Here is a 57,671-nt window from a genome sequence, read left to right on the forward strand (position 1 = left end):
AGACCGGTATGCTTTCGAGGAAGGAAATTTCCGCTTCGCCGAGCAGCCTTGCATTGTAATGCGCCCACTTGATCTCATCCTCCGCCACATCATGACCGCTATTGCCGTTTCGGTACAGGTCGATAATAATGTCGTCATGGTTGCCGCGAACGCAATTCGCATCGTTCTTATGCACCCATTCGATAACTTCCCGCGGGAAAGGCCCGTAGTCTACAAGATCTCCCGCGCAATAAATCACGTCACAGTCGGATTCTGCCTTGCAGATCGATTCCAGCGTTTTGACGTTGCTGTGAATATCCGAAATAATTAAAGCTTTCATAATCGATTCAACTCCCTAAAATTTAACATTCTCAGCAGTACCGTCACCACATCCGCCCACGTAGCTGTATCGCCTGGCATGAAATGGTCCCGCACCTCAATGATTCCCGCGGCAGTCGTCAAGGATACAGCCTGCCTTTCCCAGTCAGGGGTGTCTGGGCTGTCCGCAAACCATTGCGGCGCAGCGACGCCGTCCACAACATTGGCCGGGACATAATTGGTGGCTGGTTGCGACGAAATGGCCGTTACGGAACCTGCGTGTGACCATCCCGTCAATCGGTAGCCTTTGGACAATATTCAGGCTGTAGACATTACGTATCAGACTGTTCTCTTCGTTTTTTATTCCCGTGTTCAATCGATTCACCCCCGGCAAATGCGTAATGCTGTCTCCCGAAGACAGCAGCAAACACTCCGACATTTCGGATTTAAGTGTTCTCCCATTTGTCGAGCGCACTCTCCCTCCTTTATATAAAAAGATGGAACCTTGATAAATCGTCAAAAGCTAAAATCTCCCTCAAATATTCCAACTTCTTATCTACAATTTTTGGAATGGACATCAAATCTTAAAAAAGTCACTCATATGATCGGTATGTTTGGAGGAACAGCCGCTGCCACAACTAAATAATCTGGTCTCTTTGTCATGGACACTTAAAAAGAAAGCTGCTAGGTAGCCGACAAAAGAAATGTACAATTTAATTTCCGTTTGGACAACACACGCATTGCTGAAATATTCAGTGGCCAAACACCTAGTCGCAATGGCGGCGGGCTACAAGTCACGGAACCTCCACAGAGGTTCCCGCTCCCGTTTATGCCGGAGCTTCCTAATAAGAACAGTCCAGGGGTCTTTTTTTTCTCCCTGAATCGTTAATGATCCTTTCGTCCGAAATGTTTTCTACACATTCTATTAGGACTTTCCAACAATTTTTCGTTTTGTACTTCCCAAATAAACGTTCATACATCGCTGTAATGTAGCGAGTTTCCAATCTGAATGAACGTCTTTTTTATTTCCAATTCAACTCATTTTGTGGCTTCGTGGTACTTACATACTCACATTTTTGTTTTTTTATTATAGATTCAATATTTTCATCATCAACAATATATGGTAAATCTAAATCAAATTCTTTTAGATACATTTGATCCTCTCCTTATATTACTCCCATGGGCGTGGCCTTTGGTGTTTACTCATTGAATTGCCCTTGTCCCATAGTTTCTGTGCATTCTTTTTTTTCGCAGCCTTCTTAACAGTAGCTTTAACTACTTTTTTAGCGACTACCTTACAACGAAGACAATAACAAATATTATAAATGGATTATTTCCATCGTCATCCACAAATGTAATAGGATTATTTAGTCCGTAGCTGTACCCATTTCGATTAAGCGGGTTATCCAGATCCAAATCTTGTTAGGAATCCAGAGAAATAAAGGAAATTTGTTTAGATCACCATCTAATCGAATTTGACACAATGTTCTTGTCCTTTTTGGCAAAGGAACCAAGTTCTTGTCCTCCGACAACATCCGATGGATGATATGGCTTTCATCTTTAATTCCACGGGATAACTCACTCTAGTTGCCATTACAAAAACACCTCCAAGATGATCTCCCTATCTTACGACAAGGTTTCATTCTCTTGAAGGTGTTTTATTTGTCTCACGTTATGGGGTCAGTCATACATATTCCTAATGAGTATAACTGCAATTAAGTAAGTACGGTCATCGCCTCTCTTGTAAATGGAACCAGATCATCGGTACGTCCTTCTTGAATTTTCTTAGCCCATTCAGGGTCGACCAGAAGAGCACGTCCTACAGCAACCAGATCAAACTCATCATTCTGAAGTCGTTGTACCAATCCATCGATACCGACGTTACTTGCGCCTTTACCTTCTGTAAACAGACTTGTAAAGTCACCATCAAGACCAATCGATCCAACGGTGATTGTCGGTTTGCCAGTCAGTTTTTTGGTCCATCCAGCAAAATTCAGATCAGATCCTTCGAATTCCGGCTCCCAGAAACGGCGTGTGGAACAGTGAAAGATATCGACTCCAGCTTGAACCAACGGTGCGAGAAGCTGCTCCAGTAATTCCGGTGTTTCAGCCAATTTAGCCTGATAATCATCTGTCTTCCACTGAGATAAACGCAGTACAATCGGGAATTCCGGTCCCACTACTTCACGGCAAGCCTCAATCACTTCAACTGCAAAACGTGTGCGAGCCATCATATCTCCACCGTAACGATCCGTACGAGAGTTGGTTTTCTCATACAGGAATTGGTCGATCAGATAGCCGTGTGCTCCATGGATTTCAACACCATCGAACCCAACGCGTTTCGCTTCTGAGGCTGCTTGTGCGAATTCCTGAACAATTGTAGCAATCTCAGCTTCCGAATAATCATTAACATGACCTTTGGCTCCCATATGCCAGATCTGTGGAATAATTCGACCGCCAGCTTCATGTACTTCAGATACAACATGTGCCCAGCCATTCATTGCAGCTTCGCCATAAAAGTGCGGCACATTGGCTTGATTGGATGCATCCGGGTGATTAATTATCGTCCCTTCCGTCACAATAAGCCCCACTGCGTTCTCTGCTCTGCGGCGGTAATAACCAGCAACATTCGAACCCGGGATACCGTCCGGAGAAAATTGACGCGTCATCGGCGCCATCACGATCCGATTGGATAACTTCAAGTGACCTAACTCTATAGGTTGGAACAATGCTTCTACGGATTGAGAAAAATTCATAATAACCTCCACATATTTCGTTTTATATAGTTGACCTAGGAGATGTTAAACAGCAACCAGCCTGGTTAACAGCTAGACGTCGTTACTTCCAAATGAATCAATACACGATTTTTATCGAAAAGCCCCACCTCCTTCAAGGTTTCGTGGTGTATTAATACGCCTTCAATTATTTTTGACTTCGTAGTCAAGAATTTCACAAAAAAAAAGATCAAGACATGATCATGCCAAATGAAGTACGCAGAACCGTCTCGATCTGTTCACGGGATGAACCTGATTTCTCCATAACTCTCACACCAAGAATGGTGTTATTTAGATAAGATGCAAGCTCTATACTCGTATACCGGTTGGAAATCAACTGTTGTTTCTGGCCACTACTTATGATCTTCTCTAATACCAGTTGAACCTCTTCTACCATGAGCTCAGCTTCGCGTGTGACTTGCTCGTCATCTGTTCCGAATTCGAGTGATGCATTCACAATTAGACACCCTTGGCAGCCAGTTTCATCGTCTAAAAGGGAATATCGTAAGGCATCCAGTTTATCACCGGGAGACGAATCCAGGGCTTCAATCTCCTTCAGTTTCGCTATAACCTGTTCACGGTAAAGTGCCAGCGCCTTCAGGAACAACGATCGCTTGTCTTTAAAAACACAGTACAAACTTTGCTTTTTGACTCCTGTAGTACGCGTAAGGTCCTCATAAGAAGTTGCTTTGAAGCCTTGATTCCAGAACACTTCCATAGACTGGTGTAATACACGATCAACATCAAATTCTCTTGGTCTGCTCATGGGATTAATATATCAGTTATTGACCATGCAGTCAATAACTGATCATTTTACATCCTAATCTCTACGGAAATTCCCCTCAGGTCCCTTGAATGCGGTCTAACTCTTCCGGTAAGCAACCTTGTGAAAAGCATTGATATAACGAAACAGTGCTTCACCATCATCAGGCACATGCGTGCTTTTATCCAGTGGCAGCATCATTGCCTGATACGGCTCTGGCACCATTCTATATTGATGGACATAGGAGGTCAGGATGAACCCGTTGCGTTGCCAGAACTGAATGCGTTCCTGATGAGCCTCCGTTGTCCCGGACTCCGCCTCGATAATCATACCTTTGATCCCGTGTTTCTTTAACGCCCAGGCTCTGAGCTGCTCCAGCATCCAGGTCCCTATGCCCAACCCGCGCAGCTTCTGTTCAACCGCGAGGTAATCGATGATCAGGATGCGGTCCGCAGCCTTCCCCTCCAGTCCAGTAACAGCCATCGCAACCACTTCTCCATGATGCACGCACGTGTGTAAATAACCAATCCCCCGGTACAGCATACTGCGCAGAATCGCTTTTGTTTTAGCGCCGCTTTGAAAAGCCTCATGATAGATCCGCTCCATCCGCGCCCACAATGCTTCATCCCACTCCTCTATAGTAGTAAACTCTAATTCCAGCATCTCATTTGCCTCCAGATTTCTATCATAACAAATCCCGCCTCTGCTAATAACACTGTTAAACGTTTGTAGAAGGCACTCTACTGTCTAGTTCTTTTATAAATGAGTCAAAGAAAAAGCAGTGTACACCACTTGTACGCTGCTTTTTACTCGCTTTATCAGCTTACACCGAATTCAAGACATGTAAGAGATATTCCTTCCGATTTAATGGATTATGATCGTATCTTGTACATGATGGCACTTCACCATCGAAGGGCTGATAGCCATAAAATTCGGATAGTAATACACCTTCACCTTGGGTCCAACCCGGAAGTTGGTTCTTGAATGACTGAATATTCTTAATCGGGATCATGCCATATATCATAAATACCTGGTCACTCTGAATCGGATCCTGGTAGGTTGAAGACGCTTGAGTTAGTTTAAATAAAATTCTACTTAGATAATTAGCCGGAACCTCTAATTCGAACCGATGAATGGGTTCATAAATTTGAGTAGTTGCTTCAGCTAGTGCTCTCATTAACACAAGAGGCGTTAATTTTCGAAAATCACTAGCTGTACTAACTGCACTTGCATAGGCGGTATCCGTAAGTGTCACAATTAGATCGCGAACTTCCCAACCATATAGTCCTTGCTTAAGCGTCTCATAGACGGTTTCTTCAATTGCCTTATGAAACGATAAAGGTAGGGAGCCGAGCTCTACTTCTAGATGATATTCAATACCGGTTGAACGAGGATTCGGATCAATCCGAAAGCCTACAGTACTATAAAATGGGTTTCCCTTGTCCCCCATTCTCTCAACTGCCTCCCCTGTAAAGATAGGCTTTTCAATATAAATAGGCTGTGTCGCAAGAAATTCGATATCGATTTGAGCGTCTTTTTTCAGTTGATCCCGAATCACTTCTTTTTGAATTTCACCATAAAGATGAATAGATAGCTCCCTTTGAAGAGAATTCTGTTTGATATGAATAAATGGATCCTGTTCGGCTAATTTTTTCAAAGCTCTGAATAAATGAATGGTCTCGTTTTCGTCAGAGGCTTTGATCGTTGTTACTAAACTAGGCGGCGAGAACAGAGTTTCAGTCGTTTCATTGGAAGGAACACCGATATCATCGCCAACCTGGCAGTCTGTTAACCCCATAATCTTTACAATATCTCCGCTTGCAGCAATTGTTCCATCTGTTGTTTTTCCAGAAAAGAAGTGTTTCAACCCCGTGACCTTGTTGGTAAATTTGATAATTTCTCCTGTTTGATTCATCCGATAATAGGAAAGACTCTCACGTATCTTGATTTCACCAGAGAAAACTCGTACGTAAGCGATCTTTTCGTCGTTTTTTCCACGTTCAATTTTAAAAACTCTCCCTCTTGTAAAAGAAGTATTTTCATAATGAACGGAAGAATGGCAATTCTGTATGGCTGTAATCAAATGGGGAATGCCCTCACCAGTAATTGCTGAACCAAATAGCACCGGATAAAGCTGTGCTTGCTTGAACTGTTCTAGAAACTCCGATTCAAAGTCAACGGGGGCTAAGTCTTCAGCGCTGTAAAGATATCGTTCGAGAAAGCGTTCATTATTATCAGCTAAACGATTTGCTAGGCCCTCCATAAATTTCTGATTGTTTTCCGTGAACAATTCCATATGCGCGGCTGATGTGCCGATATTATAAACAAAGCCCATTGCTAAAGCATGGGGTGTCAATTTATCATGGATCTCAGTTAGTAACGATTCGTACCTAGCACCCACACGATCAATTTTATTGATAAAAAAGATTGTAGGGATTTTCAATTTAGCAAGTGTCTTCATCAAAACTCGTGTCTGAGTTTGAATACCTTCGACAGGTGAAATGACAAGGATGACTCCATCTAATACTCGTAAAGCCCTCTCAACTTCAGAGATGAATTCGGGGTGACCTGGTGTATCAATCAAATTCACTTTCATATTATTAACCGTAAAGGAAACGACAGCAGATTGAATGGTAATTCCTCGTTGTCGTTCCATTTCCATAGAATCTGTTTGCGTATTTCCTTTATCAACACTGCCGATTTCAGATATGATACCCGTTTCAAAAAGTAATCTTTCAGTTAAACTCGTCTTTCCTGCGTCTACATGCGCAAGAATCCCTATATTTATATTTCTCAATCGTTATCATCCTTTTTTTCATATTATTCTCCTTTTGTATAGTCATAGTATTTTTTCGCATACTATTCACGCTCCTTATATGTAATACTCTTATTATACTTTTTATGAATTTTATTACAAACCTTCAACATCAGATAACAATGAATAAAACAAAAAAATGCTATAATAGTGACTTCAATGGGTATATGTTCTTGTCCCTCGACATTTATAAAGGATTTCGTTATCCATCTAGATAAACACAAGTGAAAAAGACCGTAAAGAAACTAATTCTTCACGGCCCTTTATAGGATAGGTCAATGATTCATATAATAGTCATATAATTGCTCGAAGTTTGTAAAACGTTTGACTTCTCTGCCAACCTTATTATACTCGTCTAGATATTCATCCATCACTTCAAGGAACTTCTCTTTCATTACTGGTAAATCACTTGCATCAAAGTACTGCATAAGATCAAATTTCTTGGTCCCCTTCTCCACAGCCATTTCATCAAGATACCCTTGTGCTCCAAAGACCGAAAGAAAGACGTAGGAAGCATCATTTGTAGTAACACTGTTCAAGATTTTATTGCGGTAGTTGCACCACAATTCTTCGTATGTTCCCCTCAGATTATCAAAGTTAGGAGCAGGTTTAATAATGAAGTTATCGCACATCGTACTATGTAACCTTGTAACGCTATTCAACATATTAAAAGATGCTATTCGGATATCTTCAATGGTATGAGCTTCGATGATTGACATGTATAAGGATTCGAGATCATCCGGAACATAGCGAAACGAGCGTATCTCTTCCAAATATCGCTTGATTCCTCGTTTGATACACGTGTTATTCATACTGACCAAGGAATTGACTAGATTGTACAGAACGTCGGCAGATGCATGTCGCACTGAACCGATATCTTCACCTAGCATCGTATCGCTGTATGCTTGCTTAGCCAGATCGATCCATTTTTTTGCTCGATTAAGACACGCTTCTCCTAATGGGCTCGCAAGTGCATCAAGAGCTTTTTGCCTGAAGTCATTCAATTTCTCCAAATCCTCAGGCTTTGAATAGTAGAGTATTTTGAGCTCGGTTAGGCTTGATACGTTGGGACTCTCTAGTGTGGATTGCTCTTGTATTCTTGAATCCCATGGCGTGCAATAGATGTCATATCCAACGTCATCCAAGATGAAGCAATCGGATATTTCCCATCCCCTTTCTGTATTGTTGATAATAATCAAATCAAGATCGCTCTTCTCGTGAAAGTCCCCGGTGCTAAATGAACCCGTAAGCCCAATAATGGCGATATCGTCTAGAAAATCTCTTTTTGCGCGTTCGATAACCATGTTAATCAGCAGTTCATTTTTGCCCAGCAGCTTCTTCTTCATGATTTCGTTCATTCGTTACACCCCTTCGTATAAGCAGGCCGTTCTTCATCCCAACAACCTTAACTTGAGTCTATCGATGTAGAGGTGCGGTTTCTATGTATTAGTTGATTTAATCCATCTTTGCACAAAACCCGCTAAACCGTCGATACGACCATTTAGCGGGTTTCATTAGTTCTTACTATAAACAATTTTCTTTATGCTTTCGTAGGACAAGAAATACTGACCCGCCAACTCCTCTATGCTGACTCCATTGCGAAACAAGGATTTGATCTCAGCGTTTCGAGCAGAGACCCTACTCTTGCTGTGTGTTCTCTCGCCCCATTTTAGGTGTGCCTCTTTGGGTTTGGGGATATAAATCAATTCGCCTTGAACGTATTCTTGAATGATACGTAGCAGTTCTTCGGGAAAAACAAACTCTGCATTTGAATATTTCATGGGCCTCACTCCTTATTTAATAAGTCAATAAGGTGCAAAGCCAGTTAGTAGAATATTACGATTTATCGTTGGCAATGTGATTGTCCCTAAGCTCTATGCAAAGCATTGCCATATCCTTTACTGGCTTTGCATAGAGCCATGCATATAAGAACCCTACCCCGATTGTTTTCAATAGCCTCACCTCCATAGAAAATAGCTAGATTAACCAAGAAATCGCTAATGCGAATATTAAGTATCTCCGTCTCTATCCAATTCCCCAAGTAACCGATAAGTTTCGATTTAAACTTTTGAATCTTATAAACAACTTATTGGTTGTCGAATAAAACCTCTGCGGTTAGTTGGATATGTGCTCTAAAGATCTGTGTAGCACGTTCACCATCGCGGCTAAGAACGGCATCTGTTAATGCCTTATGTTCAGCGAGGCCATCGCGGACTTGCTGTTGCGGGGGGGAACAATGTCGATAAAATTCGCTCAAATTCCAAAGGTTGCTGCAGATATCCAAGAGAACTGGATTCGGACATGCGGCAATAAGCTCGTAATGAAATTGACGATGAATCTCGGACCATTCTTCGCGGACAACAAGCTTTTCATTCACTTCCTTGTACTCAGCCGTTTGCGATAGCTTGTGATGCACGGCAATTACATTGGATTCCCATGTGAGATCACCATAGGCGATGGATAGGCGTAAAGCTTCGGATTCATTGATTAACCTCGCTTGTATGATGTTGTTCAGTTCTTCTTCCGACGCCGTCTTTACTGAAAATCCGTGGTTAGGATTTTGCTGTACCAGACCCTGAGTCGCCAATCGCGTCAACGCTTCGCGAACAACAGCAACTGAGACTTCGAAACCTTTAGCTAATTCCGAAACTTTTAATGGAGAGCCCGGTTCATATTGTCCAGTCAAAATATCGGATTGTAGTTTCTTCCTGACATTCTCGCTTAAGGTAGACGAACCATTCCTTTTGGCCATGAAGCAGCACCTTCCTTCTTACACATTATAATTCTACGTAATTGTATGTAGATAGTTTACACCGTTATTAATAAAAAACAAACATTAAATTCGATAGTAAATCATAAAAACGATTATAGTTTACAGAATCGATTATTTAATGTATTATCGAAAATGAAAATAAAAGGAGGTAATTTACAATGAACAACAATCCATTTTCCAAATTGCCAGAAGTAGCAGTCTTTCAGTTGGAGAGTAATGACATTATGGAGGGACATCCTCTACCGACCCAGCATTATTCGGAGATGTCAACACTAGAGGGAAGTAAAGATCTCTCGCCCCATTTGAAGTGGTCGGGTGCACCCGACGGGACAAAGAGTTTTGTCGTAACTGCATATGATCCGGACGCCCCAACTGGATCGGGGTTGTGGCACTGGGCCGTTATCAATATCCCTGCCAGCGTAACCGAGCTACCCACAGGCGCAGGTGACGAGCATTCCAGCGGTTTGCCGCAAGGCTCCCTGCAACTACCGAATGATTTGAGACTCGAACGCTTTATCGGTGCGGCGCCTCCAGCGGGACACGGTCCTCATCGATATTATTTTGTTGTTCATGCGTTGGACGTCGAAAATATTAGTGTCGCCCCTAATTCCACGCCAGCTCTCCTTGGATTCACCATGCTGAGTCATACGCTGGGAAGAGCAGTTCTCATGGCAACAGGGGAAATCAAGTAAACCAAGATGTTGATGAAGCATAGGAGAGAATGATATGAAAAATTCCGAGTATCTTATGCGTGTTTACGATTTTTTTTGCACACAACTAGGTTTGAAAAGCAAAGTACTCCATTCATATGCGGAGTCAAGTACGGAGGAAGTGGTGAAGCTGAACGATCAGCCACATCATCATGTATGCCCCAATTGCCAGGAGCCAATTATAATTTTGAAGCATACCGTCATTTGCGGCTGTGGGAGCAAGATTAAAAACAAAGTGAAATTTAAAATATATCCAGAAAAACTGAAAAGTCCTCATAATTGAGGACTTTTCAGTAAATTAGCGTTGACCATCTCTGCCAGCGAAGTATTTAAAACATTACTTTGTCGGCTTAATCAGATGAAACTTTTATCATCAAAGGAATACAGGCTCGTTATTTCATCAATACAGTTTTATCCTATAGAAATGAGGCATTCCATTGCAAACCAATCATAGCGTTCAAAAAAATAAAGGAGAGTTATTACTTGGTTTACTTGTCTTTACACTCATCATATCCGTCATGAATGCAACCATGTTTAATATTGTACTCCCTAATATCAGTAAACAATTTCAAATTTCTTCATCGCAAGCGAGTTGGATCATCACAGGCTATATGATTGTGTACGCAATTGGCTCGGTAACTTACGGTAAATTGACAGACAGATACAGCTTGAAGAATTTATTGACGTTTGGTCTACTACTTTTTGCAATTGGGTCTGTCATTGGCTTAGTGGCTAGTGAATATTGGATGGTCATTGTGGGGCGAATTGTACAGGCAGCTGGTGCATCAGTCATTCCGGCGATTTCTATGATTGTACCAGTACGTTACTTTACATCTGAAAGGCGCGGTCGTGCATTAGGTACCGTTGCAATCGGATTTTCACTCGGTTTGGCCATTGGTCCGATCATTGCCGGCGTGGTAAGCAGTACATGGAACTGGCGGGTACTATTTGTAATCTCGCTTTTATCATTACTTACTTTGCCGATGTATCGGAAATATTTAGATGATGAAAAGGGAGTTTCCAGAAAAATGGATTATATTGGTGGAATACTTCTGGCCGGTACCGTAGCCATTTTGTTACTGGCTTTAACAAACGGAAGTGTTTGGCTTGCCTTAGGGGGGACTCTTACTTTCATTTTTTTCCTACTACGTATACGCTATACTCCAAACCCATTCATAAACCCGGCCATATTTCGAAACAAACCGTTTTCATTCGGTCTAATTATTACTTTCGTCATGATCGGGATTGGCTTTGCCTTTCCATTCATTACACCTCAGCTACTTTCTTCTGTAAACCACTTGTCACCGGTTTTCATCGGAATAGTTATGCTGCCGTCGTCTTTAATGGCCGCGCTTTTGGGTCGACAAGGCGGTAAATTAGCAGATGAAAAGGGAGATCGTTTCCTTGTGTTTACTGCAGCTGCACTTCTTATTATCGGTTTCATCTCTTTGTCTTCAGTCGTTGGTATGTCGCCAGTATTTATTGCGATCTTTCTTGTTTTTGGTATTCTTGGTCAATCGTTCATGCAAATTGCAATGTCAAACACGGTTTCACGTACACTCTCAAAAGAGAATATTGGCGTAGGGATGGGATTATTTTCGATGGTCACTTTTATCGCTACGGCCACATCAACAGCTGTTATCGGCAAGATACTAGATTTGGGCACATCGACCATTAGCTTAAATCCGATACCACAAAACAGTGCAACTTTCGTATATAGCAATATTTTCCTGACACTTCCCATTCTTATCGTTGCCGTAGCTGCATTATATTATGTACAATTTAGGCGAACAGGTAAAATGGCTAAGGACGAAAAGATGAATAGTGAACCAGTTACTTAGTAACGGTAATATAGAAATGCTAGGTCAGATCGGGTTAGATAACATCAAAAATCAAATCTAGCCTGCTTAATCAAAAAAATCTGCATGCCAGTATATTTAAAGTTAATACGAGTCATTCTTCTTGCTGAGAATCTATAACTCTTAGGTTCTATGCTGTTAATTAGAATCACACTTATTACGATTCCCCGCGCCGTCTGTAACGGCAAGTTTAAAGGCCATCCTTTGTGGGATGGCCCTTCCTTTTCTGGCTTTATTAATGTATCGTACTCGTTAACACAAATAGTCCATATCAATATAGGGAGTGTTATTTAACAAATTTTCATAGTAGAAGCGTCGGGCTTGCTCATCCCATTCGCTCCAATCAGGAGCGTTAAAATCTCTGCTTCTATAGAACGCGGCTAAAACTCTAGCTTGCCTTAAATTAATAAATAATGGGATTTTGTTTAACCAACCTTGACTCACAGTATTTTCCTTACAATAGCCGTTTAAGAAGTTGCAATAGTAACGCTTTCCAATCTCCTTCCTTACATCTCCAGACACAACCCACGGAATAGGGATTTCATAAAATAATGGGGTAGCAATATCAGAAACAAACCAGCTATATTCCGCGTCGTCATAGTCAATAATAAAGGCTTTGTCCCCATCATTAAGATAATTGCCAGGGCTGATATCCCCATGAATAAGACCGTACGTATCTTTTTCCTTGGGTAGAGCGCTAACTTCAGTAATTAAACGATCAAAGTTATCGTGTAATTCTAACGGACAACACTTCTTAAATGAGGCTAATAGGGCATTATCATTCCATTCAAAGCGTGAATGTTGGGACGAATAATTAAGTGAAAACTTATGTATTTTCCCGACCATTTGACCGATATTCTCATAAAACGTATTGCTCTCTTCGGCTATTACTGCATTTCTGCCGGATGCTTTCTCAAAAGCTGTCACAACAAAGGACTCGTCAATTATATGAATAAGATCCCCTGATAAAGACTGAATGGGCCTCGCTACTTTCATTCCGCGATCAGCCAGGAACATGATAAAATCTAGTTCCGCTCTTGTTAATAATTCATTCCGATGTGTGACATGGGCAATTCTTAAAATAACTTCTCGATCTCCAACTGCCCCGGAATAAACGAAATTTTGAAACCCATTTAATTCGAGAATTGAGTCTTCACGTATTCCAAAACATTGCGCGGACTGTCTCAATATATCTTGTGTGTATAGTAGTTTAATCTTTTTATCCATATAACCTCTCCCCCTTTACTTTTATGGTAACAAAAGGTGCTGATTGAAAATATACTGAATTTGATTCAGAATCAAATTCTACACAAAAAGCCACATCGGAAAGCTCGATGTGACTTACAAGTGAATCTATTTTCTAGAGTAAATGATTTTCTTAATGCTTTCGTAGGAAAGACCGAATTCATTCGAAAGTTCATCGATCGACTTTCCATTGAAATATGTTTGACGTATCGTTTCGTTTCTTAGACTTAGCTGTTCTCTACTCCCCGATTTTTCTCCCCATTTTTTGTGCAATTTTTCTGGGGTCGGGACATAAACCATACGGCCGTGAATGTACTTCTGAATTTCTTTTAGCAACTCTTCCGGAAAGATGGTGTCTGCATTTACATATTTCATGATAGCTCTGCTCCTTAAAATTTTTTTTGAAAATTTAAGGGAGCAAAGTCATTCTATAAACAGTAACATCATGCCAGAGATGATTCAGCGGTTATATTTCGCTATTGCTCCATACAAACAACCGCCGTTGTTTATAGAAAAGACTTTGCATGGAGCAGATTGTGGATTTTCCCATCAGTTGAAACCCTCCCTCCCAAAATTATAAATGTAACGCATTCCCAAATATTCGTAATTACAAGTTCTCGACTATTTCCTTCACCGCACAAATACCGCGATAGCTCAAAAACGGTTCAGGGGAGCTTTGGGACATATATTATATTCGTGACCTAGAACTACGACCCCTTTTTCGATGGGGTTATTTTCTTTTTCAGGCTGAACATCTCAATTTTATTGCAATGGTCTTGGTGGTCAAACCCTCGATCCCTCCATCCGCATAGCGGGTGGTTTTTTTGATTCGCGCGTTTCACGTACTCAACTGGCTAAGCCATAATAAAAAAGTCGCTAAAACAGCGACTTAAATGGTAATATTCCCCTGTACCTCGATGCTCCCAAAATGACACAAGTTCCCTACTATCGTTATAGTCTACTCAGAAAATTTCTAAAGCCAAAAGACTGCACTTTGAGATACTGGCCTAATCGATAATAGGAGAATGTTCTTGACCCTCGAAACCTGTATACTACAGGATCTAGCTATCATCGGCTCTTTCTTTGAATCAACATTATTAAGCAATTAAGCTGAAGGGCATATCACACCAAGAATTTCCGCAACTCAAATCGCCTTCTATCTACCAACGGCTCAACCGCTTTTCTTAATAACGCATTTTGGAACTATTCTGTCCATTAGCTTAATGAAGCAGAAATCAATTAATAATTAGTTATTTGTTATCCTCATCTCAGGAAAAAGAATTGTTCACCAAAATAAAAACCTCAATTTTAGCGACTTTTGATACAATTGGTATTTTGTCACGCGACATTATTCCATAACACTTTATTTAGATAATAATCTAATCCGATATGACACAATGTTTTTGTCCCTCGACACTATCTGTACATTGTACATTGACAAGAAGTTCCCTACTAAAATGACACAAAATACCCTACTTTCATGGAATTATGCCCTTTTATTTTCAATATTATCCATCATTCGTTATGTAGCCAAATGTAAGTGTGTAACTTATGGTACACCATTGTTCTTATCTGTCCAGTCTCGTTTTTCATCTGTATTCATCACCATTTACGATGCGGCCCAGGCCGTTCATTACATAGAGACGAACAATGTCTACAAGCTCATCGGTTCGATCCTTTTCCTCAACATTTAACCAATAATGCGCACCGCCATAGATCGCTGAACCTGTCATGGCTGCCGTAATTTTTATATGATGCTTGTCCGCCCCATGGTGGGTATCCCCTTTCAAAAAAATGCTTTCTATCGTTTGCTGCAGCATTTTCTTTATTTTTTCATCGACAAGCTTAGCCATCGAATTGGAATCTATTCTGCAGATCCGATAAAAATCTACGATGTATTGATGCGTCAGCAAAATCAACTGGTCACATATTTCATCCGTAAACGCCTGTGCATTCGCCACATGCTCAGGAATCATCTCATGAAAAGCCTGTTCTGTGACTTCGTCAAGTAAAGCATATTTATCTTCAAAATGGGCATAAAAGGTGGCACGGTTAATGGTTGCTTCCTGTGCGATATCTTTGATCGTGATTGCATCAAATCCCCTTCTCCGCAACAATTGTCTGAACGCTGTTCTAATTAACTGTCGTGTACGCAACACCCTCGGATCTTCCTGATTTACCATTACTGTATCTCCTTGTTAAACATCAATTATCACAATGTGTTGCCTATGCAACTTCCCACTAAATCTGCCGGTTGAAATCATAGGCATGCGATATTATTATCTTATCAAACAGGTGTTGCTTAAACAATCTGTGAATAATTCTTTGAAAGGAATGATCATATTGAGCACCAGACCACATAGACTTTTGATATTTGGCGCCGGCGTGATTGGCAGTGTATATGCACTCCGATTCGCACAGTCGGGACTAGACGTGACTTTACTTGCACGAGGAAAGAGACTGGAGGCACTGAAAAGGGACGGGCTGAAATACAACGATAATGGAACGATAAAGCAAATATCGATCAAGTCGATAGAAAAGCTAGATAACGACGACATTTATGATTTCATTTTGGTCCCAGTCCGATATGATCAGGCCGAATCTGCCCTGTCTGCGATCAAGCATAATCGGAGCAAGACCATCGTCACCTTGACCAACACCATTGGATATGATTCTTGGCTTGAAATCGTGGGAGATCGCTTACTTCCGGGCTTCCCTGGTGCCGGTGGAGACATCAAAGAAGATGTTCTATACGCCCAATTCGGTTCCGAAAAACATCAAGGAACCATTTTTGGTGAAATAAATGGACTGACGACCGAGAGAGTGAAAGAGCTTGCCCAAATATTTGAATCGGTGGATTTGCATTATGAAATCCAAAAAGACATTCAAGCATTCCATATTTCCCATACTGCGCTCGCGATCGTCAACAAGCATTTCTATACGAATGACGGAATGGTGGATTTAGATAGAGCAAGAAGTGTAAGCACTCTAAGCAAGATCGCCGCAGATATTAAACAAAACATTCATCTGGTAGAGCAAGCCGGAATTCCGGTAATCCCACCCGAAACGAAGGAAATGGGAAAATTGACTGACAACGATATTATTTCCCGTTACCGTCAGATGCTCAGCAATGACTTCATAATTGATGTAAAGCTTGGGAACCACGCCATCAGCCAAAAAGCGGAAATAATGTTATTAGACGAGATGTTTCATAAAATGATATCCTCCCAGCGATGACCTCTCATAGGCCTCGTGTTAAATCGTTCTGTAAAAAAAGAAAGGCTCGCACAGGCAGGGTATTATTACTTCCCTGCCCAATACGAGCGTCTACGTCAAATTGCAATCAAACGGTTGATCCGGGTGATACTTTTAGCAATCGTTTCATTTCATATAGCGATATTCTAGTAGATCCTTCAAATTTGAGATTTTCTGCAGCAGCTTCTCCCCGACATTGGTTTCCCTCACCAGCTTCCGCGCCAGTTCTTTGTCCACCAATCTTTTTACAGATAACACGTCCGTTCCGTTACATAAGACATCTTCTTTTGAATTAAATTTCTGATGGGCAACGAGCTGCATGCCAAAGGAATTGTACAACAAGGTATATCCGGCAATGCCCGTTGTGGATTGATAGGCTTTGGAAAAACCGCCGTCAATCACGATCATTTTTCCGTTTGCTTTAACAGGGTTCTCTCCACGACTTTCTTTGACTGGCGTGTGGCCGTTAATGACATGTCCATGATCTGGATTCAAATCAAACTCCAGCAAGATTTTTCGACAGATCTCTTCATTTTCACGTAAATGGTAGTAAGGATTCTTTCTCTCCTTATGTGCTTCTTTATCTTGGATAAAATACCGTTCAAAAGTGGTCATTTCTCTCTTTCCAAAGAGCGAGGAACATTCCCCTGTCCAGATGTACCATACCATATCCGTCGCCAGATCTTCTGTCTCTTCCGGATGCGCATAGGCGTAACGTAAATATTCTTCAAAAACATCAAGCAATTGACGGCCCGCATATGTCTTGTCTTCAATCTGCATTTCTTCCATATTTCCTTCTTCATCCAAAGGAATACAGCCGTGGATTAACAAATTCCCGTTATATTTTAAATAAAGGCTACCCTTTTTCATAAGAAAATTCATATGTCTGGCCAGCTTTTCGGAATGCTGAACGGAGAACAGCAGCTTTTCCATCACCTGGCGTTCTTCCTCCAGCAATTGTTCAGGCTTCTCCGGATTTACGGTTGCGAAACAGGTGTTTTCCAGCAGGTACGTTTTTCCGCAGATGTTGATTTCATTTTTGTCGTAATCAATCTGCTCCAGCAAAAGTCTTTCAGACATATTAAAGTATGGGCGTCTCTTGATAATTGGGATTTCAAGTTTAAACTGGATCATGGCAATGGCTTGGTGAATTTTGGTGATCTGCAGAATTTCCTGCTCCGATACGTTATGGCCAGCCTGTAGCTTAGGTCTGAAGGGCGAATTGTCTTCATAGTATTTCTCCGCCAAGTTTAGCAGGGGGCGTAGATTGATTCCGTATACATCTTCAATGATGTCCAGATTGTCGTATCTGGCGCAGATCCGGATAATATTCGCAAGGCAGACCAGCGAACCCGCGTAGGCACCGATCCAGAGGACATCATGGTTCCCCCACTGAATGTCTACAGAATGGTAGTTGATTAGCGTATCCATAATTTTATCGGGGTCCTGCCCCCGGTCATAGATATCTCCAACCACATGAAGATGGTCAACCACAAGGCGCTGGGTCGTATAAGCAAGGCCGATAATGAGCTTGTCCGCCTGGCCCAAGGATATAATTTGCCGATATATTTCCTCGTAATAAGGATCTTTATTGTTGGTCGAATCCGTCTTGTATAGAAGCTCTTCTACAATATATACATACTGCTCCGGCAGAGCTTTACGCAATTTCGAGCGCGTATACTTGGAAGAGGCATAAGAAATAAGCTTAAGCATTTGTTCAATCGTTTGTCTATACCACTGGTTCAAAGCCTGTTTATTACACAGTTCCCCTATAACCAGCTGTATTTTTTCTTCCGGATAATAAACCAACGCCGCAAAATCATTGATTTCTTGATCCGTCCAAACCTCCCGAAATAATTCTTTGATTTTCTCTTTGACGGTACCTGAACCGTTTCTTAGTACATGCTGAAAAGCCTGGAACTCCCCATGCAAATCACTGACAAAATGCTCGGTTCCCTTCGGGAGATTGGAGATCGCTTCAAGGTTGATGATCTCTGTTATGATTTTTTCTTCCGTATCATATTTCTGGGCCAATAAATCTAGAAACTGCTCATCCAAAACAGATGTCCCCCTTCAAGGAAGTATGGTGATGTATAGGTCAATAAGGCTCGAATATATCGCTCCATATGTGGCATTGATTATATAGGAAATTTCCAAGGACAATCCTTTTGAACAATAGCTAAAAAGAAAAACATTAGGTTTTTGGTCACTCTTTACCTGTATGGTTAACAATAAAAATAAAATTATTTATATGGTGATTATCAGCATTGCCTTCCCCCATCATACTCCAGTTTCTCATATATGAACAAATTTCATTAAAGGGATGTATTTTGGAGTTGCTTATTTAAGCCCACTGACTCACGTAATATCCCGCTTTTTAAAACTTTCGATACCCTAACTATAATAGTGATTATGAATGAAACAATGTTCTGTAGTTATTTAGAAGTAAGAATTGTGTTCAATCTGTCCACAACTTTTGAAAACAGGATTAGGAAGGAAGCGAGCGAGATTATGAGCAACCATTTGTTAATGGGATTAGCTCCTTCGCTGGGTTGGAATTCATGGGTAATCTTAGGTAAAGAAAACCGGTAAAATCTCGGTTGCCTCGCTTAAATTAATTAAGATGCCATTCACTCCTTTCAGATCCCTTAGTGAATCATGGAAGTTTCGTAAAAGTTTTACTAGACCTATCAGTGTTTCATCTGACCACATATAAGATCTAAATTCTCAACCAGCATCATTGGCTCCCCAAAACTTTGGTCTTCCTTCAAAGCTATAGTACCTCCTGTTAAAAGGTAGCCGATCACGTTAATCGACTGCCTTCTTGGTTTTATTGGACTAACGTTTCCCACAAGTTCTTGTCCCTCGACATTATTCGTCTTTATTGAAGTTCTTACTTTTTTTTCTATAATCTTGAAATGACGAAGCCATCAAAGTTCTCAGCCGCCATTTCCAGCAAAACAACGATCACCATTTTTACCAGGGAATGAAGAAGAACCGATCACTTCTTCATGGCCGGCTCTTCTCATTAAATCTTATAAAAATCGCGAAATTATGTCTCTTGTGCAATATGTGTGTTATCCGGCGCTTTGTGGTTCATGATCGGAACCATGACCAGTGCGCCAAGAAGAAATAATAATCCTGCACCACCATAGATCGTCCCCAGCGAAAAGGCACCCTTTAACGCGCCAGCGAAAGACATGGAAACGACCATCATGCCAACGAACATCGGATTCAGAACCCCATTCACCCGGCCGACAATCGAAGCCTCTGACCATTTCAGAATCATTGTGCTAATCCCAATATGAATGCAAGGGAAAACAAGTCCATTCAGAAATTGAACGGTTAGGGTGAGCGAAACGCTTGTCGAATACCCTACAATGGCTGTGCAGACTGCGCCTGCGATCATACCTATCGCAAGAAGAATCTGCGGCGGAACCCGCTTGGCGAAGACGGCTACGATTCCGCCACCAATCAACATAGCTGCACCATTCACCATTAGCAGATATTGCAGGAACTCCTCGCTTCTGCCCAGCCGCTCCGTTACAATAAACAAGTTGAGCGCTTGGGCTACGCCAACAGCCAGTCCCGCGAGAATAAACGCAAGTCCGAGCATCCGCAGTACTTGGCTTTGCCAAACATAGCGGAAGCCTTCAATGAATTCTTTGAGGAACTGCCCTTTTACAGGGACGGTTTGAGTTTGCATATGATCTTCTGGCAGACGAATAAGAACGAGTGCAGAGAGCAGAAAAACCAAGCCCATGACAGCGATCGATATTTCAAGACCAAACGTGCTGTAAACGAAGGTTCCGAGCATAGGACCAAGCACCATGAAGATGGCCATCAGCGATTGGAATAGAGCCATCCCTTGCTGGAGCTGTTCTTCCGGCACATGATACTTAAACAAACGCATGCTTGAAGGTTGAGAGAACTGCGAAAGAATAGCTGAGATGAATGCGACAAGGTAAACGGAGTGCCAAGAACCGTAATGTATGGTCAGAAGTACTACGAATACCGATACCGCGGATAATAAATCGCACCAGATCATCGTTCGCTTCGGCCGCCAGCGGTCAGCAAATGTACCTCCGATGAACGAAAAAACAAAAATTGGTGCGAATTCGGCTACGCTGATTAGCGAAATGGCGTATGGATCATTGTTTGTTCTATCCGCAACGTACAGGAGAATAGCGAAATTACGTACCCAAATGCCAACCTGCAGGAGCACACTTGATAATAAAATCGTCTGCAGGAACCGATTGCGAAACAAGCTTGGTGCATTCATGGTTTTTTCGTGCCTATTCAATCTTTTCAACCTCCAATTTGTCCCAAATGTTGCCCATTTTGAGTAAGATATGACTCTCCTTTCAATTCCTAATTATACGGACTTCATCATCGTTCACCTCATACTAAAGACTGAATTTTCAGAGTGCGTCTCCCAAAACTAACCTTTTCCTGCCAGGGCTGCACCCCGCTCTTCAAAACAAAAAAAGCCACCATCAAAGATGGCGACTGTGTTGATTATAATGGTGATATTATTCATCTCATACTAATTAGCAGAGAGCACTTCATCTTTAGTTGCTAACACTGTTGGAGTCTTTTGATTCCGTTGACTTTCGCACCTATCTTCTGCATAGTAAGGTCTCACTTATTTAATAACTTCAACCTTTTTATCCCCTGCTGACTTCGCTACCTCTAACGTTGTATTACCTTGGATAGCGACGATCACGCCAGTAGCCAGCATAGAAACGATTAAAGCTGCGCTGAGGGCTTTGGAAATTTTCTTCTTGACCATAAACCACACCTCCTCCGATATCTATTATGTAATAAGCGGCTCAAGATTATGACGAGCCGAGGGTGACTCCATGACTGTGAAAAGGAGAAAATCCAACCTAAATTTACATGGTGGAACTCACTAAATAATTACAATATTTCACTTTTTATGTTGGATAATCCACCTGGTGATTGTATTATAACGTACTGACAATGATTGTAAAAGGATTTTTTCCTTGTGTTCAAATAAAATAAATTAGACTCGAAAAATAAAGTTGTAGACTTAGGAAAGGCACCTTTGACAGCATCGTCATATTCCACTGTAACTGGTACGGTTGCCCTCTATTGTGACTGGATACGCAAGTGGATTTTCCATGTCGCATTCACGAAACAACATCCAGTTCGCGCTATCACTAACCCGTTTCTCCATCTCAATGCGGAGCTCAGACGGCTCGTTTACATCTATTGCCAAAATATCTTGATGATCATTTCCTTCAAGAGTTTGTCTGCCTCATAATGATGCCAAAGTTCACTAAAAATCATAGTAAAACCTCCTATTAGAGCAATTAATTCTAGTTTGCTTCTAACAAGAGGTTTTAGACTGGGCTTCCAATTAGATTTTCCCGCAAGTTCAATAAAATGAGCATCAAAGGGAATTAATTCAGTTAGGTCACATCCACTCACCCTGATTAGAGCGTCTCAACCAATTTCTGAATCTTGGAGTGGGAAATTAAATATACAGGACCCACTATTTCTATTTTGCCGTCCTTTACACGCACAGCACTCTCCTGTTCTGCCGCATAAACATCAATCTCTTCAGACAAGGGGAACAGATAGCCTTGAACAAACGTGGCGAAGTCGCGTTGAGAATGAGATTCATAGGCAAATTGATCAAAGCCAATACCATTATAAATAGTACTTGTTGCTACTTCATCAGTGTTATTCAAGCTTAACCATTTTGCAGCCATGTTTAACGCACCAGCACTGGCACCAATGATAACGGCATTGCTGTTCTTAATAACATCCGATAATTCATATTCCGTCAAAAAATCGTTCTGTAAAACAGGATATCCACCGCACAAAAAAATGACAGAGGCGTTTTGAATGAATCGCCGGGCCTCTTCCTTCTGCATGCGGTAATCAATGAAATGATATTTATCAAAAATAATATTAGCCTGATTCAACCATGTCCATTCAGAAACATCATCAAAGTTAATTTGCTCAGACGGATCAGCGCTAATCATAACAAGCGATTTTCTATCTATTATATCCTCATGCAAACAATGGACCAGCTTCTCTGGAAAAAAATTATTAAACCAACTGAAATAGTAGTGAGTACTCAAACTTACTTACCTCCATATGTACTATTTATATTCTTCCATTCTTAACGATAAAACATATTATACTCGCTAAAGATGAACGGTTCTTCAGACATTTCGTTTACACACCCTTGTACACTTTTCATAAATCCAACTCTATATTACCATAACATGGGACATGAACTTGTACAGATAAAATAAAAAAGCTGCCAACTTAGCAGCTCTATGGGCATTTATTTTATCGACGATTCAGGCGTACATCCTTCAATAATCCCACTCTTTTAAATCCTGGATGAACTTGCTCGCAAAAACAAGTTCATCAGCAGTATATTTATCTAGAAAATTCATGAATCGTTCTTCAATTTCTTGATGGATTCGATGATGGATAACATAAACTTTTTGGCCTTTTGAAGTCAAACTATAATAGACTTCTTTTTTATTGTCATTAATCTGCTGTCTTTTAATCAAGGCCAGTTTTAGAAGTTTTTTGCTAATTCTTGTGATGGACCCTTTGGTTAATCCCGTTTTTTCTGAAATGGAGGTGACATTAATCGGTGAGAAATCTCCGATACATGCGATGAGGTGAATCTCCGACAAGGTCAAATTCACTTTTTCGCCAAATTCCTTTTCGAATTTATGTAGTTCCTCACTCATTCTGACGGATAACTTGCTTTCCCTTACGTCTTGTTGACTCATAAGATGAATAAAGCTTTTAAAAATCCATTGTTTAGAATGATCCATTGGCTGCATTTTCTTTGGTCTCCTCTATTCGCATATCTCTCCTCATTATACATAATTGTTTCGCAAAAAACATTTGATACGCTTATTTTTGGAACCTTGTAGACCAAAATATCCATGAAATAATGGGATTAGTTGCTTCCAAGACTTTGAACAACTTGGGTGGGACTCATCACGACTAAGGCTATTTTCCCCGCGTTGAAATTTGCGCCCCAAAACGTAGCTGACATTGCGAGTGTAAGGTAAGAAAACGAAACTTTTCTCATATCAACACCTCCCATAGAAAAAGCCCGGAAAGCGATGATTCAGAGGCTTCCGGACATTTTTTTGTTTTTCTAAAAACAATAAGAGTAAAAAAAGTTACCCTTTGCTGATACTCGTAATACCTTCCTTAATGCATTGTTCCAGTTTACTGTCTTGATCGGAAATTGCCCATGCGATATATCCATCCGGACGAATCATTGCTGTGTGCACATTGTTCCAATCCAGGGCTGGTTCCGCCAATATCGCACTAACACATGTGAAATGCTGATTGGGCAAACGACGAATGATGCCTTCCACGAGTTGATCATTAACGAGATTTAGCAATATGTATTTGCCATCCCGGAAAAGTTCGTAACTGCTGAAGATATCGCCGTTATCCTTACGCAGTTTGATCTCTGCAAGTCTGCGACCATTTAACGGATGTTCAGAAACTGTATCTAGCACTTTATAGCCAACATCCACGGCTGCAATTTGACTCGCTAAGCGGTAGTTTGCTTCCGGAATTTCCAATAAGTTGGATATCAATCTCCGCAGATCGATCGTAGTCGATGAAAAATCGTTACCAAATAGCAGCGTTTGTACACGTGTATTCTTAAGCAATGCTGAATTGACGGGAAAACGCTCTTCATGGTAACTATCGAGCAACCCTTCTGGTGCCCATCCTTTCACTTCCGCAGCCAATTTCCACCCGAGATTCATAGCCTCTTGTAGTCCCACATTCATACCTTGACCTCCGGCAGGGAAATGAATATGAGCAGCATCCCCTGCAAGGAATAGTCTTCCCTCCCTGTAGCGGTCAGCTTGTCGGGTAGCATTGCCAAAGCGAGTCATCCAGTACGGATCTGAAATCCCATAGTCGTCCCCTAACATGCGGAGCATTCCCGAACGTAGTTCCTCCAGCGTGACCGGTGTATCCTTAGGAATAGATTTTCGATCCGGATCGATAAAAACTACACGATGCAACTCTTTAGACACAGGAACAATCATGATCATTCCGTTCTCGTCAAAGCTGGAAACGACACTCGTTGCAGGCGGGCGTTTAAGCACAACATCGCCTTGGACCGAAGTAAGTGTTTCATCCGTTCCGTTAAAGGGAATGTTTGCCTGTTTACGGACAATGCTTCCGGCTCCGTCTGCACCAACCACATATGCTGCTGTTAATGTCATTTCGCCTTCAGTTCCAGTGGCTACCACTTCTACATATTCTGAATTTGGTGAGATGGACGATACTTCCGTTCCTCGCCGTATTTCTGCACCTAGCTCTTTGGCTCTGCGCTCCAGTTCCTTTTCGGTTTCGGATTGGGCAATAAACAATGAATAATTGGATGAAGAGTCGATGACCGTAAAGTCCAACCGAGTTTCCAAGCCTGCAAAATGCCCGGTCGGCAACGGTTTCCCGATCTTCAACAATTCCGTTTTTAAACCGCGTAAGTCCAGCATTTCTAATGTACGAGGGTGGATACTAAGTGCTCTAGAGTATGGGGTGGTATCTTCTAATTTCTCCAAAATACAAACCTTGACGTTCGCCAAAGCGAGTTCCCCTGCCAACATCATGCCGACAGGTCCCCCTCCGATAATAATCACATCATAATTCATTTTCATATTTCTCCTCTCTTAGTTGGAAATCGATGCAATTGCATCCAATTTAGCAAAGACTTACTTGGCCTGAAACAGATAGTCATCCTTCTCGAGTAGCACGCCTTTTTCGTTTAAAGCAACTTGTCCGGAAATAAAAGCTAACGGAGAAGCGGTAATGACGATTTTTGAAATGAGATCTGCCACTGTTTGTGTGAAGGTACTCGGATTTATTCTTTTCATGCGCTGCCTCCTTATTTTATTGTTTTACACAAAACAAAAACTATATATTGTTTTGTATGAAACAAAATTATAGTATCATCAATATTAGATTTAAACAATATAAATTTTGTGAATTGTTTCTAATGAAACAATTCTATCATAAATGATGAAGTAATATTCTAGGCTTTGACTTGCTTTCTTTCCCTCGGCATGGAAATAGAATTTGGTACCTTGAAACAGAATAATCCGCTAAATAGCGACTTCAAAAGTAGATTAGCGTTAGATAAACAAAAGCAGCCGATCAAGTGAACTGCACCCCAATTGTTAGACACCATCTAACAATTGGAGGTGCAGTTTTTTTGTCAAAATTTAATTTAGACTTGAAGATAGAAGCTATTCATCAATACTTATCAGGAAATGAAGGGATTAAAAGCATTGCGAAATCCTTAGGAATTAATCATGAAGTCCTGCGTATGTGGATCAAGCAATACGAATATCACGGTTTAAAAGCTTTTCAAAAAACCTATACAGCTTACTCTCCACCATATAAACTAGACGTACTCAACTATATGAACGAAAATGGGACGTCTCCAAATGAAGCAGCTGTCATTTTCAATATCTCTTCTCCAGGGGTTATTCGAAGGTGGCGCAGTCAGTTCAATGAAAGTGGGATCGACGCCCTAAAACCAAAGAAAAAGGGGCGTCATCGCATGACTGATAAGAATAAAAAAAGGCTTAAAAAGCAAGAACCTGCTGAGGGATCCGTTGAAGCTCTACAAGCTGAATTAGAACGTTTACGTATGGAAAACGCCTACTTAAAAAAGTTGAATGCCTTAGTTCAAAGCAAGGAAAAATCACCAAACAAGACAAAGCACAAGTAGTCTATGAATTAAGGCTTGAATTCCCGGTGGTTGCATTGCTAGCGTTCGCTGAAGTCCCACGGAGTACCTTCTATTACTGGGTGAAACAGTTTGACAAGCCCTCTCTAGACACAGATCTGAAACTCCTTATTCAATCCATATACGAGGAGCATCAGGGGCGTTATGGCTATCGCCGTATCCGTGATGAACTAGTTAATCGTGGACATCGAGTTAACCATAAAAAGGTACAGCGTATCATGAAAGAATTAGGTTTAAAATCAGTGGTGCGCATGAAAAAATATCGTTCCTATAAAGGAACTGTAGGTAACATTGCACCTAACGTACTGGGTCGTAACTTTCAAGCTGAAAAACCAAATGAGAAGTGGGTTACCGATATTACGGAAATGAAGTTGTTTGGAGAAAAGCTGTATTTATCACCTGTTATGGACTTGTTTAACGGTGAAATTATCGCTTACACAGTAGGGTCTCGCCCTACGTATTCATTAGTCTCCGAGATGCTCAATAAAGCCTTTAAACGCTTATCCAATGGGGATGAGCTCCTCCTGCATTCGGATCAAGGCTGGCACTACCAGATGAAGCAGTATCGACAGGCTCTAAAGGGACAAGCGATTACCCAGAGCATGTCACGCAAAGGGAATTGTTATGATAACGCAGTAATGGAGAACTTCTTTGGCATTATGAAGTCAGAGTTTTTTTATCTTCATGAATTTGAAAGTGTAGATCACTTCAAGCAAGAACTAGCACGATACATGGATTACTACAATCACAAACGCATCAAGTCAAAATTAAAAGGCATGAGCCCGGTACAATACCGAGCTCATGCCCAACAAGTTGCATAAAAATATTTGTCTAACTTTAAGGGGTCACTTCACAAGTTGTTCGGCTGCTTTCTTGGTATATTTAATTATCATTTCCGTTGGGTAGTGAAGCAGACTTTTTTCTGTACTTGATATAATACCACCCTGAGACATGGCTACAGGCACAGATATCATTAATCAAAAGACTTAGACACTACATTGATGATACTTTTTTTCGTTCTGAAATTTTCGGAACTGCAATAATACCTGCACCGATTAATGTAACAATGGTTCCGAAAATAATTAGTGCCGGTAAAAGTCCTACGATCGTTGATAATGAACCTACACCGATTGTAGGTATTGCCATTCCTGTGTAGCCAGCAAGATAATAAGTGGAAATAATGGTTGGACGTTCGAAGGTTTCTCCTAAGCTGCCAGCTAATTGCATACTTGCTTGAAACGTCCATCCGTTACCAATGGCTAACAATATCATTCCAACAATGAATAGAAACATACTTGATGTAAATCCTGCCGTAATCATGAACCAGGCACCAATGAGCAACAAAATAATACCCACTTGAATACGGGAATTCGTGTGACTTGGCCATGCAATCTGTTGTGCAATTGCTCCACCACCAAGAAATATAAGAAGTAACAAACCAGACCAAGCCAGATTATTTAAATTTAAAATCGTGTGTACAAATGTTGGAATTAAAGAGATAACTACTCCATTTAAAGCAAGCATTACAAATACAGCGGTACAAACAAAAAATACAAACAATCTTCGGGACTTAGAGGGAATTCCAAGTCGAATTCGAATCGGAGTCTGCTTATTTCTCTTCTCATTCGTAGGTGGTAAAGAAAATAATAATCCCAATGCAAACAATAACAGAACGAGTAATACTACGTATGGAAAGGTTTCAGGACTAAACGAAGAATATTGGACAATAACTCCACAAATTGCTGGACCTAGACTAAATCCCAATAAGGTTGCCATACTGGAATATGCGAGTGAACGTTTTATATACTGCTGGGAAGTGTGGTGTAATAATAATGCATTACTTGTCCCCATAAAAGCTCCTAAAGCAATCCATTCTACTGCCCTTGCGAGATATAACATCCAAGGAGACGTTGCACAAATGAAAATTATCGATGATATAAGAGCAAGTATGACCCCCGCTGTTACCATCCATTTTTTTCCTCTTCTTTCAGTGGAAAGTAGATTTTTGCGGGGTGCCTGCGTCACTTCATTAACTTGTAATGATAGGGAATGAAAATATAATTTCTTTTCTATGGAAACGAAACGTGCCCAGCCATTGCACTTCGCGACATGCTGCTTTGGCAAACTGCCATGCCAGCATGGAGGATGCCCCGATATACCTAACCTTTCCCGCCTCAACTAAATCGTGAAGAGCCTCCATTGTTTCCTCGATTGGTGTATTAGATCCCAACGATCGATCTGGTGCAAATCGACGGAGTCCGGTCCAAGCCGTTTTAGACTGTTATCAATTTCGGCTAGCGATTTGCATTGGCAATATTTACTCATTAAACTGTGTTCTCATCTTTGTTAAAGTGGATAAGCATTATGAAGACAAAGACTGGAGTTTTAATAGACATGAATGTTCTTACCAAATCCATCATTGGCCTGCTTTGCGTGACGACATTAGCGGGCACGTATTACAGCTATAGGGAGCATCAGAATAATCGACAATGGGAGCAGCAACAACAGCGTAATACGCAATACTGGTCGCATATGCAATCGATCTACTTGCGCGAATTCGACTATGCGCTTGCGGAGTCCCTTGCGGCACCTACGTTTACAGTTCGGCAAGAAGCCCTTCAATCTGCGATTGAAAGTGCCAATGATATCTTACAATATGTAAGGAGCGCATCCGCTACAATGAACTTTCCATCTTGGTCCTCGTATGAGTCGTTCATCACGGACGGCAGCCGCTACTTGGCCTATCCCGCCAGAGAGAAGGGAATATCGCTCAACCCGGATCAATTAGAACAAATTCAGCGTTTGAGAACGTTCGCGAGGACCGCCCTACCGTATCTCGATCAGATGAGAAAGAAAGCAGTTGATTCCTCTTTATCAGATATACAACAGCTCTCGACCGAAATGGAAGAGGCTTTGTCTCAACTCGACTCGGTCTCCACGCACGGCAATAAAGCCTTTAACGAATTCCTGTACAACCAGAATCCTTACATACCTCCGAAGCCAGGAACCGTTTTCGCCGGTGAAACCACTTATACGGCTACGGAGCTTGCGGCCAAAGCGAAAATCTTCATGGGCGAGGCTTGGAATAAAGGAGCAGGTAAGCAAATCGTCCACATGGCCTCTGGCGGGAGCAGCCCCCAATTCGGAGAAGTCATGGATTTCAAGTTATCGGACACCGATGGAAAACCAACTAGCTCCTATACTGCAACACTGAGTAAAAGCGGACACGTGCTCCAAGTGAAACGCAAGGGCTCAATCTCCGAAAAAGGAGCTGTAGAGCAATCTATGGACTTAAAGCAGGTTATCGCGGTTGCCGACACTTGGATGGCGCGCTGGTCTGACGAACGTCTGACATTAGTAGCGAAAGAGATAAAAGAAACCTCCATTTATCTCACGTATATTCCGGTCCGGGAGCAAGTTTCCATTCCGCAGATGAAAGTCGTATGGCAATTTGATCGCCGTACCGGTGCGTTGAAGAGCTTTGATGCGTCCAATTATTATTCCCATTACAATAAAACCTTCCCAATTCACCCGAAGCTGACAGCGGAGCAAGCCTCCGCGAAGCTTGGCCCAAAAGTAAACGCCTCGGGTAAGCCAAAGCTGGAGCTCCACAACGACAAGCTCGTATATGCATTTCCCGTCACTGGGATCGAAGGCGTTTCTCACGTATACGTAAACGCCCGCACAGGCGCTGGCGAAGGCATTGATTACAACCTGTAACCACTACAAAACTAGGCAACCCCAGGAACTCCTCGCTACGGGCAGCCTAGATTTTTGCGTGCCGATGTAAAGCCACCACTTTTTTTTAGTTTGTGTTACGGTTCTCCGCAACTAAAATTCAACTAACCTGCCCGTTGGCTTAGTGAATTTACGGGCAAAATACCGATTAAATACACGCCTAATTGGTAATAGGAACATGTTCTTGTCCTTGGCTCGGGACGCGAACTTGTACCGATAACATAAAAAAAGCCGCTAAAGTAGCGACTTCTATTGTTACAATGTTTTTGTCACCCTACAATTTATTTTTCTATTCTTACTTCATCTAGGTCTGCATTTTTTTCAATGCATAATGATAATGAAAAAACCTCAGCTGGTTTAACCGAGCTGAGGTTAATAAATTAACTATTTTTGTTTTTTTCACATTCCACGCTCCGTATTGCGCAATTTGATAGTATAGCACACTTTAAAGATTACATCGATTATTAGCTACAACAGAGTGGGTAACCTTGATGACCAGATACAATAGTCTATCATGGTTTTTGGGTTACAAAAGTAAAGATTCAACCGACACAGGAAAGTCTAAGAAAACGGTCGTGCCCTTTTCCATTTCGCGTAATAATGTGATTCCCTAAGGCATGACGTACATTAGGCGCTGGCGACGATAAATGTTCAAGAGTCCAATACCCCTGCTATGTATATACCGTCAGCATGTGTCGCTGTCCTTAATTGCGCCTTGCAACGCAATTCCTCAGGTGTGATATCACAGCCGCTAATCATCACCCCGACCCACCTCCCGCTCACATTCCAGAAGTCCAACAAAGCCTCTTCCAGCACAATACACTCTACTCCTCTATGAAAATGAATACAACACGCCCATTCTAAATTAATATGCGCCCACATTCATTACTCCGCGCGCCCAAGGATAAACGGTCCCAGCTTGAGCGTGTCTTTTTTACTCGACAGGGTTATGACCAATTTAGCGCCCTTCTATGGGCTCCCACCCATTCCCCTGCTCAATTGTCTACATACAATGCACTAGACTAATGAACAGGAGTGATGTTATATGACATTTTTACCTCCTTTTGGACCTGGCGGAGGGTTTGGCGGACCTGGGGGTCCCGGAGGACCCGGTGGAATGCCTGGTCCTCCATCGTTCCCTGGGGGTGGAGGCGGCGGACCACAAGGCATGCAAGCACCTACCGGGCCGCCACCATCATTCATTCCACAGCAATCCGTTTCGTTATTTGCGGTAGATCCAAGAGCCATATCCGGCTGTCTGTTTCGCTACACATATATTTGGCCGAATCGTGGTCCCGGCTTCTGGATGTTCCCGGTATTTGTCGGCAGAAATTCGGTGGCTGGTTTCCGCTGGAATGGCTTCTTCTGGCTGTACAGCGGCATTGATCTGCAGCGAATCAGCTCGTTTAGCTGTTTCTAGAATTAATCACCCAATATGCGAATCAATTCGCATACAGGGTGATTTACATTTATTTTATGAGGATAAATATCCGTTAGCTACTCAACCATTAAGGTGTCTTCATTATATATTGCGATGAAACAGAGAGGCTGCTCCAATCAGCCCTGCTTTATTGCCCAGCTTAGCTGGAATGATCTGCGTATGTTTAAAGCTATCCTACTTACAAGCCATTCTTGCTCCATAATACCGCCACCAACGATTACTGCTGGAGGATCTAAAATATGAATCAGCGTTGCAATTCCTCTAGATACTTCAAGCACTGAGTTTGCAACAAAGAAAATATATCTCCATTTATTTGCTAAAATGCTTTTTGTCGAGCTTGTTTTATCCATTTTAAATGAGATCACAGTTTCAGTTGATATACTTCGAGTATTAAATCTGGTCTCATTTCATACTTTTGCAGCTTTATCGACTTCTGTTCAATCTCAATTCTTCGATCCATCTCAGATTCCTCAGATTCTTATAGAATTTTTGAACAGAAGATTCGTTTTCAATAGAGAGAAGCTGATTAGCACTCTTTAAGAAACCAAATTCTTCTCTGAATTTTTGTTCTATATTATACTTTTCGTTGTTATAGGTCTGGCTATCATTCTCAATGTTCTCAGCATATGTTACTCCACTAATAGATGTTGCTCTGAACAGAGTGTAATTTCATATCTTTTTTGAATACCATTGATCCTTCACTAATTTTGCTGTCAATCCTTCAGTTATAGTTGACCTTGGAGGATTCTCAACTGGGCAAAACAGAAAATTGATGTTCTGTGAAAATAAAGTCTTAGACTGCCGCTGTTGTTGTTCAATTATCGTTTCCCGTTAGTTTAGTCATGTATTTCCGATTTGATATCATTTTGACTTAAAAATTTCATTAAATCATTACTCAGCTGCACAATCTCATTGTTAGCATTATTCGCATAATCCGGCAACATCATATCCCTTACCATTTTAGTTCGTAGCCATGTCATAAAGAAAAGATCCAAAAATAAGTTTGGAAATTTAAGCACCATTTTAAGCATTGGTGGATCAATCGAAACGCCAGCTTTTTGTATTGCCCTTAGATGCGCTTTTAAAGTGACTGTTATTTTGCGTGCCGTCTTTCTGGTTCTGGCTGTTTTTTTGTCAATGATCTTATTCTCAGAATGCAAAAAGCTTAACATGGCAATGTCTGATACGGAATGTGTGATTAGATATGCTTGCATATCCTTTTTAATAACGTAAGGAAGCTTTGCTGTTTTAAATAATTTTGCGAGGTTTTCTATGCGTTCTGTCACTACACCATTAATTTCTCCAAATGCAGTTGCCGCTATAATCTTTGGTAAAAATCGAGCATGCAATACTCCATCTTTAATCTGTCCGCCGAAACCGGGAAAAGCTGGTAAAAGTCTATCCCCTACGATATCCAGCCACGAAGAAAATCCACTTGAATTACTAGTCATCGTAATTATATTTTTGCTTTGATTATCTTTTAGCGCTAACAACGCTGATTCGGACCGATCATAACGAACGGTAACGAAAATAAAATCGTATATATCGTCATTTTCGAGCGTATCAATGACATTCACTTGTATCGATCTAACTGTATCTTTTTCTTTATATTGCAGGCCATTTTCTCTTAATGATTTAAATCTATTAGAATGTGCAAACAGGGTAACGTCGAACCCTGCTTCAATAAGCTTAATTGCGTACATGCTCCCGATGACACCTGCACCAAAAATTAAAATTCTATCTTGTTTTGCTGACATTTAAACCACCCCTACATATTAACATTTCCTTTTTGATTATCAGACAACATGTTGTATGATGTGATTGTAAATCTTTATTATTCCTTGATCAACCATCAGTTTTTTATTATTTGTCGGATGATATTCTTATTCGCTAGTAGGAGGGAAACATGAAAAAGCAACCCCAAATAACGGAGAAAACAAGACAACAGTTTATAGAAGTTTTTTGTGAGTTATATAGCCAAAAGCCGATTGAGAAAATTTCGGTTCAGGAAATTGCGAATAAGTCAGGATATAACCGCAGCACCTTTTATCAATACTTTACTGACATTTACGAACTGTTAGACTCTGTTGAAAATGACTTATTAAATGACATGAAAAAAGAAATGGCGAATAAAGAGCTCTCGATGAATATGGTTCAAGATACGCTTTATTGTCTGGATAACAGAGAACACCTCCTGGTTCTGAATGCCCTTTTGGGTGATTATGGAAGTGCACGTTTTTTAAAACGATTAAAAAAAGAAATCACTTTACATCAATTGGAATTAAACGTTCCGCAAAACCATTCCTTAACGCCATACTTCATTGAGTTTTACCTGACAACTTCTCTTTCTTTATTCCGTCTTTGGATCCAGCGTCAAAAGGATTTATCATCAGAAGAATTTTTCAAGTTAGTGGAGAACCTATATTCAAGAGGGATTACGCCCTATTCTAAAGAATGAGTCTGTCATTCAAACCAAATCCATATGTTATATAACAATAAAAAAGCGCGCATAAGTTGTTTACAAAATATATCCCATAAAGACTGACCTAACCTACTCTTAAGGGTCCGCATTCTTTAAATACAGATTTCTGCAAGTTTTTCTTCAGAGAAATTGCCTCTATTTGTGCTACGGTTCTCCGCGCTGTCTGTGACGGCAAGTTAAAGGCCATCCTGGATGGCCCTGATTTTGATTTCGCTTTATACAATTATCGTTCTCCGATAGGTTGATGTAGTTTTTTCTCTCATTTTCTTAAGAAAGGCTTCTTCGAGATATTCTTTTAATCCATCACATTGACCTTTTATCAGTCAGATATCACTATTGATCTGCTCCTTGTTTTGAATTGATTATCTACAGTAGACAACGTATAGGTGATAAAATATAGACAAGAATTTCTGGAGGTGAAGGTGTGTATGGCTAAATATAAAGTTAATAGAAATTTGAACTTTTTAGTACGGCACCTAGATTGTGATAACGCTCACAACTATTCATCTTTCCCTTATCAAATATATGCTTTTAAATTATCTTCCTCAGGAGGGCCATGCCAATGAGGGATGCTGCGGAGGGTCAACAGAAGCACGGGCAGCAAAAACATATTGAGACGATGCCGTTGTTCTCCACCATGGACAGGAACGGAAGGATGACTATGCTCCGTTCCGTTCGGAGCACTGCTCGGTCTGGCGCCGACACCCGTGATCAGCATTTTCCTCGGTCATCCGGTCACGGTGAGCATTGCCGTGGTGCTGCTGCTTGTCGCGATCGGTGCAACCGGTGGAGTGTACTCGCGAGCGGTCGAGCAGTTCGGACAGACCAGGGTCGCCGGCCTTTTCGCGACACTTGCGATCGCAGGAGGGCTGGTTACAGGGGCGGGAGTCCTCCTGCTCTGGACGCTGACAAGCAATCCGGCGCGGCCCTTCGACATCGCAGCCATAGCGACGTCGCCGACGATCCCGCCAGAGCTCGGCGCCATCGTCGGAGCTGGCTTCGCCCTTATGGCGGCTATCATGCTCGTACAGTTACCCGGCTCAATCGCCCACGCCGCGCGACGTCAGGCGGACATCCAGCGCCTCCGCTTGGAGGGTTCGTCATTCGCAGGGACATTGACTGCCGTGAACTTCACTAACCGCTGGCTCTTCAATTTCCCGATGTTCACGGTCGAGGTAAGCTATATCGTCGACGATGCTCCTATTATCGTCTCAGCGCACATGCGTACCAGCGCCGACCGCGTTCCCGTCGTTGGCTCGCGCATACTGGTGCTGACCGATGTTCGCGGAACCACCCATGTGGAGCTAGACTTGTCCAATGGAGTGGTATTTGAGCCGGACGTAACGAAGTACGCCGCACCGGAATATTGATTTTACGCCTCTGATGCAGCGTGAGTCCGCGTGGCCTTCCTCAACACTCCAATATTTTTGAACTCACTTGTGGTACGGCTCAGCTTAAGTTCTTGACACAATGTGCTTGTCCTCAGATTGGGACATGAACTTGGTTCCTTAAAACAAAAAAGCCGCTATAATAGCGACTTTGAATGGAACAATGTGCTTGTCCCGCCACACCATTCATTCTTTACTTTTTTCTACTACTTCTTCTTTTTTCTGAAGAAATCGAACTTAATTACATAATCAAAAAGAGACGTAATTACAATAGATCCAAGTGGAATCATTAAATAAACCCAAAACGGATTATTTGGAGCTTCACCAGGGGGGGCATCAGTTAAAAAAACATAAAGAACAACACAATAAATTATGGCCACTACAATACCTGTTACGTTTCTATTTTTCATAGCTGTTCTCCACCTCTTGTTCATAGAAATTCAAAGTATTGTATCTTCCACCCAAGAATATTATAACCCATATTTGGAATAATTCCCTCTATTTAATATTCTATAATATGAATTGTATAAATACTAGTTTCTGTGAACCCAGGCCTCCGCCTCCACTCCGTAACTCATCAACTGCTGCAAGACTTCTGCAGAGTTAAAGTTATCCAAGTTGGCCTTTGCGCGTAAACGTGCTGGAAGAATGGATGGGACCTTTTTCTATTCCATCAAAACGTTGTACCCATTTCCCGAATACTTATTGATTTCTGAATAATAAAAAATCCTATTTCAATGGAGATTACATTGCTTGAAGTTTTTTGCTATGCTGAATGCAAACATTTAGATATGGGAGACAGAGCATTAATGCCTAAAATACTGATCGTGGACGATGAAGCAGATCTTCGAAAGTTGCTGACCGATTACTTTGAAATAAACGGATATTCCGTCATGACGGCCAAGGACAGCCGGGAGGCGCTGCGGAAAGTGGAACAACAACCCGATCTCGTTTTGCTAGATATCAACATGCCTGAGCAGAACGGCCTTCAATTGTGCGAGAAAATTCGAGACTTCGTCTCTTGCCCGATCTTATTTTTAACGGCTCGAATCGAAGATGCAGATAAAATAGCCGGATTTCGAGCCGGAGGTGATGACTATATCCTAAAACCTTTCAGTATTCACGAACTGGGGGCCAGGGTCGAAGCTCATATGCGCAGGGAACAGCGAATCCAAAGCAAATCCTCGGTAAGGTTTAACGAAGACTTGGTCATTGACTATACAGCCCGGGAACTCTACTACCGGGAGAAGCGAATTTCTCTGGCCAAAAAAGAGTTCGACATTATCGAATTGCTGTCCACGCATCCCGGCATGGTTTTCGAAAAAGAACGCATGTACGAAACTATTTGGGGCATGGACAATCAAGGCGACAGCAGCGTGATCGCGGAGCATATCCGGCGTATTCGCTCCAAATTAAAGGAATACAGCTGCGATAACCGAATCGAAACAGTTTGGGGAGTCGGATACAAATGGCCAAGCTCATGAATAGGCTGCTGCTAAAGCGATTTACCTTATTGCAGTCTTTTATCCTGTTGTGCGTGGTCACGCTCATTGCTGTGCTGGTCGTCATAACCATAGAGTTCTCCTGGGCAGAGAACCTGCGGCTGCGTTTTGGAGAAACGGAATGGGTGCTGCCCTCCCTCGTCGCGGCTGTGCTTCTAACCGTGGCCGCTGGAATTGTCACCATGGCAGTTCTATTTTACAGATGGAAACTAAAACGTCCGCTGGAGCTTTTAAAGCAAGCATCCGAAAGCATTTCGGCCAACGATCTAAGCTTCAGAATCTCCTATGACAGCCGGGACGAGATGGGCGAGTTAATCGCGGTATTTGAAAACATGCGCTCACAGTTGGAGAAAAACGTAAAGACGCTCTGGCGTTCGGTTGAGGAGCGGAAGCAGCTCAATGCGATTTTTGCCCATGATCTGAGAACCCCCCTGTCGGTGTTGAAAGGAAACGCTGAGCTTCTCGCCACCTATCTGCCTGAGAAGAAGTTATCGGAAGAAAAGGTGCTGGACCTAATCCATACCATGAACCTTCACATCTTGCGTCTGGAGAGCTATGCGGAGGCCATGAACTCGATTCAGAGACTGGAGGATGTCCTGTTGAACTTCAAGTCGATGGATACGATCTCATTGACGACTTTACTGGACAGCAGCGGCGAACAAATAGCAAGGCAGTTCAGTATACGCTTCGTCTCTTCTTTGAAATATGATAATGCCTCAATACATGTACATGTGGATCCCTATCTTGTCATGCAGATTTTCGAAAATGTGGTCGCCAATGGGGTGAGATACGCATCCAGTCAAGTGAACGTTTGTTATGACCTTCAGGAAGGCACGATGAAAATTACCGTTTCAGACGACGGTCCTGGTTTCTCGGACGAAGCCTTGTATAAGGCTGTACTCCCTTTTTACCGTGGCGAAGTGTGGGATTCTTCCGAACATCGCGGGTTGGGTCTTTACATTTGCAAGGTGTTTTGCGAAAAACACGAAGGAAGTCTCCAGGTCGCAAACGGACCTCACGGCGGCGGAAGCGTGACGGTAAGTATTGGGACTCAAGTTGATAAATAGTTGAAAATTATCTGATAGCATTTCCTTATCTTGAATTCAAGGAGTGTTATCATGTTAAAACTGAGAAAAAGAATGTATATCACAATTAGCTGCTTATTGTTGTTATCTACCATGTGGGGAACCCTCGTATCCTCCAATGAAGCCAGAGACAGGACAGAAGTCTTGCAGGAGATCGACGAATATATGAATCGGAGCATGAAGGCCAATCACATTAAGGCTGCTTCACTCGCCATTGCCAATAATGATGAGGTCTTCTACGCAAAAGGCTACGGGACATTCGCGGATGGTCAAAACGTTACGGGAGACACCCCTTTTCCTATTGCTTCGTTAAGTAAGTCCTTTACCGCCTTGGCCGTTCTGCAGCTGGCGGACAAAGGCATGATTGATCTGGATGCGACTTACGCTTCCTATTTTCCCGAGCTTTCTCCTCAGGATCCACGTGTTCTTGACATCACGATCCGTCATTTATTGAATCAGACCAGTGGTCTCAATGACAAAATAAATCCCGATATGACGAGAAATCCGCAATTCCAATCGCTGAATGAGACGAACCGATTATTAAACAAGGTTCAACTTGCCCATAACCCCGGAACAGCATACAGCTATCATAATCCCAATTACGTATTGCTGGCGAACCTCGTGGAGAGCGTCAGCGGTGAGTTCTTTTCGGATTACCTGAAAAAACATATTTTTGAACCGTTAGGAATGAACCATACCTTTAGCGTCACCACGACGCAGCAAATCTATGAAAATAAAACTATTCCGCTAGGACATTACTTGAGTTTGGGACGTTCCATAGGTCAATCTGAACCGCTTTGGTTCATTGACGGCCCCGCCGGCATCGTTTCAACCGCGGAGGACATGACCCTATGGATGCTTGCCCAATATCACGGCAGCTTGCTTTCCCCTGCGTTGATGAAACAATATCATACAGCTGGAGCCATCGGTCCGTACGGTATAGGCTGGCTTGCAGACCAAGACGAGTCCGGCCGCCGAACGATCTCCCATAGCGGCATTTTCTGGACGTACAAGTCGGAAGAAATGGTTTATTTGGACGATCAGTTGGGTATCGCGGTGATGTTTAATTCCGGATTAAACGCTTTTGTGAATTACTCGGCTTTTATCGATGGAATCGCGAATATAATGAGGGGTGAGAAGCCCACAATCTCTTTTCTGAACGGTAGAAATATGGAAATAATTATGATTGCGCTGATCCTGGCTACCCTTATATGGGGCGTGCATGCCTATTTTCGCATCCGTAGAAGGAACAAACGCCTAACGATCAGCAAATTGATTCTAATAACTGTCGGAAGGCTGATCCCGATTCTAGTTCTCTTGTCCCTATCCCCTCTGGTGACGTTTATCGGCGGAGGACGTGTGCTGCCTTGGTTCGGCATCTGGACTACCCTGTCGTCTCCAATCATATGGCTTGTTGTATGGTCGTTAGTCAATTTCGTACATTTGGCTTGCTATTATTACATCTATGTTGAGAACAAAAAGAACGGCTATGCATAGCCGTTTCAATTTCTCAAAATAAACAAAAGTGCTACTCCTCAAAAATGATGAGGAGTAGCACTTTTTATATACTTACCTTACTTCGGTTCTAATCACTTAATGTTAATGGAATGCCTCAAACATTTCAGCTTACTCTCGTACCGTCACGTTTAATTTGGATGATTTGGTTTCTCCTGAAGAATTACGAAGTACAGCTTCATACTCATAGATTCCAGGTACCCTTCCAGAAATTGCAGTAACCGCAGACTGTGCACTCGGCGTATGAGCTTGCAGCGATTGAGTGTCGATCAAAACGCCATTTTCGTAAAGTTCGTATTCGGTCGCGTTCGTTCCCCACCACAGATTCATGGTGACATTAAAGTTACCGTCACCGTCCCAGTTGTCGTTCGACAGTACAGATTGCCCCGGGGAAGCATCCGTGACGATGACTGTCAGCGGAACACTCGTGGTCGTACCCAGTGCATTGATCAATTCACCGGTATAAATATAGGTGCCATTTTTCTTTCCAGTAATATCAACTTTAACAGACTGGGCGGATGGGGATTGATCGACCAGAGAAATTTCCTTGATCAATTCACCATTCTCATACAATTTGAACTGATTGCCGTTATTGCCCCACCATAAATTCATCGTTACAGTATAGTCTCCGTCTTTGAGCCCCGTGTCGTAACCGTTATTGTCAGATAACACCGGAGTGCCAGGGGCCCCATTTGCTAGTGGGGTTGCCTGCTTGAGCCATTCTTCCCACTTAAGCAGCACAGTTGCCTGCTCATCCGTAAATACGGTTCCTCTAGCTGCTTGAACGTCATTACCGTAGGATGAAAGCAGTTGACGCGCATTTGCTCCTTCACGATCGTTTGCTGCCTGGTTGGCTTTCTGTAAGGTGTTCGCAAGCTGACCAGCAAGAACACCGGCATTAGGATCTATCGATTCATCCGCAAAGGAGTTGGTCAGATTGATCAGACTTTCGAACGTAGCAATAACCCCGAAACTATATTCTATCGTCTGTTCCCAGCCAGCCAAATCGGAGACAGTTGCCGTAACCTGGTTCAGGCCGGGTTCCAGTGTATACGCTGGAATGTCCACGAGCACACCCGTCGGTTCTGCCACACCGGATATCGTATCAGAAGCTGTATAGCCAATTTCCACGTGCTGATCAATGGTGTATTCGGTTTGACCATGAATTTCAATGGTTGGAGGTACGAGATCAATGGATATGGACAAAGACTGTTCACTCTCTTTGTTACCGTCAACATCGACGCTCCAGTAGGTGATGGTATGTGTTCCTTCTTCAGTTAGGCTCAACTGTGTACCACTCACCGTTTCGCCACCATTGATTTTATAATAGGTCCCTTCGATTTCGGAATCTTCATCGGTTGCTGTGAAGGTTACTTGTACTGGAGTCGTATACCAGTCGTTCTGGGATTCTCCTTCCACAGTTGCCGTAGTATGCGGGGCTTCCTGATCAGGTGACTCCCCTTCCAGCGTGACAAAATCAGATAGCGGTATATTCAAATCTTTCACAAGACGTGCCACGAGTTCGGCTACCTTGATTGCACCGTTCATCTGCAAATGTGTATTGTCCTCTGTTGTACCTACCCACATGAATATCGATTTGGTTCCTTCTGTGCCAAGCTCCTGGAAATGCTCCCAACTGGCCTGGTTCAGATCAATGATGAGTGTTTCCGTTTCCTGCGCCGTTTCTTTCATCGCCTGTACGTATTCCGGGAAGCTTTTGTTCAGTACCTCTCCGGTAAAATCACGCCGGTTCACTGGCGTGACCAGAACCGGGATCGCCCCTCTCTGCAGAGCACCGTCAATGTATTCTTTCAAATATACTTTAAACTGCTCGGGCGTAAGATAACGCTCCGGACGGGACGGCGTGGAATCATTATGAGACCACTGCATGAATAGATAATCGCCTTCGTGAATGTCGAGCAGTATATCATTGAGATATCCGCCGACCAAGAAAGTCTTGCTGCTTAGCCCTCCAACTGCCCGGTTATCAATGCTTACCTCATTCTGATCAAAATATCTCCCCAACATTTCGCCCCAACCCGCTTGCGGACGATAATTCTCCGCGTAATTAGCAACGGTGGAATCGCTAGCCAAATAAATTACAGGTTCATCGCTTGCGCTGTTATCTGGCAGGCGCTCCAGCTTCAGTGCATTGATCTTCGGTGCATTTCCGGTGAAGTCGAAGTTAAATACCCCATCGATCAGGGCAAGATCGTACGAAATTTCTTTGAATTCGCCCTTGGCAATGGTTGTGAGAGGCAGCTTTGTCATCTGCTCTACAACAACATTCGCGCTGGTCGATTCCTCCGCATCCCCGATGGTCATCGTTACCCGGTAATTGGCCGGCTCCATTTCCACCAGGAAGGAGGTGCCATTTACCCGTGTGAAATCCTCCTTGAGCGCATCTCCGGTTTCCCGGTTCTCATCTTTTGTTGACGCAGTATCGGCAAAGCCATACCCATTGCCTTCAATATACGCTCTTTTGGCATCTACCTTGGTGTATCCTTCGGTAGCGCCGCCGGAACCAAAATCAAATTGGTATTCGCTAATCTCTTCGCCCGGTTCACTTGTCAATGAATCTTTCGCCACAGTTAACTTGTTAAACGCATGGTCAACTTGAGCTTGGGTGGCTTCCGTATTGAATATCGCTTCTGCAGCTGCCAAAGCCCGGTTCACCACGGCCTTCGATGCTTCTGTATATTCCGACAGATCAAGTGCTTTGATCTCATCGTACAGAGCGATTAAGGCAGCTTGATCGCCGCTCTCCGAAGGGAGTTGACTGCCTTCAATCCGCACGTTGTCGATCTGGGTAGTCCAGTTCAGCGTGCCTCCACCGCCTTTTCTCGTCCCCAGGAACCGAATGGCTCTGACGTTGTCCGCATATACACCGGAACTCAGCGGGATGTCTGAAATCGTTTGTGTAACTGTCGGATCCGCCAGATTCGTCAATGTCAGATCCAGTGTTTTCTTGGCAAAATTAACGGTTGCATCCACATCGACCCACTGGTTCTTGGAAATCTCTGTAGCCGTTCCCCCTTCTGGTATGGCCGTATCGCCCGTACCGTAGTCCGGATTATATGCACCGACAAAATAATGAATTTTGGTGCTTCCGGTTTTCGTATACAGCGTGAAAAGGGCATTTTCGTTAGAATCCTGGACCGTGAGATGACCTTCTGACGGATAGGCACTCACATTACCGGATTGCCAGTCAAAGTTCACTTTCACCTGATCGCCGTTTACGGCATCGAACAGACGGAATACCTTGGCCCGATTGCCCGATCCTGACCCTGCGACGGACAGCACCTTATTTCCTGACTGTTCAACCACCGTACCCGTCATGGTTCCTGCAATACCAGTGGCATTAACCATCGCATACTGGTAGTCGGCAGCATCGCCTTCAAAATTCTCCTCATATAGCTGGATTTCCGGCTCTGGTTCGGGTTCGGAAATATCCGGGTCGATGACCAGCGATGAAATGCTCAGCTCCATGTCTTTGACCGCACCAGCAACGAGTCCGGCAATTTTCTGCGCACCATAGCTGCTGAAATGGGTATTATCGTTGATACCATTCGGGTATTTTGGATATTCACCCGGATTAGCATAAAGGAACACTTTTTCCGTAGCTGTTTTACCAATTTTGTCATAGTACGCAATACTTAACTTGCTCAGATCAATAAGTGGTATGTCAAGCTCCTCCGCCACTTCTTTGGCAGCCTGCACGTATGCCGGGAAGCTAACGTTGAATTCCTGAGTCACCGTATTGAAATCTCTGCGTCCAACCGGCGTGAGCAATACCGGTGTAGCACCGCGCTGTTTGGCACCGTTTACATAACGAGCTAAGTATATCTTATAGTCCTCCGGTGAGGCATACCGGTCCGGTATCCCTACACTCGCGTCGTTATGACCAAAGGAAATGAAGAAGAAGTCCCCCGGCTTGATTCGCTGCAGGATCGTATCCAGACGACCGTCTACCATAAAGGATTTGCTGCTTCGGCCGCCGATCGCATCGTTCACGATGACTGCCCCGTTGGAGAAATAACGTCCGAACTGCTGGCCCCATCCTTCTTGAGGAGCCTGCATTTCACTGTAAGATTGCATGGTTGAATCACCGGCCATATAGATCGTCGTTGCCGCACCGGCCGCTTTCTCTGGATATTTCTCGATGAGGATGTCTTGGATGTCTATGGCTGTACCGGTGAAGAGGAAATCGAGCTGCCCATCCACCAATGCAATGTCATAGGAATACTCCAGCGGTTCTCCCGCTTTCACATTGGTTACGGCAAGCTTCTGGACGAATTCGGATTTGACCCCTACGTTCGAGTCATGCGCATCGTTGCCTAATCGTAGTGTCATCTTGTAGTTGGCATTTGGCAGGTCAACGGCAAATGTCGTACCTGTCGCGACCGAAACCTCATTTTCTCCTACGGTAACACCGGTTGTATCCTTGAAGCCGTATCCCGTCTCTTGTGTGTATAACGTGTCCTGTATAGCCGTATTTCCTGACGCTGTCTCCGTACCAAAATCAAAGCGGTAGACCGGCTCCGGCATTTCTGCTTCGCGGGTCAGCGCCAGATCGGCTTTGGGGAATGCCGTAGCTTCCGCTCCAAGATAAAAGCCGGAATGAGGCGGCTGGTTGTAGGCTACATTTTGCCAGGCTACGCCCAGTCGATATATGGGGTCCTGCATCAGCGTAGGAATGCGATAGTCTGTAGGAATGGTCGTCGTGTAGAGACGATACTCCGAACTATCTTCGCTCCGCAGCAGAATTTCCTCTCTCCAGTCGCCCAGAATGTCCGCCTGAAGCGCCGGATTCCCTTTGGTATGGTTGTTCGTTAACGTACCGGTTGCTCGGAAGATTTCATTCAGCTTTTTGTTTTCGTAATCCCATTTATAAATGAGTGGGATACCTTTGGCTGTACTGTTATCCCACTCATGGTCAAACAGCTCCCGCTGAAGATCTCCGTCCCACCAGATGGCGAAATTGGCGGTTTTGGGCCCTTCGTCCACCGTGTAGATAGCCTCTCCGGCAGCCGAATAGGTATTGGTTACGGGAACGCTCTGCCCGTTGGTAATGGTTGTGGCCCATGATTCGTATCCCGGATAGTTCGGATCAATGTCCGCCGACATCCCGCGACCTGTGTCAAAACCTGTTTTCTCCCCCCAGAGAATTTCACCTGTTGCCGCATCGCGCATCTCCAGTCCGTATGCAGCATCTGAATGCTCATGAACGCTTACCACCTGATAGCCCTCCCGGTTTGGATCGAGCTGGCCGGCGTGCATGGCATCACCATGGCCGAGTCCGGTGCTGTACATCAAGCTGCCGTCATCGTCTATGGCTAGAGCGCCAAACATGATTTCGTCCTTGCCGTCATTGTCGACATCCAGCACACTTAGATTATGATTGCCCTGTGATTGATATTGTGATCCAGCTTCGTTTGTGTCGAACGTCCAGCGCTTGACGAGTTCCCCACCAACATAATCATAAGCAACAAGCACAGTGCGGGTATAATAACCCCGGCTCATCACGACACTTGGCTTCGTGCCGTCCAGATAAGCGATGGCGCCAAGGAACCGATCTAGACGGTTGCCATAGCCGTCGCCCCAATCGCTGACGTTGCCTCTTGGCGGATCATAATTGACGGTGGATACGGCTGCACCAGTCTCACCGTCAAACAGCGTGAGATATTCCGGCCCTGACAGTATGTATCCGCTCTCGTTTCGGTAATCTTTCGTACCGTCGCCAATGACCGTGCCTTGGCCGTCCTTCGTGCCGTCCGCAGTCTTGACCACAACTTCGGCCTTTCCGTTTCCGTCAAGGTCATACACCATTAATTGCGTGTAGTGCGCTCCGGCACGGATGTTAACGCCCAGGTCAATCCTCCACAGCTTCGTACCGTCCAGTTTGATGGCATCGATATAGACATTGCCGGTATAACCGGCCTGCGAATTGTCCTTGGAATTGCTTGGACTCCACAGAAAGACGATTTCATATTCGCCATCGCCGTCCAAGTCAGCTACAGATGCGTCACCTGCATAATACGTATAGGTTCCACCGTCTTTGGTCCGACCGTCGGCCGGTTTATCCAGCGGAATAGGCAAATAATTATTATGCCAGACCGAGACAACTTCCGGCAGCATTTGCTCCTTTCCCGCAACGATAGTGGATATTTGGTACTGCGAGCTGTCGAAACCAGTGGTGTCCACATAGTTCGTCACGTCGCTTATGGGCGATGCATTCACTTTGGTTCCGTTTTTGTATATGTTGAAAGCGATATCATCAGGGTCATTGTTTAAATATCTCCAGCTTAGAAAAACGCCGTTGTCTACAAGAACCGCAACCAGACCCCGGTTAAGATATTCCGCCTGGCGACCCGGTAGGCTACTTGATGACTGTGCACGTACCGGCGCCGGGGGTATGACCAGTGAGATAACCATAAGGAGCGCTAATAATGATACAAACATCGATTTCTGGATAGAAACAGTTCTACGGTCCATCGGATTAACTCCTCCTTATCGAAAAATTCATTTTAGAATCATAAGTTCGATCTTCCCTACTATTGTCAAATGAACAAAAACCACAGTCACCCCCTCTTATGTTACCGCTTACATTTATCTTACAGGTCTAAAAAAAGACAGACAATCTAAAAAATGTGACGTATTATATAATATAATTGACTTTTTTAGGCAGGGGATGAAAGTGTGGTTCATACGGTCTCTTATGCTTTTCGTAATGACGATACATCAATTATGACACTAGACTCTATTGGATGGCAGATCGTCTCAAGCGAGGAATATCGTTGTCCAAGTGATAATAGACCGGACCCGGGACACGTTGTTTTTCAATACACGCTTAATGGTCAGGGTTATCTGGATATTGAAAATCAAACGATTCCTTTACCAAAGGGACATGCACTACTTGTTAAAATCTCCGGAGAACATTGCTATTACTATAAGCAAGAGAACAACGAACCATGGGAATTTATATGGATAAACATTCGAGGGGATGAAGCCAACCGAATTTGGGATATGATCCATGATAATGAGGGGCATGTCATTCTGCGCAACGCGGATTCTCCCTTAATTCAAGAGTTGTGGCAGATCATAAATTTGATTCATCAAGAGAAAGTTACGGACAAGTATCGCTTGTCCATGCAAGTCTATCGGTGGTTGCTTATCCTAGTGCAGACGAGTCGGGATGCGGAGAAGGATATCGGTGCCCTTTCAATAACAACGATCGAGAAATGTAAAAAGTTCATCCGAGAGAATTATGCATCGCCATTGACGCTGGATCTGCTCGCCAGCCATTGCGATATCAATAAACACTACTTGTGCAGGTTGTTTCAGAAATCCGAGAAAACTTCACCGCTAGCCTATCTCAAAGACAGACGCATTGAAGTTGCAATCCGACTACTCCGCACGACGGAACTTCCGATTTCCCTAATTGGCCAACAATGCGGCTTTGAGAGTCCCAGCTATTTCGGCAAAGTTTTTCGGCAATATATGTCCATGTCGCCCAAAGAATATCGCATGAATAAGTTAGAGTTTCCTTACGAGGCCATTTATTATGAATAGCCAAACTCGCTGTTTGCTAGGAATCCGTCAAGCTCTTCAAACGTTTAATCTTCGGCTTCGTTCAGAAGTAGGCATAAAGAAAGTAATTTAGGAATTCAGGTATTTATCTATCATAAATTGGAACATATTCTTATCATTGGATTTAGACATGCGGTTTTCAGTTGTACCGATAATATAAAAAAAGCCGCTATAATAGCGACTTCCAATGGAACCATGTTCTTTGTACCTCGACATTAAAGATTCAATTTTACACATATTTATCAACCGACTTTTGCAGCTTTATTTTCTCTTCATTTGGGTTGCTCATAACGAACATTACGATTTTCTTAGATGTAAAAGAAATCATGGATTAAATTGCTTCTTTGTTATGTGCATCTTGATGCGGGCAATTCCATTGAGATACCGATGATTCTCCGCTTTGCCTGTAACGGTAAGTTAAAGGCGATCCTTTTTTTGGATGGTCCTTTCGCTTTGTGCAACTATTATCCCTAGAACAATCATTATTTTTTCTTTACTGGTATCCAGATGTCGGGAAACCACTCGGTATATATTCGTTCCTTTAGTTTTTGTAATTCACATTGCGGCTCCAGGAGCCCGTTTCCCATTAGCTTACTCATATTTCACACGAATTCAATTAACTTCCTATCTATTTCAGCGATATCACCAATCTCCGATGTACCATCCCAAAGGATAATTGAAGAAGCTTCATCGTTTTCAACAAAATCATCAAGTTGGTACAGTTCACCCACAAACAGAGCTCCATACTCTGTCCGTTCAGGTCCATGAAAACTTGGCTGAAGTCTAAACTTCATTAAACCTTTGAATTCAGCCGTATCAATATTTTGATTGGTTTCCTCAAATAATTCTCTAATAACACATTGTTGAGCATTCTCTCCAGTTTCAATTATACCTCCCGGCAGTTCCCAGTTCTTTCTCCACTTATTGTGCATGAAGAGGTACTTTCCTTGGTACTTCACCACGATTAGAGCATGTGTTAGTGGAGCATCCAGTGTAGTTGTTGTGATCTTATCATACTCGATATTAATAAATTCCAAAAAAATATTACCTCTTGAATCTGTCATAATCGCCATTTTTAATCCTCCATTTCTTTTGTAACAAAAATCAAAAAACGCGCTAGACCTAAATCCTGCGCGTTGCATATCGCAGGATGGTAAGCGCGAATAGCGTAAACCCATCCCCAATTTTTAAAGGAATGGATTAACGCTTTCCATGATGGTGAGATTGTTTTAATTCTAAAATTAACATCGTCTATTCTCCTAATCATCAATGTATGGAAATAATACCCACTATAATGTACTAGAGTCAAGTATATAATTTTGCTTCATTCCCAATAACGTACCTGCCTGATAACTTATTGAGGAATTTCCCGTTAGCGTAACAGGCATTAACTTTTAATATCTTTATTAGGCTTTATGTTTTGTCTGTATCGAATTATGGCAAGAGGTAGATTAACTATTCCACAGATAAAAGAAGAGACAATAGATATCCATTGAGGTATTGTAGGATAATTCGGTTTCCCGTCTCCTACAGGTCCTATTTTGGGTTGGTGGCTATCCCACAAACCATATAAGAGACCAACAGCAGGTGTCAATATACAAATTACACTTGCAACGATATGTAACACATACTTGTTCAATCTAGCCCCTCCATTGAATGTATTCATGTCTAGAATCCTGTTTAAATTATACGTTATCTAAAAGTTGAAAGTTACACTAACCTGCCTGTTAACGAATTAACAGACGAAAGTCGATTAGATACATGCCTAATCGGCAAGCGGACTATGCTCTTGTCCTCGACACAAGCGGCTTTTCAACAAATAATGTTGTTGAATAATTTCAGTCAAAATACGTCACTCACAATTATATTGCCCCATAAACTTTTTAATGTTTTACCTTTAATCTTAACTTGATTTAATAGTTGTTCAACCGATTCGTACTTAATTTGTGCTTCTTCATTTTCCTTAATACAGTACCAACCACTTTCATTATAACTAATTAAGAAATGAGTATCATTCAAGATAAATTCTATTTCATGTCCTAGATTTAAATCTTCGGTGAATTCGTCGTAACTATACATCTGTGTCTCCTTTCACTATCTCCATGGACTTCATGGTCCACTAAATTACCAAGCCTAAATTTATACAACCGATTCCCAGGTAGAAATAATGGGAATCGGTCGTAAGCCTATTTTAGAATTAGCTTATTTAGAGAGATCCTTATGCCATGTATTATTCCCCATTATCCTATCAACAATATGTTGTGCTTCCCAAACAGCTGCGATCTCTAATCCTTCGCATTCTTTTATGTCAGCAGGTTTAATCTCACCCATATAATAAATTGAATGCTCACCTGTAAGCTTATCAATGACACATGCAGGAGGTGGCCAAGCCTCTGCTTCATTTACAAAAGGTCGGTTTTCTACGACAGGCCAGTCACCTGATTTTAAAACATCATCATAAACCCCAACAATAAATTGATAATTCTCTTGCTGAGGCTTATCCTCAAAGGTGTTTCCCATATAGTTATAGATGGCTATATTTGCATCTTTAAATCTTCTTCCGAATGCAAATTTACCATTAGGCAGAGGTATGGCATATAGATCTCCCAATTTAATGCGTTTGAGTTTTGTATTTTTCATGGTTTTCCAAACTCCTTCGTAGCAGCTTTAGAATATGCTTACTTTCCAAGAGATGTTCATCTATTTATTTTATAAGCATTCGGGGATCTCTTCCACATATTGCATAGTAAACAAAGTAAACTGGATATATCTTAATAAAAATATAAAAAGACCTTGAAAGGCATTTAGCCATCAAGGTCTCATCCTGGTTACTGCATAATTAACTTCTTTCCAAACTCGAAGCCCAAGTTTTAAAGGAATCTAGTATTTCTTCTAAATTTGTTACTCCCCCTGCAAAGTGAAACACTCCATCTCTAACAACACAATAGAACCAATCTTCTTCATTTCTCTCTTCTTCAATTGACTCAAACGGCACATCTTCTAAATAAGTATCTGTCAAGTCGATTTCGACAGACCAACCGGGATTATCCACAGTATCAATTTTCACACCGTATGAATGCTCCCAATCACCCATTACAGTTTTCAAGATACCAGTTCTGAAGCCATTTTAATGTGTTCATCATAGCAACTTAATCAGCTCTTCTAGCTCATCAACCAATACTTTTGCAAGTTCAAAATTAGTATCTTTCAAAGCCAATTCTATTTTCATCTCAACAGACTTTTTCTTTTGTTCAGTTTCTAGATAGTCTTCATTAAAATGACTCGCATAAATCATCTGTCTAAATTCTAGTATACTCATTTTACTAATCGTCTTGTCCTCAATAATTAAAACATAATCCATACCATTAACAACAGAATAGAAATCATGAGAAATCATGAGAATCGCACCTTTGTAGTCCTCAATAGCTTTCTCCAATGCGATTTGTGTATAGATATCTAAATGGCTTGTCGGTTCATCAAGAAGCAATACGTTTGCTTGACTGGCAGAAACTTTAGCCAATTGAAGCATGTTTTTTTCTCCGCCAGATAAAGACTCTATCTTTTGATCAAGAATTTCTCCTTCAAAGCCATAGTTTGAAATAAATGATCTAATCTCATCATAAGTTTCAAACCCAGCCTCGATGAATTCATCTAATATTGTATTGGAATCCTTTAGCATCTCACCTTGAACCTGAGATAAATATGCCACGTTAACAACATCAGCATTTATTTCAATGGAATCCTGATTATTTTTAAAGATTTCTCTGAGTAAAGTCGTTTTCCCGGTACCGTTTGGACCGATCAGGGCTACTTTATCTGTCGATTTGATCTCGAAATTCACATTTTCCAAAAGCAACTCGTCAAAGGAAACGCTATAATTATTGACGTTTATAACAGTAGTGTCTTCAAGTTCTTTATCAATACCAAAACTGATATTCGGCTGCTTGATATCGACAAATGGCTCTTTTATTCGACGCGCTTCCAATCTCTCTTGAAACTTAACTCTGGCTTTTAACGCTCTGCCTCTGGAGGCTTCCGAATTATACGTGGCGATCTCTCTAAGATTGTCGATGATGTGATCGTATCTCTCAATTTCTTCAGCTTCAGCAACCGCGATTTCTTGCAGTTCGATCTTAGTCTGAAGCAGCGAGAAGTTATAATCGATATATCGACCGTCAAACTCTTGGATCTCCGTGTTTTCAAGGTGTATAATTTTGTTGAAACAATGATTCAATAGATATCGGTTGTGCGTAACAACTAGCAGCATTCCCTTGTGGGAATTAATCAATTTTTTAAGCGCATTTAGGTTTTCAAAGTCTAAAAATACATCGGGTTCGTCCATGATCATTAAGTCCGGACGACTAAGCATTTCCTTCATCACTTGAATGAGTTTGAATTCCCCGCCGCTTAATTCGGATACATTAAGATCTTTTAGCTTCATGAGGTTGGCCAGGTTTAGCTGCTTATTAATGGTGTTTTCGAAATTATCCCCATCCATCGCCTCGAAGGCATCCAAAGCCAATTGAACCTTTTCCAGCAGCGAATCCATATCCGACGTGGTGGCCATCTCCGCATAAAGGGCTGAGATTTCATCTTGTATCTTGATGAATTCTTCTCCGATATATTCAAAAACGGTCATTTCTTTCGTTTTATCTACTTGCGAGAATTGACTTACATACCCGATTCTGCAATCCGGGTCTATCTCTAGCTTGCCCTCGAACAAATATCTTTCAGGATCCATCAGTATATCGATCAGTGTACTTTTCCCACTGCCACTTGTTCCGATAAAAGCGCAATGTTGTGCCTCTTCAAACGTAAATGAAATGTTGTTATATAGTTCTTTTTGTGGAAACGAGAAGGATAAGTTATCAACTTTTATCATAGTGTTACCTTTCTTTATAACTAAAATGGTGAGTATTTTGTAATGTATTGTCGAACACAGACTTTTAGAGTAACACTGTTTACCCCCAAGTTCAATTCATTGTTGCTCTTACCCTCACTTCGAAGTTCTAATACTTTCTATAGAATGATGACTTGTTGGACGATTTTCATAATCAATCATTGCTTACGATAATGAAGATCCATCAAAAACGATTGAAGAAGCAGCAGCCTGGACGTTTATCCAATCCAATAAAAATACATCAAAAAAATCATGACAACGATCCACCCTACACATATTATGGGACCAAGCTTTGTGCCTTGGCACAAGGATATGATTTATGCCATGCTAGGATCAACACGACCAGTACGCTTCCCACTCCCAGTCACGTCATTTTTTCTTTCAGCATTCTCATGATCATCTACTCCTTATCTGTTTATAATGAACATATAGTTGATGATCTCTTTGCAATGTTCATCTTTTTCGTATGTATAACTGCTCCACACGGTCATTTAATTGTACTGAATAAAATAAGCGTTGCTACAGCAACGCTTCTATATCTTTGAAGGGAGAATTTATCACTCAAGTACATTTCGCGATGCGAAAGACATCACCGTAATTAAATTCGGTGATGTCTTTCTTGAAATTCAATTGGGCCAAACTCAAAACCTGCTGTTCGAATTTTTTCGTTTTTCTGGCGGCAGTATGGCCTCTACGACGTCCCAATGTTCGGCGATTTTACCAATCTCCACGCGGAACAAATCATAGAAAGCAGTAGGTTGACCGTCGAGGAGACCTTCACTTACTGTAAGCACAAAATCACCTTGCCCAATCACTTGATGGACATGAGTATATTCAAATTTAATGTTTTTTTCCTTCAGCGCCTGCAATGCAACATGGAGGCCGGAAAGGCCGTCTGCAATATGCGGACTATGCTGAATGTAATTATCACCATCAAAGTAAGAAGCTAGCAGGCCGGAATTCTTCCCAAGCAAGATGTTTTCAACATAGCTTTTGACAAATTCTTTGTTAGCATCTGTCTTGTCAAGATCCTTTATCGTTACCGGTCCGTCAATCATCGTATGATTGCTCGGTGTCTCCCCTTCCATCTCTTGCATATTATCCCAGTGTTCAACAATCAGCCCATCCTTAAAACGGAAAATATCAATAATGATTTTCGGGCCAAAAAACTCATATACGGAATGAAGTACCACATAATCCCCGTCGACCAAAGCACGCTTAATACTTACTTTTGTACCAATTTCCTTTAAGTGGTCAAGTGCACCAAGCATGGCCGCACGACCATCAGATAAGCCTTGATTGTGCTGAATATATTGATCTGGATGAACGTGAGCCGTGATCGCTTCAGGGTTGCCGCTCTCAAAACTATCCAGCACGGCGACTGCCTTACGAACAAGCTCATTTTGGTTCTTTGATGTCATTTGTATATCCTCCTGAATTTTATAGTCACTAGATAAATAATGAACGTTATGTTGTTTATTTATCTATCGCTCATTATAATAGTGGGTAATACCAAGCTCAATATTCAATATTTTTAATTTTGAAGGATAACAGACATCTCAACAAATTTTGTCGCTTAACTGCTTAAAATAAATTAAAGGGGACAGAAAATAATGAATAAGAAAACCGACCTAAGAATACTTCGCACGAAGCAATCGGTTCGAAAGGCGTTTTATGAGCTTATTCAGGATAAAGGATATGAAGCGATAACGATTCAGGATATTGCCGATCGGGCTATGATCAATCGAAATACATTTTATCTTCACTATCAAAATAAACCCGATTTATTAGATACATGTATAAATGAATTGTTAAGCGAACTAAAGGATGCCGTCATTCTTTGTCCCATCAGCATGAATCCCTTCAGTATTTCTATACTTGAGACTGTCATGCAAACTGTACTGGAACATATTTCTCTCAACACTACCTTTTACAACGCCATGTTAATTGAAGAGAATAGAATCTATCAGTTTCGAGCAAAAATGGAGAATATCATTAAAGACAAATTAAATGAGGGGTGGAGTCCTATTCAAGGACAATCCCATTTAGTGATATCCAAAGAGTTGCTGCTCGAATATCTCGTATCGGCTTTCATGGGGATTGTCATTTGGTGGATTAAAAATGATCAGCCTCTTCCTGCGGATGAAGCTGCATCTCAGTTTAGTAGAATTGTTACCTATGGGCATTTGAAAGCTGCCGGCATCCACCTCGAGGAATAAAATTAGCGAGGGGCGCTATTCTGCCAGTTAGTTTAATAAAAAGACAGCCGATCATGTTGGTCGTCTGTCTCCTTCGTTGTATTGAGCTATCGTTTCCCGTTAGCTTCAAGATATATTTTCACCCACGCTCCCATTGGAGGGCGTCGTTCTCATTGAATCATCGAACATGTTCTTGTCCTTTTCGGCAATCGGTACAAGTTCTTGTCTTTGGCTTGGGACACGGAGTTGAATGAATTTGTGCTAAGACAGCACTGCCTCAATATTGGGGTCCATTCCTTGACATATTATTTTGTGTATTTTTTTGTCTTTGGATATTGTCGCAAAATACGTTGTTGCCTACTTCCTTTTTCCTTTCATTCTTGGTTATCGTACAACCTCTTACTTCAATATACGTAGGAGAGAGCTCTGCGATACGGAAAGGAATGATGAAATGGCCTTTATTGAAAGGTACTCCATTAATGAAAATGGAGCAATTACCTTCACTGGGAATACACTTGGACTTAGCCGTTCTGGAACCCCTGGTGTTCCCGGAACGGTTGATAGTATCGGTGCTTATATTACAACAGACACAACGCAACAATTTGGGACCTACCCGCCAGGTACAACCAGTGTCTTCCTCAACAACAGCTCAGCCGCTGTACTTCAGATTCCCGCTGGCAGCACGGTTTTGTATGCGGAATTGATTTGGGGTGGTACATACATCGATGGCACGGAAAATAATTCTGCTTTCATTAACAACCCCGTATTGTTTACTACTCCATTAGGTCAGACAAGTGTATTGCCCGACACGGCAACTCGATTTGAGGTTATCCTCTCCACTCAAGCTGGCTTTCCCACGACCTATGCCTATGTACGATCAGCGGAAGTTACCAATCTGGTCTCCGCTGCTGGTGCAGGAGCGTACACGACAGGAGGCGTAGTCGGCACACTTTCGATCCCTGATCCAACATCGAACCATGCAGGCTGGACCCTGGGCGTTGTGTATCAGAACCCGGCTCTGCCTCTGAGAAACATGTCTATTCGAGTGACTGCAGATGTCATTCTCTCCACTTCAGGTCCTGTTAACATGGTCATTGATGGTTTTGCTACTCCATTTATGGGGCCTCTCGCAGGAAGAGCGTTATTCAGCAGCCAGGAAGGTGACGCTATAAAGACAGGGGATCAGGCACGGTTTGACCCGACCATTGGAACGGTCACCAATCTGTCAGGCCCCAATAACTTCGCGACCAACTTTTTCGCTTCACAGATTAACAATGATGCCGGCCTTCTGGATACATCGGGAACCTTCGGTACACGCAATCAAATCAATGGGACACCTGGGACCAATATCATAGGCGGTCGACAAGGTTGGGATATTACGAATGTTGATGTTGGCTTTACTTTGCATAATACACAGACTCAAGCCACGTTCCAACTGACCACCAACGGTGACGGTTACCTTGTTGACGGAAATGGCCTGCAGATTGATATTAATACTCCCGTATTGACTGCTGTAAAAAGCGCTAACGTCGCTGATGCCATCGTTGGAGATACCGTAACGTACTCTATCGTGATCTCGAATACGTCATTGGTGGATGCGACCAATGTTATGTTCTTTGATAACATTCCGGATAGTACTACTTTTGTGATGAATAGTATTACGATTGACGGGGTTCCCCAGGCTGCCCTTGATCCAATCACAGGTGCCCCCATTGGCATTCTTGTTTCAGGTGCATCGGTAACCGTTTCCTTCCAGGTCGTAGTCACTTCGCTTCCAGCACCACCACGATTATTCAATCAGGCCAAGGTTGGGTACACTGCTCCTACGGTACCGGGTGGCCCAGTCATTAATACCGCTGTGCCTACCAATGCCATAGAAATCCCTGTCTTTCAGCCTAATGTAGCCATTGTTAAGAGTGCGGAGACGTCAAACGTCCAGGTTGGCGAGAACGTGACCTATACCCTTGTTGTTACAAATACGGGCAACATCAGTGCAACCACTACTGTGCTGGACAATATTCCGGATGGATCTGTGTTTGTGCCGGGGAGTGTTACAATCAATAGCGTTGTTCAACCGGGTGCCGACCCTGTGACCGGCATTCCGATCGGACCGGTTGCCCCAAATACGGTGTTTACAGTTACCTTTCAAGTTAATGTGGTTAGCCAGCCAGCCGGATTTCAGCTCGTGAATCAGGGTACAGCTTCCTATACGTACCAACCGCCGGATGGAAGGGTTATCCCTGGCTCCGTAGTATCCAACACCGTTATTATTCCAGTGACATTACCCTTCGTTAGTGTAGTGAAGTCTACCCCCGTCCTTGATGCTGTCGTTGGAGACACGGTGACCTATTCCATTGTAGTGACCAATCAGGATACGATTCCCGTCACTGATATTCTGTTGACCGATGCTATTCCTCCAGGTTCTGTGTTTGCAGTGGGCAGCGTAACGGTTGATGGAGTTTCTCAGCCTACATCTGACCCCATGACAGGCATAGCAGTTGGGACCCTACTTGGAGGCGCTTCTTCAACGATTACCTTTAGTGTGAATGTCACTTCCCTACCTGAACCTGCAGAGTTAACAGACCAAGCTCAAGTTACGTTCACGAGCGGCACTTTTAGCGGTGCCTCTTTTTCCGACGTCGTGACGATTCCTGTCTTTCAGGCGATTATCGGCATCACCAAGACCGCAGTTCCTACCTTTGCTGTGGTTGGACAGATTATCTCATTTCAATTCATCGTTAACAATACAGGGAATATTGATGCAACTACCTTCCTTACCGACATCATTCCGGCTGAGACCGCTTTTGTTCCGGGTACGGTACTGGTGGACAACATTTCTATTCCTGCAGCAGATCCCAATTCAGGATTTTCACTGGGGATCGTACCTGCTGGAGGTTCTGTGCTCGTCAGTTTTCAAATTGTTATCAATTCGTTGCCTGAATCATTCCAAATTATCAATCAGGCCACGACAAGCTTTACCTACACACCACCAGATGGCCGAGTTATACCCGGAGCAGCTGACTCCAACGTCGTCGTCATCCCTATCTCCGCAGACAACGTAACAGTCATTAAGAGCGCAAATGAGCTCCAAGCCATCGTGGGTGATATTGTTACGTATACACTGGTTGTCCAAAACAATGATGCCATTGATTTGACCAGCGTCATCCTAACCGATCCTGTGGCCCCTGCCTCCGTTTTTGTGACAGACAGCGTTACGATAGACGGGGTCTCTATCCCTGGAGCTGACCCTGACACAGGTATAGCCATTGGTACCATCACGGCCAATGGCACTGTAACCATCACGTTCCAAGTCACTGTTGTTGGAACAGCACCTCCGGTACCGTTCCCCTTATTCCTTACGGATCAGGCTACCCTAGTGTTTAGCACGGGAGACTTTACAGGAGTTGCCTTATCCAATATCGTAAATGTCAGAGTATTTGAACCTATTATCAATCTCGTAAAGTCAGCCGATACCCTAGCAGCTATTGTAGGCGATATCATTGCGTATACAGTGGTTGTATCCAATCTCGGGAATTACAATGCTGACGTTGTTT

Annotated in this window: 47 protein-coding genes and 2 pseudogenes (2 of these 49 only partly in view); 15 read left to right on the top strand and 34 right to left on the bottom strand. The window is 42.5% G+C overall.

The genetic code is table 11. The features are described from left to right. A protein-coding gene (locus ACDJ58_RS14950; RefSeq protein ID WP_413379192.1) for a metallophosphoesterase family protein crosses the window boundary here: on the bottom strand, positions 1-319 show its start. It extends 392 nt beyond the left edge of the window; the window shows 319 of its 711 coding nt (coding positions 1-319); it begins with the start codon at positions 317-319; its stop codon lies off the left edge, out of view. Beyond that, positions 316-594 carry a hypothetical protein gene (locus tag ACDJ58_RS14955; RefSeq protein ID WP_413379194.1) on the bottom strand — a complete coding sequence of 93 codons (279 nt, stop codon included), beginning with the start codon at positions 592-594 and terminating at the stop codon, positions 316-318. The genes ACDJ58_RS14950 and ACDJ58_RS14955 overlap by 4 nt, the downstream gene beginning before the upstream one ends. A 406-nt stretch (positions 595-1,000) precedes the next feature. Between ACDJ58_RS14955 and ACDJ58_RS14960 the strand changes: the two are divergent. Next, a pseudogene (locus tag ACDJ58_RS14960) lies at positions 1,001-1,186 on the top strand (manganese catalase family protein); the annotation flags it as partial. A 133-nt stretch (positions 1,187-1,319) separates the two neighbouring features. Here the strand turns inward: ACDJ58_RS14960 and ACDJ58_RS14965 are convergent. The 8 genes from ACDJ58_RS14965 to ACDJ58_RS15000 all read right to left on the bottom strand — a co-directional run bounded on the left by ACDJ58_RS14965 (position 1,320) and on the right by ACDJ58_RS15000 (position 9,401). Beyond that, positions 1,320-1,451, bottom strand: a complete 132-nt coding sequence (locus ACDJ58_RS14965) for a hypothetical protein (RefSeq protein WP_413379196.1) — start codon at positions 1,449-1,451, stop codon at positions 1,320-1,322. 561 nt (positions 1,452-2,012) lie between these two features. Then, the gene (locus tag ACDJ58_RS14970; protein WP_413379198.1) at positions 2,013-3,053 is read right to left on the bottom strand and encodes an NADH:flavin oxidoreductase; all 1,041 of its coding nucleotides are present in this window, start codon (positions 3,051-3,053) and stop codon (positions 2,013-2,015) included. Between the two features lie 208 nt (positions 3,054-3,261). Next, entirely contained in the window at positions 3,262-3,837 is a 576-nt protein-coding gene (locus tag ACDJ58_RS14975) for a TetR/AcrR family transcriptional regulator (protein WP_053783056.1), read from the bottom strand. Positions 3,838-3,933: 96 nt separating this feature from the next. Continuing rightward, positions 3,934-4,497: a GNAT family N-acetyltransferase gene (locus tag ACDJ58_RS14980; protein WP_413379200.1), complete on the bottom strand. Its 564-nt coding sequence runs from the start codon at positions 4,495-4,497 to the stop codon at positions 3,934-3,936. 160 nt (positions 4,498-4,657) lie between these two features. Further along, complete coding sequence (locus tag ACDJ58_RS14985; RefSeq protein WP_413379202.1) at positions 4,658-6,631, bottom strand: GTP-binding protein; 1,974 nt, start codon at positions 6,629-6,631, stop codon at positions 4,658-4,660. 293 nt (positions 6,632-6,924) lie between these two features. Continuing rightward, positions 6,925-8,007: a nucleotidyltransferase domain-containing protein gene (locus tag ACDJ58_RS14990; protein WP_413379204.1), complete on the bottom strand. Its 1,083-nt coding sequence runs from the start codon at positions 8,005-8,007 to the stop codon at positions 6,925-6,927. A 156-nt stretch (positions 8,008-8,163) separates the two neighbouring features. Then, positions 8,164-8,430, bottom strand: a complete 267-nt coding sequence (locus ACDJ58_RS14995; protein WP_413379206.1) for a CD3324 family protein — start codon at positions 8,428-8,430, stop codon at positions 8,164-8,166. 305 nt (positions 8,431-8,735) lie between these two features. Then, positions 8,736-9,401 carry a GntR family transcriptional regulator gene (locus tag ACDJ58_RS15000; RefSeq protein WP_413379208.1) on the bottom strand — a complete coding sequence of 222 codons (666 nt, stop codon included), beginning with the start codon at positions 9,399-9,401 and terminating at the stop codon, positions 8,736-8,738. Positions 9,402-9,580: 179 nt separating this feature from the next. Between ACDJ58_RS15000 and ACDJ58_RS15005 the strand changes: the two genes are divergently transcribed. Both ACDJ58_RS15005 and ACDJ58_RS15010 read left to right on the top strand, forming a co-directional pair. Next, on the top strand, positions 9,581-10,114 hold the full coding sequence (locus ACDJ58_RS15005; RefSeq protein ID WP_413379210.1) for a YbhB/YbcL family Raf kinase inhibitor-like protein: 534 nt from the start codon (positions 9,581-9,583) through the stop codon (positions 10,112-10,114). Between the two features lie 455 nt (positions 10,115-10,569). Beyond that, positions 10,570-11,973, top strand: a complete 1,404-nt coding sequence (locus ACDJ58_RS15010) for an MFS transporter (RefSeq protein WP_413379212.1) — start codon at positions 10,570-10,572, stop codon at positions 11,971-11,973. Between the two features lie 270 nt (positions 11,974-12,243). Here ACDJ58_RS15010 and ACDJ58_RS15015 read toward each other — a convergent pair whose 3' ends face one another. The 3 genes from ACDJ58_RS15015 to ACDJ58_RS15025 all read right to left on the bottom strand — a co-directional run bounded on the left by ACDJ58_RS15015 (position 12,244) and on the right by ACDJ58_RS15025 (position 15,419). Continuing rightward, the gene (locus tag ACDJ58_RS15015; protein WP_413379214.1) at positions 12,244-13,218 is read right to left on the bottom strand and encodes a phosphotransferase enzyme family protein; all 975 of its coding nucleotides are present in this window, start codon (positions 13,216-13,218) and stop codon (positions 12,244-12,246) included. Between the two features lie 126 nt (positions 13,219-13,344). Further along, complete coding sequence (locus tag ACDJ58_RS15020) at positions 13,345-13,611, bottom strand: CD3324 family protein (protein ID WP_413379216.1); 267 nt, start codon at positions 13,609-13,611, stop codon at positions 13,345-13,347. Positions 13,612-14,825: 1,214 nt separating this feature from the next. Then, entirely contained in the window at positions 14,826-15,419 is a 594-nt protein-coding gene (locus ACDJ58_RS15025; RefSeq protein WP_413379218.1) for a TetR/AcrR family transcriptional regulator, read from the bottom strand. 151 nt (positions 15,420-15,570) lie between these two features. Between ACDJ58_RS15025 and ACDJ58_RS15030 the strand changes: the two genes are divergently transcribed. Next, positions 15,571-16,473 (top strand): 2-dehydropantoate 2-reductase N-terminal domain-containing protein, encoded by a 903-nt coding sequence (locus ACDJ58_RS15030; RefSeq protein WP_413379678.1) that lies wholly within the window; start codon positions 15,571-15,573, stop codon positions 16,471-16,473. 144 nt (positions 16,474-16,617) lie between these two features. On the opposite strand, the gene ACDJ58_RS15035 is transcribed toward ACDJ58_RS15030, so the two are convergent. The 7 genes from ACDJ58_RS15035 to ACDJ58_RS15065 form a co-directional block, all read right to left on the bottom strand. Then, positions 16,618-18,549 (bottom strand): fructose-1,6-bisphosphatase, encoded by a 1,932-nt coding sequence (locus ACDJ58_RS15035; protein ID WP_413379220.1) that lies wholly within the window; start codon positions 18,547-18,549, stop codon positions 16,618-16,620. Between the two features lie 994 nt (positions 18,550-19,543). After that, positions 19,544-20,794 carry an MFS transporter gene (locus ACDJ58_RS15040; protein WP_413379222.1) on the bottom strand — a complete coding sequence of 417 codons (1,251 nt, stop codon included), beginning with the start codon at positions 20,792-20,794 and terminating at the stop codon, positions 19,544-19,546. A gap of 342 nt (positions 20,795-21,136) precedes the next feature. Beyond that, positions 21,137-21,283: a hypothetical protein gene (locus ACDJ58_RS15045; protein ID WP_413379225.1), complete on the bottom strand. Its 147-nt coding sequence runs from the start codon at positions 21,281-21,283 to the stop codon at positions 21,137-21,139. 667 nt (positions 21,284-21,950) lie between these two features. Beyond that, positions 21,951-22,604, bottom strand: coding sequence for a Type 1 glutamine amidotransferase-like domain-containing protein (locus tag ACDJ58_RS15050; RefSeq protein WP_413379227.1), 654 nt, complete (start codon positions 22,602-22,604; stop codon positions 21,951-21,953). 240 nt (positions 22,605-22,844) lie between these two features. After that, complete coding sequence (locus ACDJ58_RS15055) at positions 22,845-23,330, bottom strand: MarR family transcriptional regulator (protein ID WP_413379229.1); 486 nt, start codon at positions 23,328-23,330, stop codon at positions 22,845-22,847. A gap of 348 nt (positions 23,331-23,678) precedes the next feature. Then, positions 23,679-25,178: a monooxygenase gene (locus tag ACDJ58_RS15060; protein WP_413379231.1), complete on the bottom strand. Its 1,500-nt coding sequence runs from the start codon at positions 25,176-25,178 to the stop codon at positions 23,679-23,681. Positions 25,179-25,238: 60 nt separating this feature from the next. Further along, positions 25,239-25,400 (bottom strand): hypothetical protein, encoded by a 162-nt coding sequence (locus ACDJ58_RS15065; protein ID WP_413379233.1) that lies wholly within the window; start codon positions 25,398-25,400, stop codon positions 25,239-25,241. A 338-nt stretch (positions 25,401-25,738) separates the two neighbouring features. On the opposite strand from ACDJ58_RS15065, the gene ACDJ58_RS15070 reads away from it, so the two are divergent. Then, positions 25,739-27,099 (top strand): IS3 family transposase gene (locus ACDJ58_RS15070; protein WP_413379235.1). Its coding sequence is split into 2 segments (ribosomal slippage): positions 25,739-26,195 and positions 26,195-27,099, totalling 1,362 coding nucleotides; the frame shifts between segments, so codons are not numbered across the junction. A gap of 172 nt (positions 27,100-27,271) precedes the next feature. Here ACDJ58_RS15070 and ACDJ58_RS15075 read toward each other — a convergent pair. Both ACDJ58_RS15075 and ACDJ58_RS15080 read right to left on the bottom strand, forming a co-directional pair. After that, positions 27,272-28,303 (bottom strand): MFS transporter, encoded by a 1,032-nt coding sequence (locus tag ACDJ58_RS15075; protein ID WP_413379680.1) that lies wholly within the window; start codon positions 28,301-28,303, stop codon positions 27,272-27,274. A gap of 33 nt (positions 28,304-28,336) precedes the next feature. Next, positions 28,337-28,576: pseudogene (locus ACDJ58_RS15080) on the bottom strand (aldo/keto reductase); the annotation flags it as partial. A 96-nt stretch (positions 28,577-28,672) separates the two neighbouring features. Here ACDJ58_RS15080 and ACDJ58_RS15085 point away from each other — a divergent pair. After that, on the top strand, positions 28,673-29,998 hold the full coding sequence (locus tag ACDJ58_RS15085; RefSeq protein WP_413379237.1) for a hypothetical protein: 1,326 nt from the start codon (positions 28,673-28,675) through the stop codon (positions 29,996-29,998). Positions 29,999-30,667: 669 nt separating this feature from the next. On the opposite strand, the gene ACDJ58_RS15090 is transcribed toward ACDJ58_RS15085, so the two are convergent. Further along, on the bottom strand, positions 30,668-30,832 hold the full coding sequence (locus ACDJ58_RS15090; protein WP_413379239.1) for a hypothetical protein: 165 nt from the start codon (positions 30,830-30,832) through the stop codon (positions 30,668-30,670). 229 nt (positions 30,833-31,061) lie between these two features. On the opposite strand from ACDJ58_RS15090, the gene ACDJ58_RS15095 reads away from it, so the two are divergent. Then, entirely contained in the window at positions 31,062-31,436 is a 375-nt protein-coding gene (locus ACDJ58_RS15095; protein ID WP_413379241.1) for a collagen-like protein, read from the top strand. A 137-nt stretch (positions 31,437-31,573) separates the two neighbouring features. Here the strand turns inward: ACDJ58_RS15095 and ACDJ58_RS15100 are convergent, their stop codons facing one another. Continuing rightward, the gene (locus ACDJ58_RS15100) at positions 31,574-31,807 is read right to left on the bottom strand and encodes an ROK family protein (RefSeq protein ID WP_413379243.1); all 234 of its coding nucleotides are present in this window, start codon (positions 31,805-31,807) and stop codon (positions 31,574-31,576) included. A gap of 486 nt (positions 31,808-32,293) precedes the next feature. Beyond that, positions 32,294-33,214 carry a ketopantoate reductase family protein gene (locus ACDJ58_RS15105; protein WP_413379245.1) on the bottom strand — a complete coding sequence of 307 codons (921 nt, stop codon included), beginning with the start codon at positions 33,212-33,214 and terminating at the stop codon, positions 32,294-32,296. 149 nt (positions 33,215-33,363) lie between these two features. Between ACDJ58_RS15105 and ACDJ58_RS15110 the strand changes: the two genes are divergently transcribed. Then, the gene (locus ACDJ58_RS15110; RefSeq protein ID WP_413379247.1) at positions 33,364-33,915 is read left to right on the top strand and encodes a TetR/AcrR family transcriptional regulator; all 552 of its coding nucleotides are present in this window, start codon (positions 33,364-33,366) and stop codon (positions 33,913-33,915) included. 541 nt (positions 33,916-34,456) lie between these two features. Here the strand turns inward: ACDJ58_RS15110 and ACDJ58_RS15115 are convergent. Further along, on the bottom strand, positions 34,457-34,657 hold the full coding sequence (locus ACDJ58_RS15115) for a hypothetical protein (protein ID WP_413379249.1): 201 nt from the start codon (positions 34,655-34,657) through the stop codon (positions 34,457-34,459). Here ACDJ58_RS15115 and ACDJ58_RS15120 point away from each other — a divergent pair. Next, positions 34,647-35,309, top strand: coding sequence for a hypothetical protein (locus ACDJ58_RS15120; protein WP_413379251.1), 663 nt, complete (start codon positions 34,647-34,649; stop codon positions 35,307-35,309). The genes ACDJ58_RS15115 and ACDJ58_RS15120 overlap by 11 nt on opposite strands. Positions 35,310-35,533: 224 nt before the next feature. On the opposite strand, the gene ACDJ58_RS15125 is transcribed toward ACDJ58_RS15120, so the two are convergent. Beyond that, entirely contained in the window at positions 35,534-35,737 is a 204-nt protein-coding gene (locus ACDJ58_RS15125) for a hypothetical protein (protein ID WP_413379253.1), read from the bottom strand. A 399-nt stretch (positions 35,738-36,136) separates the two neighbouring features. On the opposite strand from ACDJ58_RS15125, the gene ACDJ58_RS15130 reads away from it, so the two are divergent. From ACDJ58_RS15130 to ACDJ58_RS15140, 3 genes are read left to right on the top strand one after another with little or no spacing between them, the layout of a single operon-like run. Further along, on the top strand, positions 36,137-36,811 hold the full coding sequence (locus ACDJ58_RS15130) for a response regulator transcription factor (protein WP_413379255.1): 675 nt from the start codon (positions 36,137-36,139) through the stop codon (positions 36,809-36,811). Next, a complete protein-coding gene (locus tag ACDJ58_RS15135; RefSeq protein ID WP_413379257.1) occupies positions 36,796-37,896 on the top strand; it encodes an ATP-binding protein in 1,101 nt (366 codons plus the stop codon). Before ACDJ58_RS15130 ends, ACDJ58_RS15135 begins: the two co-directional genes overlap by 16 nt. A gap of 51 nt (positions 37,897-37,947) precedes the next feature. Then, a complete protein-coding gene (locus tag ACDJ58_RS15140) occupies positions 37,948-39,411 on the top strand; it encodes a serine hydrolase domain-containing protein (RefSeq protein ID WP_413379259.1) in 1,464 nt (487 codons plus the stop codon). Between the two features lie 129 nt (positions 39,412-39,540). Here ACDJ58_RS15140 and ACDJ58_RS15145 read toward each other — a convergent pair whose 3' ends face one another. Beyond that, positions 39,541-45,924 carry a GDSL-type esterase/lipase family protein gene (locus tag ACDJ58_RS15145; RefSeq protein ID WP_413379261.1) on the bottom strand — a complete coding sequence of 2,128 codons (6,384 nt, stop codon included), beginning with the start codon at positions 45,922-45,924 and terminating at the stop codon, positions 39,541-39,543. Between the two features lie 204 nt (positions 45,925-46,128). Here ACDJ58_RS15145 and ACDJ58_RS15150 point away from each other — a divergent pair, with 204 nt between their 5' ends. Then, positions 46,129-47,001: an AraC family transcriptional regulator gene (locus ACDJ58_RS15150; RefSeq protein ID WP_413379263.1), complete on the top strand. Its 873-nt coding sequence runs from the start codon at positions 46,129-46,131 to the stop codon at positions 46,999-47,001. Positions 47,002-47,621: 620 nt separating this feature from the next. On the opposite strand, the gene ACDJ58_RS15155 is transcribed toward ACDJ58_RS15150, so the two are convergent. The 6 genes from ACDJ58_RS15155 to ACDJ58_RS15180 all read right to left on the bottom strand — a co-directional run bounded on the left by ACDJ58_RS15155 (position 47,622) and on the right by ACDJ58_RS15180 (position 53,340). Continuing rightward, on the bottom strand, positions 47,622-48,092 hold the full coding sequence (locus ACDJ58_RS15155; RefSeq protein ID WP_413379265.1) for an NUDIX domain-containing protein: 471 nt from the start codon (positions 48,090-48,092) through the stop codon (positions 47,622-47,624). Positions 48,093-48,861: 769 nt separating this feature from the next. Further along, positions 48,862-49,098, bottom strand: a complete 237-nt coding sequence (locus tag ACDJ58_RS15160; protein ID WP_413379267.1) for a hypothetical protein — start codon at positions 49,096-49,098, stop codon at positions 48,862-48,864. A gap of 123 nt (positions 49,099-49,221) precedes the next feature. Further along, positions 49,222-49,659 (bottom strand): Imm26 family immunity protein, encoded by a 438-nt coding sequence (locus tag ACDJ58_RS15165; RefSeq protein WP_413379269.1) that lies wholly within the window; start codon positions 49,657-49,659, stop codon positions 49,222-49,224. Positions 49,660-49,858: 199 nt separating this feature from the next. Beyond that, complete coding sequence (locus ACDJ58_RS15170; protein ID WP_413379271.1) at positions 49,859-50,086, bottom strand: Imm53 family immunity protein; 228 nt, start codon at positions 50,084-50,086, stop codon at positions 49,859-49,861. Between the two features lie 72 nt (positions 50,087-50,158). Further along, positions 50,159-51,901 carry an ABC-F family ATP-binding cassette domain-containing protein gene (locus ACDJ58_RS15175; protein ID WP_413379273.1) on the bottom strand — a complete coding sequence of 581 codons (1,743 nt, stop codon included), beginning with the start codon at positions 51,899-51,901 and terminating at the stop codon, positions 50,159-50,161. Positions 51,902-52,560: 659 nt separating this feature from the next. After that, entirely contained in the window at positions 52,561-53,340 is a 780-nt protein-coding gene (locus ACDJ58_RS15180; RefSeq protein ID WP_413379275.1) for a nuclear transport factor 2 family protein, read from the bottom strand. A 192-nt stretch (positions 53,341-53,532) separates the two neighbouring features. On the opposite strand from ACDJ58_RS15180, the gene ACDJ58_RS15185 reads away from it, so the two are divergent. Both ACDJ58_RS15185 and ACDJ58_RS15190 read left to right on the top strand, forming a co-directional pair. Beyond that, positions 53,533-54,138 carry a TetR/AcrR family transcriptional regulator gene (locus ACDJ58_RS15185; protein ID WP_413379277.1) on the top strand — a complete coding sequence of 202 codons (606 nt, stop codon included), beginning with the start codon at positions 53,533-53,535 and terminating at the stop codon, positions 54,136-54,138. 430 nt (positions 54,139-54,568) lie between these two features. Then, positions 54,569-57,671, top strand: partial view of a beta strand repeat-containing protein gene (locus tag ACDJ58_RS15190; protein ID WP_413379279.1) — the 5' portion only. 1,937 nt of this gene lie beyond the right edge of the window; the window shows 3,103 of its 5,040 coding nt (coding positions 1-3,103); its start codon is at positions 54,569-54,571; its stop codon lies off the right edge, out of view.

This window comes from Paenibacillus taichungensis (genome assembly GCF_047302525.1).
Lineage (GTDB): Bacteria > Bacillota > Bacilli > Paenibacillales > Paenibacillaceae > Paenibacillus > Paenibacillus taichungensis_B.

Bases quoted from the DNA above. Each gene is read 5' to 3' on its own strand.
- ACDJ58_RS14965 (WP_413379196.1), bottom strand. From the start codon at position 1,451: ATGTATCTAAAAGAATTTGATTTAGATTTACCATATATTGTTGATGAT.
- ACDJ58_RS14970 (WP_413379198.1), bottom strand. From the start codon at position 3,053: ATGAATTTTTCTCAATCCGTAGAAGCATTGTTCCAACCTATAGAGTTA.
- ACDJ58_RS14975 (WP_053783056.1), bottom strand. From the start codon at position 3,837: ATGAGCAGACCAAGAGAATTTGATGTTGATCGTGTATTACACCAGTCT.
- ACDJ58_RS14980 (WP_413379200.1), bottom strand. From the start codon at position 4,497: ATGCTGGAATTAGAGTTTACTACTATAGAGGAGTGGGATGAAGCATTG.
- ACDJ58_RS14990 (WP_413379204.1), bottom strand. From the start codon at position 8,007: ATGAACGAAATCATGAAGAAGAAGCTGCTGGGCAAAAATGAACTGCTG.
- ACDJ58_RS14995 (WP_413379206.1), bottom strand. From the start codon at position 8,430: ATGAAATATTCAAATGCAGAGTTTGTTTTTCCCGAAGAACTGCTACGT.
- ACDJ58_RS15000 (WP_413379208.1), bottom strand. From the start codon at position 9,401: ATGGCCAAAAGGAATGGTTCGTCTACCTTAAGCGAGAATGTCAGGAAG.
- ACDJ58_RS15005 (WP_413379210.1), top strand. From the start codon at position 9,581: ATGAACAACAATCCATTTTCCAAATTGCCAGAAGTAGCAGTCTTTCAG.
- ACDJ58_RS15015 (WP_413379214.1), bottom strand. From the start codon at position 13,218: ATGGATAAAAAGATTAAACTACTATACACACAAGATATATTGAGACAG.
- ACDJ58_RS15020 (WP_413379216.1), bottom strand. From the start codon at position 13,611: ATGAAATATGTAAATGCAGACACCATCTTTCCGGAAGAGTTGCTAAAA.
- ACDJ58_RS15025 (WP_413379218.1), bottom strand. From the start codon at position 15,419: ATGGTAAATCAGGAAGATCCGAGGGTGTTGCGTACACGACAGTTAATT.
- ACDJ58_RS15030 (WP_413379678.1), top strand. From the start codon at position 15,571: ATGATCATATTGAGCACCAGACCACATAGACTTTTGATATTTGGCGCC.
- ACDJ58_RS15045 (WP_413379225.1), bottom strand. From the start codon at position 21,283: ATGGTCAAGAAGAAAATTTCCAAAGCCCTCAGCGCAGCTTTAATCGTT.
- ACDJ58_RS15055 (WP_413379229.1), bottom strand. From the start codon at position 23,330: ATGCAGCCAATGGATCATTCTAAACAATGGATTTTTAAAAGCTTTATT.
- ACDJ58_RS15060 (WP_413379231.1), bottom strand. From the start codon at position 25,178: ATGAATTATGATGTGATTATTATCGGAGGGGGACCTGTCGGCATGATG.
- ACDJ58_RS15065 (WP_413379233.1), bottom strand. From the start codon at position 25,400: ATGAAAAGAATAAATCCGAGTACCTTCACACAAACAGTGGCAGATCTC.
- ACDJ58_RS15085 (WP_413379237.1), top strand. From the start codon at position 28,673: ATGAATGTTCTTACCAAATCCATCATTGGCCTGCTTTGCGTGACGACA.
- ACDJ58_RS15095 (WP_413379241.1), top strand. From the start codon at position 31,062: ATGACATTTTTACCTCCTTTTGGACCTGGCGGAGGGTTTGGCGGACCT.
- ACDJ58_RS15100 (WP_413379243.1), bottom strand. From the start codon at position 31,807: ATGGATAAAACAAGCTCGACAAAAAGCATTTTAGCAAATAAATGGAGA.
- ACDJ58_RS15105 (WP_413379245.1), bottom strand. From the start codon at position 33,214: ATGTCAGCAAAACAAGATAGAATTTTAATTTTTGGTGCAGGTGTCATC.
- ACDJ58_RS15110 (WP_413379247.1), top strand. From the start codon at position 33,364: ATGAAAAAGCAACCCCAAATAACGGAGAAAACAAGACAACAGTTTATA.
- ACDJ58_RS15115 (WP_413379249.1), bottom strand. From the start codon at position 34,657: ATGCTGATCACGGGTGTCGGCGCCAGACCGAGCAGTGCTCCGAACGGA.
- ACDJ58_RS15125 (WP_413379253.1), bottom strand. From the start codon at position 35,737: ATGAAAAATAGAAACGTAACAGGTATTGTAGTGGCCATAATTTATTGT.
- ACDJ58_RS15130 (WP_413379255.1), top strand. From the start codon at position 36,137: ATGCCTAAAATACTGATCGTGGACGATGAAGCAGATCTTCGAAAGTTG.
- ACDJ58_RS15135 (WP_413379257.1), top strand. From the start codon at position 36,796: ATGGCCAAGCTCATGAATAGGCTGCTGCTAAAGCGATTTACCTTATTG.
- ACDJ58_RS15140 (WP_413379259.1), top strand. From the start codon at position 37,948: ATGTTAAAACTGAGAAAAAGAATGTATATCACAATTAGCTGCTTATTG.
- ACDJ58_RS15145 (WP_413379261.1), bottom strand. From the start codon at position 45,924: ATGGACCGTAGAACTGTTTCTATCCAGAAATCGATGTTTGTATCATTA.
- ACDJ58_RS15155 (WP_413379265.1), bottom strand. From the start codon at position 48,092: ATGGCGATTATGACAGATTCAAGAGGTAATATTTTTTTGGAATTTATT.
- ACDJ58_RS15160 (WP_413379267.1), bottom strand. From the start codon at position 49,098: ATGTATAGTTACGACGAATTCACCGAAGATTTAAATCTAGGACATGAA.
- ACDJ58_RS15165 (WP_413379269.1), bottom strand. From the start codon at position 49,659: ATGAAAAATACAAAACTCAAACGCATTAAATTGGGAGATCTATATGCC.
- ACDJ58_RS15175 (WP_413379273.1), bottom strand. From the start codon at position 51,901: ATGATAAAAGTTGATAACTTATCCTTCTCGTTTCCACAAAAAGAACTA.
- ACDJ58_RS15180 (WP_413379275.1), bottom strand. From the start codon at position 53,340: ATGACATCAAAGAACCAAAATGAGCTTGTTCGTAAGGCAGTCGCCGTG.
- ACDJ58_RS15185 (WP_413379277.1), top strand. From the start codon at position 53,533: ATGAATAAGAAAACCGACCTAAGAATACTTCGCACGAAGCAATCGGTT.